The organism is Pseudomonas sp. PDM03, from assembly GCF_014852385.1.
In the GTDB taxonomy this organism is placed as follows: Bacteria; Pseudomonadota; Gammaproteobacteria; order Pseudomonadales; family Pseudomonadaceae; genus Aquipseudomonas; species Aquipseudomonas migulae.
Map to the genome: position 1 here is coordinate 1 of NZ_JACVBM010000004.1, position 57671 is coordinate 57671.

At 58.1% G+C, this 57671-nt stretch carries 49 protein-coding genes, 4 tRNA genes and 1 riboswitch; of the genes, 20 read left to right on the top strand and 33 right to left on the bottom strand.

The window, feature by feature from the left end; genetic code table 11:
* Positions 1-184: 184 nt before the first annotated feature.
* From IB254_RS08495 to IB254_RS08510, 4 genes are all read right to left on the bottom strand, one after another.
* Positions 185-1555 carry an MFS transporter gene (locus IB254_RS08495; protein WP_192417011.1) on the bottom strand — a complete coding sequence of 457 codons (1371 nt, stop codon included), beginning with the start codon at positions 1553-1555 and terminating at the stop codon, positions 185-187.
* Positions 1556-1624: 69 nt separating this feature from the next.
* Entirely contained in the window at positions 1625-2866 is a 1242-nt protein-coding gene (locus IB254_RS08500) for a glutamine synthetase family protein (protein ID WP_192417161.1), read from the bottom strand.
* Positions 2867-3186: 320 nt separating this feature from the next.
* Complete coding sequence (locus tag IB254_RS08505) at positions 3187-3879, bottom strand: sensor histidine kinase (protein ID WP_192417012.1); 693 nt, start codon at positions 3877-3879, stop codon at positions 3187-3189.
* Positions 3876-5480, bottom strand: a complete 1605-nt coding sequence (locus IB254_RS08510; RefSeq protein ID WP_192417013.1) for a tetratricopeptide repeat-containing response regulator — start codon at positions 5478-5480, stop codon at positions 3876-3878. Before IB254_RS08510 ends, IB254_RS08505 begins: the two co-directional genes overlap by 4 nt.
* A 243-nt stretch (positions 5481-5723) precedes the next feature.
* Between IB254_RS08510 and IB254_RS08515 the strand changes: the two genes are divergently transcribed.
* Positions 5724-9857 (top strand): CheR family methyltransferase, encoded by a 4134-nt coding sequence (locus IB254_RS08515; RefSeq protein WP_192417014.1) that lies wholly within the window; start codon positions 5724-5726, stop codon positions 9855-9857.
* 7 nt (positions 9858-9864) lie between these two features.
* Here IB254_RS08515 and IB254_RS08520 read toward each other — a convergent pair whose 3' ends face one another.
* Both IB254_RS08520 and IB254_RS08525 read right to left on the bottom strand, forming a co-directional pair.
* A complete protein-coding gene (locus IB254_RS08520) occupies positions 9865-10404 on the bottom strand; it encodes a hypothetical protein (RefSeq protein ID WP_192417015.1) in 540 nt (179 codons plus the stop codon).
* 148 nt (positions 10405-10552) lie between these two features.
* Positions 10553-10629 (bottom strand) — tRNA-Arg (locus IB254_RS08525).
* Between the two features lie 292 nt (positions 10630-10921).
* On the opposite strand from IB254_RS08525, the gene IB254_RS08530 reads away from it, so the two are divergent.
* Both IB254_RS08530 and IB254_RS08535 read left to right on the top strand, forming a co-directional pair.
* On the top strand, positions 10922-11155 hold the full coding sequence (locus IB254_RS08530; protein WP_192417016.1) for a hypothetical protein: 234 nt from the start codon (positions 10922-10924) through the stop codon (positions 11153-11155).
* A gap of 21 nt (positions 11156-11176) precedes the next feature.
* Positions 11177-11356 carry a PA3371 family protein gene (locus IB254_RS08535; RefSeq protein ID WP_008033091.1) on the top strand — a complete coding sequence of 60 codons (180 nt, stop codon included), beginning with the start codon at positions 11177-11179 and terminating at the stop codon, positions 11354-11356.
* Here the strand turns inward: IB254_RS08535 and phnN are convergent.
* The gene (gene phnN, locus IB254_RS08540; RefSeq protein WP_192417017.1) at positions 11331-11903 is read right to left on the bottom strand and encodes a phosphonate metabolism protein/1,5-bisphosphokinase (PRPP-forming) PhnN; all 573 of its coding nucleotides are present in this window, start codon (positions 11901-11903) and stop codon (positions 11331-11333) included. The genes IB254_RS08535 and phnN overlap by 26 nt on opposite strands.
* A 388-nt stretch (positions 11904-12291) precedes the next feature.
* On the opposite strand from phnN, the gene IB254_RS08545 reads away from it, so the two are divergent.
* Positions 12292-12618, top strand: a complete 327-nt coding sequence (locus tag IB254_RS08545; RefSeq protein WP_003178899.1) for an Arc family DNA-binding protein — start codon at positions 12292-12294, stop codon at positions 12616-12618.
* A gap of 193 nt (positions 12619-12811) precedes the next feature.
* Here the strand turns inward: IB254_RS08545 and mgtE are convergent, their stop codons facing one another.
* The gene (gene mgtE / locus IB254_RS08550) at positions 12812-14254 is read right to left on the bottom strand and encodes a magnesium transporter (protein WP_192417018.1); all 1443 of its coding nucleotides are present in this window, start codon (positions 14252-14254) and stop codon (positions 12812-12814) included.
* Between the two features lie 320 nt (positions 14255-14574).
* Between mgtE and IB254_RS08555 the strand changes: the two genes are divergently transcribed.
* Complete coding sequence (locus IB254_RS08555) at positions 14575-15093, top strand: cell envelope protein SmpA (protein WP_192417019.1); 519 nt, start codon at positions 14575-14577, stop codon at positions 15091-15093.
* Positions 15094-15112: 19 nt separating this feature from the next.
* On the opposite strand, the gene IB254_RS08560 is transcribed toward IB254_RS08555, so the two are convergent.
* From IB254_RS08560 to ltaE, 7 genes are all read right to left on the bottom strand, one after another.
* Positions 15113-15189: transfer RNA gene (locus IB254_RS08560), tRNA-Arg, on the bottom strand.
* A 72-nt stretch (positions 15190-15261) separates the two neighbouring features.
* Positions 15262-15338: transfer RNA gene (locus IB254_RS08565), tRNA-Arg, on the bottom strand.
* A 108-nt stretch (positions 15339-15446) separates the two neighbouring features.
* Positions 15447-15537 (bottom strand) — tRNA-Ser (locus IB254_RS08570).
* A 62-nt stretch (positions 15538-15599) separates the two neighbouring features.
* The gene (csrA, locus tag IB254_RS08575; RefSeq protein WP_002554426.1) at positions 15600-15788 is read right to left on the bottom strand and encodes a carbon storage regulator CsrA; all 189 of its coding nucleotides are present in this window, start codon (positions 15786-15788) and stop codon (positions 15600-15602) included.
* A 187-nt stretch (positions 15789-15975) separates the two neighbouring features.
* The gene (locus IB254_RS08580; RefSeq protein WP_008033100.1) at positions 15976-17217 is read right to left on the bottom strand and encodes an aspartate kinase; all 1242 of its coding nucleotides are present in this window, start codon (positions 17215-17217) and stop codon (positions 15976-15978) included.
* Between the two features lie 91 nt (positions 17218-17308).
* On the bottom strand, positions 17309-19927 hold the full coding sequence (gene alaS, locus IB254_RS08585) for an alanine--tRNA ligase (protein ID WP_192417020.1): 2619 nt from the start codon (positions 19925-19927) through the stop codon (positions 17309-17311).
* Positions 19928-20073: 146 nt separating this feature from the next.
* Positions 20074-21078, bottom strand: a complete 1005-nt coding sequence (gene ltaE / locus IB254_RS08590) for a low-specificity L-threonine aldolase (protein WP_192417021.1) — start codon at positions 21076-21078, stop codon at positions 20074-20076.
* Positions 21079-21275: 197 nt separating this feature from the next.
* A riboswitch (FMN riboswitch) is annotated at positions 21276-21447 on the top strand.
* A 102-nt stretch (positions 21448-21549) separates the two neighbouring features.
* On the opposite strand from ltaE, the gene IB254_RS08595 reads away from it, so the two are divergent.
* Complete coding sequence (locus tag IB254_RS08595) at positions 21550-22059, top strand: 6,7-dimethyl-8-ribityllumazine synthase (protein WP_192417022.1); 510 nt, start codon at positions 21550-21552, stop codon at positions 22057-22059.
* Positions 22060-22226: 167 nt separating this feature from the next.
* Here IB254_RS08595 and astE read toward each other — a convergent pair whose 3' ends face one another.
* From astE to IB254_RS08630, 7 genes are all read right to left on the bottom strand, one after another.
* A complete protein-coding gene (astE, locus tag IB254_RS08600; protein WP_008033106.1) occupies positions 22227-23237 on the bottom strand; it encodes a succinylglutamate desuccinylase in 1011 nt (336 codons plus the stop codon).
* A 12-nt stretch (positions 23238-23249) separates the two neighbouring features.
* On the bottom strand, positions 23250-23537 hold the full coding sequence (locus IB254_RS08605) for a hypothetical protein (RefSeq protein ID WP_008033108.1): 288 nt from the start codon (positions 23535-23537) through the stop codon (positions 23250-23252).
* Between the two features lie 20 nt (positions 23538-23557).
* Positions 23558-24904 (bottom strand): N-succinylarginine dihydrolase, encoded by a 1347-nt coding sequence (astB, locus tag IB254_RS08610; protein ID WP_008033110.1) that lies wholly within the window; start codon positions 24902-24904, stop codon positions 23558-23560.
* A 162-nt stretch (positions 24905-25066) separates the two neighbouring features.
* Positions 25067-26536, bottom strand: coding sequence for a succinylglutamate-semialdehyde dehydrogenase (gene astD, locus IB254_RS08615; protein WP_192227969.1), 1470 nt, complete (start codon positions 26534-26536; stop codon positions 25067-25069).
* Complete coding sequence (astA, locus tag IB254_RS08620) at positions 26533-27558, bottom strand: arginine N-succinyltransferase (RefSeq protein ID WP_192417023.1); 1026 nt, start codon at positions 27556-27558, stop codon at positions 26533-26535. The genes astD and astA overlap by 4 nt, the downstream gene beginning before the upstream one ends.
* A 71-nt stretch (positions 27559-27629) precedes the next feature.
* Positions 27630-28649 (bottom strand): arginine/ornithine succinyltransferase subunit alpha, encoded by a 1020-nt coding sequence (gene aruF / locus IB254_RS08625; RefSeq protein WP_192417024.1) that lies wholly within the window; start codon positions 28647-28649, stop codon positions 27630-27632.
* A 226-nt stretch (positions 28650-28875) separates the two neighbouring features.
* Complete coding sequence (locus IB254_RS08630) at positions 28876-30096, bottom strand: aspartate aminotransferase family protein (RefSeq protein ID WP_008033117.1); 1221 nt, start codon at positions 30094-30096, stop codon at positions 28876-28878.
* Between the two features lie 287 nt (positions 30097-30383).
* On the opposite strand from IB254_RS08630, the gene IB254_RS08635 reads away from it, so the two are divergent.
* Positions 30384-35099, top strand: coding sequence for a dermonecrotic toxin domain-containing protein (locus IB254_RS08635; RefSeq protein ID WP_192417025.1), 4716 nt, complete (start codon positions 30384-30386; stop codon positions 35097-35099).
* A gap of 1 nt (position 35100) precedes the next feature.
* On the opposite strand, the gene argR is transcribed toward IB254_RS08635, so the two are convergent.
* From argR to acs, 7 genes are all read right to left on the bottom strand, one after another.
* The gene (gene argR, locus IB254_RS08640; protein WP_008033121.1) at positions 35101-36081 is read right to left on the bottom strand and encodes a transcriptional regulator ArgR; all 981 of its coding nucleotides are present in this window, start codon (positions 36079-36081) and stop codon (positions 35101-35103) included.
* A 240-nt stretch (positions 36082-36321) separates the two neighbouring features.
* On the bottom strand, positions 36322-37086 hold the full coding sequence (locus tag IB254_RS08645; protein WP_008034888.1) for an ABC transporter ATP-binding protein: 765 nt from the start codon (positions 37084-37086) through the stop codon (positions 36322-36324).
* A 27-nt stretch (positions 37087-37113) separates the two neighbouring features.
* A complete protein-coding gene (locus IB254_RS08650; RefSeq protein ID WP_192417026.1) occupies positions 37114-38226 on the bottom strand; it encodes a M14 family metallopeptidase in 1113 nt (370 codons plus the stop codon).
* A 1-nt stretch (position 38227) separates the two neighbouring features.
* Positions 38228-38926, bottom strand: coding sequence for an ABC transporter permease (locus IB254_RS08655; RefSeq protein ID WP_192417027.1), 699 nt, complete (start codon positions 38924-38926; stop codon positions 38228-38230).
* Entirely contained in the window at positions 38923-39612 is a 690-nt protein-coding gene (locus IB254_RS08660) for an ABC transporter permease (protein WP_007951063.1), read from the bottom strand. The genes IB254_RS08655 and IB254_RS08660 overlap by 4 nt, the downstream gene beginning before the upstream one ends.
* A gap of 90 nt (positions 39613-39702) precedes the next feature.
* Positions 39703-40476, bottom strand: coding sequence for an ABC transporter substrate-binding protein (locus IB254_RS08665; RefSeq protein WP_192417028.1), 774 nt, complete (start codon positions 40474-40476; stop codon positions 39703-39705).
* A 685-nt stretch (positions 40477-41161) separates the two neighbouring features.
* Positions 41162-43117 carry an acetate--CoA ligase gene (acs, locus tag IB254_RS08670; protein WP_192417029.1) on the bottom strand — a complete coding sequence of 652 codons (1956 nt, stop codon included), beginning with the start codon at positions 43115-43117 and terminating at the stop codon, positions 41162-41164.
* A 197-nt stretch (positions 43118-43314) separates the two neighbouring features.
* Here acs and IB254_RS08675 point away from each other — a divergent pair, with 197 nt between their 5' ends.
* The 8 genes from IB254_RS08675 (at position 43315) to IB254_RS08710 (ending at position 51149) form a co-directional block, all read left to right on the top strand.
* Positions 43315-43491, top strand: a complete 177-nt coding sequence (locus IB254_RS08675; RefSeq protein ID WP_192417030.1) for a hypothetical protein — start codon at positions 43315-43317, stop codon at positions 43489-43491.
* Between the two features lie 112 nt (positions 43492-43603).
* Positions 43604-43867, top strand: coding sequence for a DUF2790 domain-containing protein (locus IB254_RS08680; RefSeq protein WP_008034878.1), 264 nt, complete (start codon positions 43604-43606; stop codon positions 43865-43867).
* 238 nt (positions 43868-44105) lie between these two features.
* Positions 44106-44420, top strand: coding sequence for a hypothetical protein (locus IB254_RS08685; protein ID WP_192417031.1), 315 nt, complete (start codon positions 44106-44108; stop codon positions 44418-44420).
* Between the two features lie 516 nt (positions 44421-44936).
* Positions 44937-46187, top strand: a complete 1251-nt coding sequence (locus tag IB254_RS08690) for a ribonucleotide-diphosphate reductase subunit beta (protein ID WP_008034875.1) — start codon at positions 44937-44939, stop codon at positions 46185-46187.
* A 196-nt stretch (positions 46188-46383) separates the two neighbouring features.
* Positions 46384-47940 (top strand): ATP-dependent nuclease, encoded by a 1557-nt coding sequence (locus IB254_RS08695; protein WP_192417032.1) that lies wholly within the window; start codon positions 46384-46386, stop codon positions 47938-47940.
* A gap of 533 nt (positions 47941-48473) precedes the next feature.
* Positions 48474-49007 (top strand): Bro-N domain-containing protein, encoded by a 534-nt coding sequence (locus tag IB254_RS08700; protein WP_192417033.1) that lies wholly within the window; start codon positions 48474-48476, stop codon positions 49005-49007.
* A gap of 119 nt (positions 49008-49126) precedes the next feature.
* On the top strand, positions 49127-49846 hold the full coding sequence (locus IB254_RS08705) for an HNH endonuclease (RefSeq protein ID WP_192417034.1): 720 nt from the start codon (positions 49127-49129) through the stop codon (positions 49844-49846).
* Between the two features lie 313 nt (positions 49847-50159).
* On the top strand, positions 50160-51149 hold the full coding sequence (locus tag IB254_RS08710; RefSeq protein WP_192417035.1) for a hypothetical protein: 990 nt from the start codon (positions 50160-50162) through the stop codon (positions 51147-51149).
* A 6-nt stretch (positions 51150-51155) separates the two neighbouring features.
* On the opposite strand, the gene IB254_RS08715 is transcribed toward IB254_RS08710, so the two are convergent.
* Complete coding sequence (locus IB254_RS08715) at positions 51156-51971, bottom strand: sulfite exporter TauE/SafE family protein (RefSeq protein ID WP_192417036.1); 816 nt, start codon at positions 51969-51971, stop codon at positions 51156-51158.
* Positions 51972-52083: 112 nt separating this feature from the next.
* Between IB254_RS08715 and IB254_RS08720 the strand changes: the two genes are divergently transcribed.
* Together IB254_RS08720 and IB254_RS08725 are read left to right on the top strand one after the other, a co-directional pair.
* A complete protein-coding gene (locus tag IB254_RS08720) occupies positions 52084-52851 on the top strand; it encodes an AraC family transcriptional regulator (RefSeq protein WP_192417037.1) in 768 nt (255 codons plus the stop codon).
* Between the two features lie 93 nt (positions 52852-52944).
* Positions 52945-53262, top strand: coding sequence for a helix-turn-helix transcriptional regulator (locus IB254_RS08725; RefSeq protein ID WP_192417038.1), 318 nt, complete (start codon positions 52945-52947; stop codon positions 53260-53262).
* Between the two features lie 48 nt (positions 53263-53310).
* Here the strand turns inward: IB254_RS08725 and IB254_RS08730 are convergent, their stop codons facing one another.
* Complete coding sequence (locus IB254_RS08730; protein ID WP_192417039.1) at positions 53311-54357, bottom strand: MBL fold metallo-hydrolase; 1047 nt, start codon at positions 54355-54357, stop codon at positions 53311-53313.
* 213 nt (positions 54358-54570) lie between these two features.
* Between IB254_RS08730 and IB254_RS08735 the strand changes: the two genes are divergently transcribed.
* Positions 54571-55179 carry a TetR/AcrR family transcriptional regulator gene (locus IB254_RS08735; RefSeq protein WP_192417040.1) on the top strand — a complete coding sequence of 203 codons (609 nt, stop codon included), beginning with the start codon at positions 54571-54573 and terminating at the stop codon, positions 55177-55179.
* An 18-nt stretch (positions 55180-55197) separates the two neighbouring features.
* Here IB254_RS08735 and IB254_RS08740 read toward each other — a convergent pair whose 3' ends face one another.
* Positions 55198-56139, bottom strand: a complete 942-nt coding sequence (locus IB254_RS08740) for a LysR family transcriptional regulator (protein WP_192417041.1) — start codon at positions 56137-56139, stop codon at positions 55198-55200.
* Between the two features lie 15 nt (positions 56140-56154).
* Here IB254_RS08740 and IB254_RS08745 point away from each other — a divergent pair, with 15 nt between their 5' ends.
* Together IB254_RS08745 and IB254_RS08750 are read left to right on the top strand one after the other, a co-directional pair.
* Positions 56155-56862 (top strand): CTP synthase, encoded by a 708-nt coding sequence (locus tag IB254_RS08745; protein WP_192417042.1) that lies wholly within the window; start codon positions 56155-56157, stop codon positions 56860-56862.
* Complete coding sequence (locus IB254_RS08750) at positions 56859-57182, top strand: antibiotic biosynthesis monooxygenase family protein (protein WP_192417043.1); 324 nt, start codon at positions 56859-56861, stop codon at positions 57180-57182. The genes IB254_RS08745 and IB254_RS08750 overlap by 4 nt, the downstream gene beginning before the upstream one ends.
* 131 nt (positions 57183-57313) lie before the next feature.
* Here the strand turns inward: IB254_RS08750 and IB254_RS08755 are convergent, their stop codons facing one another.
* Complete coding sequence (locus IB254_RS08755; protein WP_008032544.1) at positions 57314-57640, bottom strand: DUF2025 family protein; 327 nt, start codon at positions 57638-57640, stop codon at positions 57314-57316.
* Positions 57641-57671 lie beyond the last annotated feature (31 nt).

A 57671-nucleotide genomic window follows, 5' to 3' on the forward strand; every position in this document is an offset into this window, starting at 1 on the left:
CGACTTGATCGACGACCGACAATTTAAAGGTCAGCGTGTAGTCTCGCTGACTACGCCTTTTTACTGATTCCATTACGTCCTCCTGAAAAACAGATCAGAAGGTGTAAACCTTATTCAGGACGGGACAGTCAATAAAAAACGGGCAGTCCCTTGCGGTGACTGCCCGTTTTTTTTATGTCCAGGTTTAAGGCCTGGCCTCGGTGAAGCTTTGCTCGCGGCCCGTGTCAGGGTCTTCCGGAGGTGGAGTGGTTGGTGTCTCCGGCTCCTGCTCAGGAATCGGATCAGGATTGACCGGGGTCTGCATCTGGTCCTGCACCACTTGCTCATCAACCCGTGGATCAAGGCAAGCCACCAGCGGCGAACTCGACATGCTGTCCGGCATGGCGACGTGATGCAGCGGCGCATCGTCCACCTGATGCAGGTTGGTCACCGCTTTCGGACGGATCCGCCACACCAGCACCAACGCAAAGAAACTGAAGAAGGCATAGAGCATCTGACTGCCAAACATCTTCATCAGAACCCCGGCGACCAACGGCCCGATACTCGCGCCGACACCATAGGTCACCAGCAACATCGCCGTCAGAGACACCCGCCGATCAGCCTCGACATGGTCATTGGAAAACGCGACCGCCAACGGGTACAGGCAAAATTTCACCAGCGAGCAGATAAAACCGGTGATGAACAACACCTCCAGCGGCACCTGCTTCATGACCGCCAGCGGCAACGCGGCGAGGGCCAGTACCAGCGCAAAACAGCGGATCAACAGCGCCCGGTCATAACGGTCGGACAACCAGCCCAACGGCCACTGCACCAGCAGGCCGGCAAAAATGCAGCTACCCATGAACAGACCGACCTGCTCCGTGGACAACCCTTGCTGCGAGGCATACAGCGGCGCCAGACCGTAGAACGAACCAATGATCAGCCCCGCCCCCAGCACCGTACTCAACGACTGCGGCACGCGCTTGATAAAGAACCGCGGCTCCATCGGTGCCGGATGCAGCGCCGCCGGGTGAATCCGCCGCGTCAGGGCCACCGGCACCAGGCACAGGGCGAAGCACAGGGCGACCAGCATCAACAGCTCAAGACCGAGCGCCGGGTGCATGACCAGAATCAGTTGCCCCAGCACCAGGCCAAGATAAGAAGCTATCATGTAACCGCTGAACACCGTGCCCCGCTGCGAGGCTTCGGCCTGCTCATTGAGCCAGCTTTCGATGACCATGTACTGGCACATCATGCCCAGACCGACGATGACCCGCAGGAATATCCATGCCGGCAGCCAGTCCACCAGACCATGGCCCAGCACCGCCGCGCCGACGATCCCGGCGCAGGCCGAATAAGCCCGGATATGCCCGACCCGGGCAATCAACCGGTGACCGATCTTGCCCCCCAGCACGAGGCCGAAATAGTTGGCCGCCATCAACGCACCGACCCACAGGCTGTCGACATGGTCGGCCGCCAGGCGCAAGCCCAGGTAAGTACTCAGCAAGCCGGAGCCGATCAACATCATCAGCGAGGCGAAATACAGCGCTCGAAAGGGTTTCCAGATTTGGCGCATCGGCGTTCCGAGCGGCTCCTTGCGGTAAGAAACGGGCTATCCGAAAGATAGCCCGAAGACGAAGGTTCGTCAGGCCTGGGCGGCTAAAACACGGCGCTCCCAGGGCGTAATTTCATCAAAGAAGCTGGTCAACTCCATGGTCTTCGAAGCGACGTAGCCTTCGATGAACTCCTTGCCGAACAGTTCCTTCGCCAATTGGCTACGTTTCAGACGCTCGAGCGCGGCATGCAAGGTACACGGCAACGAAAGATTATCCGGCACCTCGAATTCGCCCTGGATCGCTTCACTCGGCTCCAACCTGTTTTCAATGCCATACAACCCTGCCGCCAGGCTCGCTGCAATCGCCAGATACGGGTTGGCATCAGCCCCCGGCAGGCGATTTTCCACCCGACGCGCCACCGGCGAGCTGGCCGGGATGCGCAAACCGGCCGCCCGATTGTCGTGGGACCAGCAGGCATTATTCGGTGATGCGAACGGATGGCACAAGCGCTGATAGGAGTTAACGTTCGGTGCAAATAATGCCGTGAAATCCGCCATGCCGGCCTGCTGGCCACCGATGAAGTGACGGAAGGTCGCCGTCGGCTCACCGGCCTCGTCGCTGAAGACGTTACGCCCGGTAGCGATCTCGACGATGCTCTGGTGAATATGCATCGAGCTGCCCGGCGTATGCGCCAGTGGCTTGGCCATGCAGACCACCGTCAGCCCATGCTTGAGCGCGACTTCTTTAAGCAGATGCTTGAACAGCAATGTCTGGTCGGCCAGCAACAAGGGATCGCCGTGCAGCAGGTTGATCTCGAACTGACTCACGCCCATCTCGTGCATGAACGTATCGCGCGGCAAACCGAGGGCCGCCATGCACTCATAGACTTCACTGAAAAACGGCCGCAAGCCGTTATTGGAACTGACACTGAACGCCGAATGACCGTCCTCGCGCCGACCGTCCAGGCCCACCGGCGCCTGGAACGGTTGCGTCGGGTCGGTGTTGGGCGCGAAGACGAAAAACTCAAGCTCGGTGGCCACCACCGGCGCCAGCCCAAGGGCCGCGTAACGGGCGATAACTGCCTTGAGTTGACCACGAGTCGACAGAGAGGAGCTTTCGCCGGTCAGCTCGTCCGCATCGCAAATGGCCAAGGCACGCGGCTGCTTGCTCCAGGGCAAGCGGTGGATCTGCGCAGGGTCGGGCACCAGCGCCAGGTCGCCGTCATCGCTGCCGTAAAAACGCGCTGGCGGATATCCGCCCATGATGCATTGCAGCAGCACACCCCGCGCCATCTGCAAACGCCGCCCCTCAAGAAAGCCTTCGGCCGTCATGACCTTGCCACGGGGCACGCCGTTCAAATCCGGCGTAACACATTCAATCTCATCAATGCCCGTCAATCGCTGCGCGAGTGAGCGCTGGCCACCGGTTGTCATGACGCAATCCTTTGTAGTTGTGCAAGCCGCGAACGGCGACCGTACAAAATAGGCTCCGCGTGTTCGGAATATCAAGCAGCGACGTACAAATGATTCAACATCGCCGCAATCCTTGTAGGAGCCGGCTTGCTGGCGATAGCGGTGGGTCAGTCAATATGTTTATCGTCTGAACGGACGCCATCGCCAGCAAGCCGGCTCCTACAAGGGATTGCGGGTATTCAGGGGAGATAGAGGCTGAACACTCCACCGCCCAACGGGCCGCCGTTGTTGATTTCTGTGCGCCCACCGATGCCGTTGCGCTGATGCAACGCGGCAATCCGTCCGGCGAAATACAGGCCCAGGCCGGTGCTGCCGCTGCTGTGGTTGATGCCCTGCACGTAATCGGCCTGGCGCTCGATCATCTCGGCCGGGTAACCCTCGCCATCGTCGTTGATGGTCAACACCAATTGCCCGGCCTCGTCGCTCACCGTGATCAACAATGCATGACGGGCGTAACGGATGGCGTTGTTGATGCTGTTGGCCAGCACCGACGCAATCAGCTCGCGATCGAAAAAACCCAGCGGGCTCAGCGGGTCCACTTCATAGGTCGCCATGATGCCGCGACTGGCGAACACGTCCTGATGGCAGGCCAGTTGCGCTTCGATGAAGTCATCCAGTTCGTGGTAAGCCGGCTGCAACGGCATCTGGTTGACGCCGAGTTTGTACAGTCCCAGCAACTGCACCAGCATGCCGTTGAGGTGGGCGAACTCGAACTCGATCACGCCCTGCTCCGGGGTGTGCCGCGCCGGATCGGGCAAGCGCGCCAGCCATTGGCTGTGTGCCTGCATCAGCATCGCCAGAGAGTTCTTCATGTCGTGCACGGTGGAAGCAATCACCGTGGAGAAATCCAGTGCCGGGTTGTCTTGGTTCATCCGCTGAACGCCTTGATTTTCAGTTTCTGATAACGCGCATATCGCGCATCGGTGTCGGGCATCAGGCCGACCGTTTTCAGGCAGGCGCGACATTCTTCAAGCTCCGCCGATGGCACGCTGGTGTCGGTGCCATGCAGCAGCGATTGCGCCATGTTCAACGCAATACTGATGTTCTTCGGTTGCAACGCCAGGGCTTTGCGGAACACCGCCCGCGCCTCCACCAGGTTGCCGGTCTTGTACACCCGCACGCCTTGACGGTTGAGTTCCGCCGCATCGTTGCCGGAGTTGAGGATGCTCGGGTCGTCGGTCAGCTTGGCGATGCCCTGCATCACTGTCGGATCGTCGCCGTAGATTTCTGCGCAGTTTTTCAGCATCGACTTACCAGCGTCAGCCTGCCCAAGCATTTGCAGTTGCTTGGCCACCAGCAGCGCGGCTTCGGCACTCATGAATTGCTCCATGCCATCGAGGCGCAACATCGCCTGCTCGGTGAGCTTTTCCGCGGTTTCGGCGTCGTTGAGCAACAGGCTGGTGGCCTTCATCAGCCGCGCACGAATCTGCAGGCCCGGGTCGGAAGGGTTTTCCTTGGCCACGGCACTCAGCGTGGTGTTGATTTCCAGCCGGGTCCGGGTGTCCAGGCCCTTTTCGCTGCCCTTGCTGATCAACGCATGGGCGAGGCCGAGGTTGCTTTCGGCGTCCTTGAAACGTGACTGGGCACCTTGGCTGACGGCCTGACGGTAAGCTTTGGACGCGGTCTCGAAATCTTCGTTGGTCATCGCCAGCTTACCCAGCAGCGCTTGCCGGCGTACGGCCAGCGGCGACAAACGAATCGCCTCCTCCAACACCTGTTGCGCAGCCTTGGTGTCGCCCTCGGCGACCAGCACATCGGCCATGCCGTCATAAAGCGCCGGCATCATCGGGAACACTTTCAACGCTTTTTCGTAGACGCCCTTGGCCTGGCTGACCTGACCCCGCTTGAACAGCAACTGGCCCAGCCCGGCAAACGCCCATGGCAAAGGCCGGTCGGCAATGATGCTGTCGTAGAGTCGCTCCAGCGCTTCGTTCTGGTTCAAGTCGCGCAAGGCATCGGCGCGGTAGCGCAAACACAGCGGCGAGTAGCGGATGTCCTGCTTGCACAAGGCGATGCAGGCATTGAGCACTTCAACCGGTTTACCACGATCGAGCGCCTGCAGGATCGGCTTGAGCAAGGTCTTGCGCTGCTCCAGACGCTCCAGGCGCTGGGCCAGGCCGGAACGGTTGAAGGGTTTGGTCAGGTAAGCATCGGGCTCGTGTTCCAGCGCGCTGAGCACCATCGCCTGGCTGGTCTCGGCGGTGACCATGACAAACACGGATTCGTGGCTGATCAGCTTCTCGACCATCAGGTCTTCGAGAACCTGCTGACCGTTCTTCTTGCCATCGCCGAGGTGGAAATCCTGGAGGATGAAATCGTAGGACTTCTGCGAACACATGCGCAGCGCCTGCTCGCCGGTGTCGGCGGTGTCCACGTCCTTGACGCCCAGCTCACGCAGCATGGACCTGACGGAACTGCGGAAATCCGAGAAATCATCGACGATCAAAAAACGCTTTTGGTGATACGACAGCATCGAAGATTTCCAGGCAATTTTAAGAAGAAGATCATGACTGTCCGGGTTATCGGCCAGCAGGGCCATTCACTTGAAGAATTGGAATGCATTTGCGCGGCTGAAGTCCAAATTTAAAAGGGCCGCGAATGCGGGCTAAATATTTGAAGGCGTTATTGAAAAACGGGATTATCCTGATTTATTGCAACGCGTCTGCTACCCCTCTTTCAGACCCGGACGCTCCCGTCGTCGGCACAGGCAAAAGTTATGACCAGCACTCCCAATCGCTCAGCGAAACCCAATGAGCGAAAGGCACTGTCTCCCAGCACCCTGGACTTTCCGGTGGTGGGTATAGGCGCGTCAGCAGGCGGATTGCAGGCCATCAAGCTGTTCTTCGAAAACATGCCGCAGGACAACGGCATGGCGTTCGTGATCATTCTTCACCTCTCCCCCGATCACCAGAGCATTGCCGACAGGATCGTCCAGGAATCGACCGCGATGCCGGTTCTGCAAGTCACTGAAAGGGTGTCCATCGAGAAAAACCATGTGTACGTCATTTCACCGGCACAACGCCTGTCGATGAACGATGGTTTTCTTGAGGTCAGTACCAGCGATACACGGGAATCCCGGCACGCCTCGATCGATCTGTTCTTCCGCGACCTGGCCGATGTCCATCGGGAACGAGCGTTCTGCCTGGTGCTGTCGGGCACCGGTTCCGACGGTGCCGTCGGTCTTTCTCGGATCAAGGAACAGGGCGGCGTCACGCTGGCGCAGGCACCGGAAGACGCCGAGTTCGACGGCATGCCCCGCGCCGCCATCGATACCCGCATGGTTGATCTGGTTCTGCCGGTCGTTGAAATGCCGCAAAAACTGCTGGAGCTGTGGCGTAACTCTCAGGAAATCAGCTTGCCCATTGCCAACGACCCCGAACCGCAGACCATTGTTGCCATCTCCGAACGCGAAGCGCTGGTCGCGGAGCAAATGCTGCACGACATTCTGATCCAGTTGCGTACCGGCACCGGCCATGATTTCAAACACTACAAACGCGCCACCGTGTTGCGCCGGATCGAACGGCGAATGCAGGTCACGTCTCAACCGGATCTGGCGTCCTATTTCCATTACCTGCAAAACAATCCCGAAGAAACCAAGGCCCTGCTCGGCGACATGCTGATCGGCGTGACCAACTTCTTCCGCGATCGCGAGGCCTTCGAAGCGCTGGAGCGCGATGTCGTGCCGCAATTGGTCAGTGCCGCCGTGTCGGCGCAACCCGAGAAAGAAGAAATTCGCGTCTGGTCCGCGGGTTGTTCCACCGGCGAAGAAGCCTACAGCCTGGCCATGTTGCTCAGCGATCAACTGCAACTGGACGCCAGCAAGGCATCGCTGCAACTGTTTGCCACTGACATTGACGAGCGCGCCATCAGCGTCGGCCGGGCCGGACTGTACCCGCAAGCCATCGTCACCGACGTGCCGCCCACGCGACTGCGGCATTACTTCCTCAAGGAAGATGACCATTACCGGATTCGCAAGGAAATCCGCGAAAAAGTCCTGTTCGCCAAACACAGCCTGCTGTCCGATCCGCCGTTCTCGCAGATCGACCTGATCGTGTGCCGCAACCTGCTGATCTATCTCGATCGCGAAGTGCAGCGCGAAATCCTGCAAATGTTCCACTTTGCCCTGCGCCCCGGCGGGTTCCTTTTTCTCGGTTCCTCCGAGAGCGCGGACGCGTGCCACGAACTGTTCGCCCCGGTGGACAAACGCAACCGGATCTTCCGCGCCAAAACCGGTACGGCCAACAGCCGTCGTACGCCGACCATGCCGCGTGGAGGCTACGTGCGGACCAACATTTCCCAGCAACCGACGCACAGCGGTGCACAGCGCAAAACCTCTTTCGCCGACATCCATCAACGCGCCCTCGAACAGTCTGCGCCACCCAGCGTGATCATCGACGCCAACGCCGACATTCTGCACATGAGTGAAAGTGCCGGGCGTTTCCTGCGGCACGTCGGTGGTGAGATGTCGCGCAATTTACTGACGTTGATCCTTCCAGAGCTGCGCCTGGAACTGCGCACCACGTTGTTCCAGGTTCAGCAGAGCAGTCTGTCGGTCAAATCCCGCGAGGTGTCGATCAAGCGTGATGAGCGGCGTTATCTGATCGACCTGGTCGCTCATCCCTACAAGGATGAAGGCTCGGACAGCGAGTACGTGCTGGTGATTTTCGAGGAGGTCGAAGTCGATCCTTCAGAACTGGCGGCGACCACCGTGCTGCAGAACGAAAACCAGGTGCTGTCCAACCTCGAACGCGAACTGCAACGCACCAAGCTGCATTTGCAGGACACCATCGAACAATCGGAAGTCTCCAGCGAAGAGCTCAAGGCCTCCAACGAAGAAATGCAGGCGATCAACGAAGAACTGCGCTCGGCCACCGAAGAGCTGGAGACCAGTAAAGAAGAGCTGCAATCCATCAACGAAGAGTTGCTGACAGTCAATTTCGAACTGAAAACCAAGGTCGAAGAAACCGACAAGATCAACGACTACCTGACCAACCTGATCGCCTCCACCGACATCGCCACGGTGTTTGTCGACCGCTGCATGCGCATCAAGTGGTTCACCCCGCGTGCCACCGACATTTTCAGCATGCTGCCGGTGGACACCGGGCGCTCCCTGCTAGACATCACCCATCGCCTGCATTACGACAACCTGGCCGGTGACGCCGCGCTGGTGTTCGAATCGCTGAACATGATCGAGCGTGAAGTCAGCAGCACCGACAATCGCTGGTACATCGCCCGCCTGCTGCCCTACCGCTCCAGCGAAGACCACATCGACGGCACCGTGTTGACCTTCATCGACATCACCAAGCGTCGGGCGGCCGAAGAAGAGCTGCGCCTGGGCGAGGAGCGCATGCGCCTGGTCGCTGAAAGCACCCGCGACTACGCGATCATCACGCTCGATGAACAAGGGGTGATCACCACTTGGAACAAAGGCGCGGAGTTGATTTTCGGCTACAGCAAGGCTGAGGCCGAGGGTGCCTACTATGACTTCATTTTCTCTGCGCAGGACCGCGCGGCGGGCGTGCCGGAAAACGAGCTGCTGACGGTGCGCAACCACGGCCGCAGCGACGATGAACGCTGGCATTTGCGCAAGGATGGCAGCCGCTTCTTTTGCAGCGGCGAAGTGACTCTGCTCAGCGGCGATAACCTGCAGGGCTACGTGAAAATTGCCCGCGACCTGACCGGCCATAAACGCCAGCACGAAGAACAGAGTCAGGAGCTGGCCGAGACTCGTAACACCAACAACCTCAAGGACGAGTTCTTTGCGGTCATGTCCCACGAGCTCAAGCATCCGCTGAACCTGATCCAGCTCAACGCAGAATTGCTGCGGCGCTTGCCGGTGACCAAATCGCTGGCGCCAGCGGCCAGGGCGGTAAATACCATCTGCGACGCGGTCACCAGCCAGGCACGGATAATCGACGATCTGCTGGATGTGGCCCGGGTCCGCACCGGCAAGCTCAAGCTGCAAACGGTCGCCGTCGACCTCGCCAGTGTGCTGCGCGATGTCCACACTGTCGTGCTCAATGACCAGCATGACGTCACCGTCGAACTGCTCGTGCCGTCCGATGCGTTGATGGTCCAGGCCGACCCGACACGGCTGGAACAAATCATCTGGAACCTGGTGAACAACGCACTGAAATTCACCCCGGCCAAGGGGCGTGTGCAATTGATCGCCAGCCAGGCTGGGGACATGGCGCGGCTCGACATCAAGGACAATGGCGTCGGCATTGCCCCGGAAAACCTCGATCACGTGTTCGACCTGTTCGGCCAGGCTGAAAAACAACATGCCACCCATAACCGCGAAGGGCTCGGGATTGGTTTGTCACTGGTCCGTCAGTTGACCGAGGCGCAACGCGGTGCAGTCGAGGTGAGTTCTGCCGGCGTAGGCACAGGCTGCACGTTCACCGTCTACCTGCCATTGGCCAAAACCGCCGGCGAAGCGCAAGCCGCTGCCCAGACCGAAGAGGCCTGCGGCAGACTGAGCGGACTGACGATTCTGTTGGTGGACGATTCCGCGGACGTGCTGGAAACCCTGAAAATGCTGCTGGAGATGGAAGATGCGCAAGTGATTGCCTTTGACCGCCCGGTGGCGGCGCTGGACGCAGCAAAAAACACTCGATTCGACCTGATCATTTCCGACCTCGGCATGCCGGTCATGAACGGCCACGAGTTGATGAGCGCACTGCGTGAGTTGCCTCTCGCGAAGGATGTGCCGGCCATCGCCCTGACCGGCTACGGGGCTCACAGCGACATTCAGAAATCACGACAGTCGGGCTTTGACCAGCATGTTGGCAAACCGGTGTCCTACGATGATCTGATCCAGACAATCGAGACGCTGCGCAACCAGCGCTGAAGCGCGCTCAGTTCAGATAGTCGCGCTGCACGCAGGCGCGCCGATCGATCGCCTGCCTGAGCCGCTCCTTGTGATCGGCCCAGACCATAGGGTCAACCTTGGTGGAACGCATCAAGACGAGCATGGCCTCCTTGGCGTCCAGGTACTCTGACCAGGCATCAGCAGACCTGAGCTTCAAGCGTTCACGCTCGGTCATCTCCATCCGGCGCAACGCGACGACCGACTCATCGGTAATCACCGGACTCAACGTCAGTTGCACCCGGTGCGGCGCGACGAACTCCTGAGTGTCCGCCACAATCTCCCTCGCCCGCTGGGTACCCCACTTCAATGCGGCGCAGTAATGCTCACCATCCTTGAGGTCATGATGCTCCTCGCGAATCGGCCAGCCATCAGCGCCGTAGACACCTACAAAAATCTGGGTAACCCCTTCAACACTGATCCGCGCATGCACCTCGATTTGCACGCCACTGCCCAGCACTTCTTCGTGGGTGTGCAGAGGCAATCGCGTGTTGGTCCACAACCAGAATTGGGCGCCCCTGCGTCGCATCGATTTCGCTCCTTGAGTGGTCTTTGGAGTAAGGCACAGCAATGAGCGTCTATCAAATGTTGGTCGTCAGGTGATCGCACACGAAAAAGCCCCGCCGGATACGAGATCCTGGCGGGGCTTTTTTGACAGCCACAGGGCTGGAAATTGATGGTGTCCCAGGGCAGGTTCGAACTGCCAACCTTCCCCTTAGGAGGGGGATGCTCTATCCAATTGAGCTACTGAGACACAAGTCGCACGCGAGAAATGCGATGCGATGGACGGCGTGCATGTTAACGGGCGGGTCTGGTTTTGTCATGTCGTCCGTAGGCTTTTTAAGTGTAGGCAGATGCCCCTCGACAGCACGGGATTTGTTAACCGTGCAAATTGCATCGCCTCAAAAAGCCATCATTGCAAATTGCAATGAGACGACCTTGCGCGATTATCTTAATTGTTTGTTTTTAAAGGATTTAATAGCCGTTAGACTCTTGGCACGTCGGCTGCTTCAACTGTTCCCAAAGAACAACGGAGGTCAGCCCTCATGAACCGCGCCCTTTTACTCTCGAACGCGATCGCTCTGGCGGTTTTTTTGGGTTTTCATTTTGCCCCGCAGAGCGGTGCCGAGCCGGTTGCCCAACGAATGCCTCATTACCTCCAGGTACAGAAGGCACCTCAATTGGCGGTGTTGGGTAATCAGCAGGGTTTTGTCGGTCAAGAAGTGAGTCAGGAAAATGTCCTGCTGCCAGCGCAGCCTTCAGAACGCCTGGCATTTTGAACAACCCATCAGGAGCACAGCATGTCCAAATCAGCCGCAGGATTTTTCGTCCTCGCCCTGCTCAGCGGCATTCTTCATTTATCACTGGTAGAAGACGCAATCGTCACCCTGCCGTTGATTGCCTGCGGCGTTTTCAGTGCGTTGTTCGTACTGGCGCTGGTCGCTGGCCGCAAGATCAAGTTTGATCCGGTGTTGCGCTGACTTGTAGCAGCTTCAACAGGCCAGCCACTGTGTCCGAAAGTTCGCCTGAATTGTCGAGTCGGTGGATAAGCGTCTCACCGACTGAGGCGTCCGCCGTGAACAGTTCATTTCTGCGCAATCTCGCCTCAATCTCCGCCAGACTTTCACGCCCCCGCCGCAGCAAGCGCTCTCGCAGCACATCCTCCTTGACCGTTAACAGAATCGGCACCAGCGCCGGATAACGGCGTAGCGCCTGGGCCAAGTGCCCGCGGGAGCCGTTGATCAGGACATCCCTGCCCTCCTTGAGCCATTGATCGATCACGATGGGAATACCGTAATCCAGGCCATTGGCATGCCAGCACAGCGCAAAGTCGCCCTCTTCTTTGCGGCGTGCGAACTCTTCACGGGAAACACCGATGGCATCCTCGCCCAAGGATTCGGCTGAACGCGTAATGACCCGACGCACCACTTCGCAGTTGATCGCCTGCAAAGGTTCACGAGCAGCCTCGATGAGACTGTCCTTGCCGGATCCGGAAGGCCCCATCAGGTAAATCAGTCTGCCATCCATCCTGAATTAGCCCCCCATGTCGTGGTTGCCACTAGTAAATCGGCCAATTGCCACTATTCTGTACGAAGTAAGGAATCGTGATCGAAATCCGCACAGCATGCACCTTCAGGCGTCCCAGGACATCTGCTGTCGTGCAATAGGACGCGGCCAGCGATACGGATGTGGGTAGTCTTTTCAAACCAGTCCGCATTTCTGATAATTGGTGCTGGCATAACGCCTTTATCCAGTTCAATATTTGTCACAGAATTGACGCCAATGATCTGGCTTCTTTGAGGCATGATGCGAGCCTCTATCAATTCAGGTTGAACATTTGGCCAGAGTCCTTGTCCTATCAGACATCGCGCGGCCAATCCCGAGAACCGCTCCCCTGAACTAACCGGTTAAATATATGCGCCCATTGAAACAGGCAATTTATTCCAGCCGTACGGCTGACAAGTTCGTCGTACGTCTGCCAGACGGAATGCGTGAACGCATTGCCGAGGTGGCTCGCAATCATCATCGCAGCATGAACTCCGAAATCATTGCGCGCCTTGAGCAGAGTCTCATTCAGGAAGGCGCACTGGGTGAAGAGTTGAGCATGCGACTGGACAGCCCGGAGCTGTCACTGCACGAACGCGAACTGCTGCAGCGCTTCCGCCAACTCTCCCACCGTCAGCAGAACGCACTCGTTTCGCTGATCGCCCATGACGCCGAAATGGCCGCAGACGCCTCCTAATTCATCCGAACGCTCAAGCCAGCTTAATCGCTGGCTTTTTTTTGCCTGAAATTCAGCCACAAAAAAACCCGCCGATTGGCGGGTTAATTGCTCTTGTAGGAGCCAGGCTTGCCGGCGAAGGCGGCCCTGAGATCGCCTTCGCCGGCAAGCCTGGCTCCTACGAGCTGATTCGCGAGTTGCAGGCAGATGGTAATCAGAGCAGGAAGATGGTCGCCAGCCCGAGGAAGATGAAGAAACCACCGCTGTCGGTCATGGCCGTAATCATCACGCTGGCGCCCATCGCCGGATCGCGACCCATCTTCGCCAGGGTCATGGGGATCAACACCCCCATCAACGCCGCGAGCAACAGGTTAAGCGTCATGGCGGCGGTCATCACCACGCCGAGGGACCAACTGCCGTAAAGCAGGTAGGCCACCACACCAATCACCCCACCCCACACCAAACCGTTGATCAAACCGACGGCCAGCTCCTTGCGCATCAGGCGCGAGGTATTGCCGGTACTCACCTGGTCCAGCGCCATCGCGCGAACGATCATGGTGATGGTCTGATTACCCGAGTTGCCACCGATGCCCGCTACGATCGGCATCAATGCCGCGAGCGCCACCAGTTTCTCGATCGAACCTTCGAACAACCCGATCACGCGAGAGGCAATGAAGGCGGTGATCAGGTTGATTGCCAGCCAGGCCCAGCGGTTGCGCAGGGATTTCCAGACTGACGCGAAAATATCTTCCTCTTCACGCAGACCCGCCATGTTGAGAACTTCGTTTTCGCTCTCTTCACGAATCAGGTCGACCATTTCATCGATGGTCAGACGGCCGATCAGCTTGCCGTTCTTGTCGACCACCGGGGCCGAGATCAAGTCGTAACGTTCGAACGCTTGTGCGGCATCGTAGGCGTCTTCGTCCGGGTGAAAACTCACCGGGTCGCTGGCCATGACTTCCGAAACCTGTTTTTCCGGGTCGTTGACCAGCAAACGCTTGATCGGCAGCACGCCCTTGAGCACGCCGTCGTAATCGACCACAAACAGTTTGTCGGTGTGGCCCGGCAGCTCCTTGAGCCGACGCAGGTAACGCAAGACCACTTCGAGACTGACATCCTCACGGATCGTCACCATCTCGAAGTCCATCAACGCACCGACCTGCTCCTCGTCATAGGACAACGCGGAGCGAACGCGCTCACGCTGTTGACCGTCGAGGGTTTCCATCAGCTCGTGGACGACGTCTCGCGGCAGCTCGGAGGCCAGGTCAGCCAGTTCGTCGGCATCCATGTCCTTGGCCGCCGCCAGGAGCTCGTGATCGTCCATGTCGGCGATCAGGGTTTCACGTACCGAGTCGGACACTTCGAGCAGGATGTCGCCGTCGCGGTCAGCCTTGACCAATTGCCAGAGCGTCAGACGATCGTCCAGCGGCAAGGCTTCAAGGATGTAGGCAACGTCGGCGGAGTGCAGGTCATCGAGCTTGCGTTGCAACTCGACGAGGTTTTGCCGGTGAACCAGGTTTTCAACCCGGTCGTGATGCGGACCTTCCTGGCGATGAGTCAGGTCTTCGACCACCCGCTGACGCTGCAGCAGCTCAATCACTTGAGCGAGGCGGTCCTGCAGGCTTTCTTGCGTTTTCTTTACTTCAACTTCGGACATAGGCGAACTCCACTCCCAGCAGCGGGGCACGCCGGAAGGATCAATCAGTCAATTCATGATTGGAAAAGCGGTTTACTGAATTACTACTGGGTAAGTCCATGGAGGTATTCCACAAGCCCCGGCGGGGCTGACGGGCGCAATGATACACCGCCCAACGGTTTTAAATGTTAAAAAATCGCGGCTGAAACAAGCGCTTGCGAGACAAACCTGAGCACCGTCCTGATCCGTGAAAATGCGACGACTCATTCTGAAAAGAAAACACACCAGCGCTGAAAAATGTAGCGGCTACCCTTGAGTCAGACCGTCATGGAGGACGTTTGATGCCATTGAATGCCTATTATTTTCTGCTGATCACCCTGCTCTGCCTGCCGCCCGTGGCACTTGCCTCAACCGTTCACCGCTGCGAGGCAGCAAACGGCCGCATCACCTTCACCACGCTGAGTTGTACGGCCGGAGAAAGCCTTTCGCTCCAGGAAGTGCGCACGTTTACCCCCGGCAACACGGTGTCGCTTATGCCGGAAGCGGACTTTCGTGAAACATCACGTATGAATATCAAAAGGAGGGAGCCGACAGTCGTCGGCCAGGCAGAGGACAACTGTGGAAACCAGATCGATGCCAGGGAACGCAGGGAAGCAATCATCAATCAACGAATTGTCGCCGGCATGACCCGGCAAGACGTCGAAAGCGCCCTCGGCAAGCCAGACAAGATCAGTATTCGCAATTCAGCCACGAGTTACCGATACGACACCAAGCGAGGTCGTAGCGCACACGTCGAATTCGATGAGAGAGGATGTACCAGAGGAAAAGCCAAATCCCAGACGGCAAAAAGCCCGCGTTAAACGCGGGCTTTTTGTTGTTTGGTGCACTCGACAGGATTCGAACCTGTGACCGCTCGGTTCGTAGCCGAGTACTCTATCCAGCTGAGCTACGAGTGCAATTTGTGTTTTTAGACCAGATCACAACTGGTTGAAACAGAGTAGCTCACATCACTGCAAACAACTCTTAAATGGTGCACTCGACAGGATTCGAACCTGTGACCGCTCGGTTCGTAGCCGAGTACTCTATCCAGCTGAGCTACGAGTGCATTTGTTGCCGCGCATTATAGGCCGTCAAATCTTTTTGTAAAGCGCTTTTTTCTAGTAATTTCAACAACTTACCGAAGAAGCCAGATTACAACGTACTACGCAAATAATGGCGGAGAACGGGGGATTCGAACCCCCGACACCCTTTTGAGGTGTACTCCCTTAGCAGGGGAGCGCCTTCGGCCACTCGGCCAGCTCTCCGCAACACGGGGCGTATATTAACCAGCTTCTTCCCCGTTTGCAAACATAAAAAACGATAAAAATTAATGGCTTGGTTCTTCGTCCTTCTCTTTCTTTATACGCAGGTAAATTTCCTCACGGTGGACCGCAACCTCTTTCGGGGCGTTGACACCGATACGCACTTGATTTCCTTTAACGCCGAGCACGGTCACGGTGATTTCTCCATCACCAATAATCAGGCTTTCTGCGCACCGACGAGTCAGAATCAGCATACCTTTCTCCTCACGCATTTCATTTCAGGGACAACAGTCTGCAAAAAAAAGGCACTCGACCTACAACCTGAAAGATCGCAGCCCTACATGCCTGAGTATTGACTAGCGCGGGCAAAAGAACAGCTTCGGGCCACACCATTCAAAAAAACAAAAGGGCGCGGTCAGACCGCGCCCTTCGGCAAACGCATCACTCGCCCGTTCGGGCCGGCGCGTCCAGTTCGAAAGCCGTGTGCAGGGCGCGCACAGCAAGTTCCAGGTACTTCTCTTCGATCACCACGGAAACCTTGATTTCCGAGGTCGAGATCATCTGGATGTTGATGCTTTCTTTCGCCAGGGATTCGAACATGCGGCTGGCCACACCTGCGTGGGAGCGCATGCCGACACCGACGATCGAGACCTTGGCGATCTTGATGTCGCCAACGACTTCACGGGCACCGATCTCGCGAGCGGTGTTTTCCAGCACGGTTTGCGCGGCCTGGAAGTCGTTGCGGTGTACGGTGAAGGTGAAGTCGGTGGTGTTATCGTGCGCAACGTTCTGCACGATCATGTCGACTTCGATGTTCGCGGCGCTGATCGGGCCGAGAATCTTGAATGCAACGCCCGGGGTGTCTGGCACGCCACGGATGGTCAGCTTGGCTTCATCGCGGTTGAAAGCGATGCCGGAAATGATCGGCTGTTCCATGGTTTCCTCTTCATCAATAGTAATGAGGGTGCCCGGACCCTCCTTGAAGCTGTGCAGTACGCGCAGCGGAACGTTGTACTTGCCGGCGAATTCCACCGCACGGATCTGCAACACCTTGGAACCGAGGCTGGCCATTTCCAGCATCTCTTCGAAGGTAATCTTGTCCAGGCGCTGGGCCACGGACACCACACGCGGGTCGGTGGTGTAGACGCCGTCGACGTCGGTGTAGATCTGGCATTCGTCAGCCTTCAAGGCTGCCGCCAGCGCCACGCCGGTGGTGTCGGAACCGCCACGACCGAGGGTGGTGATGTTGCCGTGCTCGTCGACGCCCTGGAAACCGGCGACAACCACCACACGACCTGCTTTCAGATCACCGCGAATCTTCTGGTCATCAATCTGCAAGATACGCGCTTTATTGTGCGCGCTATCCGTCAGAATCCGTACCTGGTTGCCGGTGTAGGACACCGCTGGCACGCCGCGCTTGATCAGCGCCATGGCCAACAGGGCAATCGTCACCTGCTCACCGGTGGAGACGATCACGTCCAGCTCACGCGGAACCGGCTGGCCGTCGCCACTGATTTGCTTGGCCAGATCGATCAGACGGTTGGTTTCGCCGCTCATTGCAGACAGCACAACCACCAGGTCATCGCCGGCATCGCGGAATTTCTTAACCTTGTCGGCGACCTGCTCGATTCTCTCGACAGTGCCGACCGAGGTGCCTCCAAATTTCTGTACGATCAAAGCCATTTCAAAGCCGCCTCTGCCCATGAAGGGCGCCCAAATAATCACTCAAACAGCGTTCCGGCCCACCACTAGACTGTGGGCCGCAGACACTGCCTTATAAACCCTGCTCTACAAATGGAACAGTCAGGGCCAATGCCGCATCCAGTGCGCCAGCGTCAGTACCACCGCCCTGCGCCATGTCTGGACGACCACCGCCCTTCCCGCCCACTGCCGCAGCGGCTTGCTTCATCAAATCACCGGCTTTGAGTTGGCCAGTCAGGTCTTTGGTTACGCCTGCAACCAGAACGACCTTTTCCTCATGGACACTGCCGAGCAGGATCACTGCGCGGCCGAGTTTGTTTTTCAGTTGATCGACCAGTGCCAGCAGCGCCTTGCCATCCTGACCGTCCAGACGCACGGCCAGTACTTTCACGCCTTTGACGTCCAGGGCGGAAGCCGACAGATCGTCGCCCGCCGCGCTGGCAGCCTTGGCCTGCAACTGCTCGAGTTGCTTCTCCAGCAGACGGTTGCGCTCCAGCACAGCCGACAGCTTGTCGATCAGGTTGTCGCGGCTGCCCTTGACCAGGTTGGCCGCTTCCTTGAGTTGTTCTTCGGCAGCGTTCAAGTATGCCAGCGCCGCAGCGCCGGTGACTGCTTCGATACGACGCACACCGGAAGCCACACCGCCTTCGCTGATGATTTTCAGCAGGCCGATGTCGCCGGTACGGTTGGCGTGGATCCCGCCGCACAGCTCGACGGAGAAATCGCCGCCCATGCTCAGTACGCGCACGTTGTCGCCATACTTCTCGCCAAACAGCGCCATGGCGCCTTTTTGCTTGGCGGTTTCGATATCGGTTTCTTCGGTTTCAACTGCCGTGTTCTTGCGAATCTCGGCGTTGACGATGTCTTCCAGCGCCTTCAATTGCTCAGGCTTGATGGCTTCGAAGTGGCTGAAGTCAAAGCGCAGGCGCTGACTGTCGACCAACGAACCTTTCTGCTGAACGTGATCGCCCAGCACCTGACGCAATGCAGCGTGCAGCAAGTGAGTGGCCGAGTGGTTCAGCGAAGTCGCGTGGCGCACGTCGGCTTCGACGTGGGTCTCGACCGGCGAACCGATAGTCAGGCTGCCCAATGCCTGCACACCGTGGTGCAGGAACGCGCCACCGGTCTTGGTGGTGTCGCGCACGTCGAAACGGCCGATGTTCGATTGCAGGTAACCGCAGTCGCCAATCTGACCGCCGGATTCAGCGTAGAACGGGGTCTGATCGAGAACGATCACGCCCTCTTCGCCTTCACTCAAGACGTCGACGGACTTGCCTTCTTTATAGATGGCAACAATTTTCGCCGAACCACTGGTGGCCTTGTAGCCGGTGAATTCGGTGGCCACATCAACCTTGACCAGCGTGTTGTAGTCCAGACCGAACGAACTGGCGGAACGGGCACGGACGCGCTGGGCTTCCATTTCACGTTCGAAGCCGGCTTCGTCGACGGTCAGGTTGCGCTCGCGAGCGATGTCCGCGGTCAGGTCCATCGGGAAACCGTAGGTGTCGTAGAGTTTGAACACCACGTCGCCTGGCACCACGGTGCCTTTGAGTTCCAGCAGATCCTGCTCGAGAATTTTCAGGCCGTGCTCCAGGGTCTTGGAGAACTGCTCTTCTTCAGCCTTGAGCACGCGCTCGATGTTGGCCTGTTGCTGCTTGAGTTCCGGGAAGGCTTCGCCCATCTCGGCAACCAGCGCCGCGACGATCTTGTAGAAGAAGCTGCCGGTCGCGCCCAGCTTGTTACCGTGACGGCACGCACGACGAATGATCCGGCGCAGCACGTAGCCGCGACCTTCGTTGGACGGCAGCACGCCGTCGGCAATCAGGAAACCGCACGAACGGATGTGATCGGACACGACCTTCAGCGAAGACTGATCGTCATTGGTGCAGCCAATGGCCTTGGCCGATGCGCTCAGCAGGTTCTTGAACAGGTCGATTTCATAGTTGGAATGAACGTGCTGCATCACCGCACTGATCCGCTCCAGGCCCATGCCGGTGTCGACCGACGGTGCTGGCAGCGGATGCAACACGCCATCGGCGGTGCGGTTGAACTGCATGAACACGTTGTTCCAGATCTCGATGTAACGGTCGCCGTCTTCTTCCGGCGAGCCCGGTGGGCCGCCCCAGATGTCGGCGCCGTGATCGTAGAAAATCTCGGTGCAAGGACCGCACGGGCCGGTATCGCCCATGGTCCAGAAGTTGTCGGAGGCGTACGGCGCGCCCTTGTTGTCGCCGATGCGGATCATGCGCTCGACCGGCACACCGATCTGCTGGGTCCAGATGTCATAGGCTTCGTCATCCGAGGCGTAGACCGTTACCCAGAGTTTTTCCTTGGGCAGCTTCAGGACGCCGGTCAGGAAGGTCCAGGCGTAGGTGATTGCGTCGTGCTTGAAATAGTCACCGAAGCTGAAGTTACCCAGCATTTCGAAGAAGGTGTGGTGACGAGCGGTATAACCGACATTTTCCAGGTCACTGTTCTTGCCACCGGCACGCACGCATTTCTGGCTGCTGGTCGCACGGGTGTACGCACGTTTTTCCTGGCCCAGGAAACAGTCCTTGAACTGGTTCATCCCCGCGTTAGTGAACAGCAGGGTTGGGTCGTTGCCCGGAATCAAAGAGCTGGAGGCTACACGAGTGTGGCCTTGCTCTTCGAAGAAGCGAAGGAAGGCTTCACGGATTTCTGCGCTTTTCATTAGGTTCTTCCACGGAGGCTGCGGCCAAAGGCCTGTGCGAAACGTCAACAGACGAAGCGACGGCAAAGGGCCGCATTATATCGGCCCAGCGCGCGGGGTACAGCGTGTTTATACGATAGAAACGGTCAATTGGACGGCTAACGCTGTCAGTTGCGCGAAAACTCGACGAATGCCGCGACGACTTGCTCGATTTGCGCGCGGCTCACGTCCATGTGCGTGACCATTCTAAGACGACCGGCGGCGCTGAGCTTGATCCCGCGCTCAGCGGCAAACGCCTTGATCGCCTCGGCCTTGTCGCCCATCTGCACATAAACCATGTTGGTTTGCACCGGTTCGACTTCGTAACCGGCTTTGCGCAGTCCGTCCGCGAGGAATTGCGCGTTGGCATGGTCGTCGGCCAGACGCTGGACGTTATTGTCCAGTGCGTACAGCCCCGCCGCCGCCAGAATCCCGGCCTGACGCATACCGCCGCCAACCATCTTGCGCAGACGGCGCGCCTTGCCGATCAACTCGACCGAGCCGCACAACACCGAACCGATCGGCGCGCCCAGCCCCTTGGATAGGCAAACTGACACCGAATCGAAATGCTGGGTGATCTCCCGGGCATCGACACCCAGTTTGACTGCCGCGTTGTACAGGCGAGCGCCGTCGAGGTGCAGTTGCAAGCCGTGTTCGCGAGTAAAGCTGCGCGCCCGGGCCAGATATTCCAGCGGCAGCACCTTGCCCTGCATGGTGTTTTCCAGCGCCAGCAAGCGGGTGCGGGCGAAATGGAAATCGTCCGGTTTGATCGCCGCTGCCACCTGAGCCAAGTCCAGCGAGCCGTCGGCCTGCACTTCCAGCGGTTGCGGCTGGATCGAACCAAGCACCGCCGCGCCGCCACCTTCGTACTTATACGTGTGCGCCTGTTGGCCAACGATGTATTCATCACCGCGCTCGCAGTGCGCCATCAGGCCCAGCAGGTTGCTCATGGTGCCGGTCGGCACGAACAGCGCCGCGGCAAAGCCCAGGCGTTTCGCCAACTCGGCTTCCAGACGATTGACCGTCGGATCTTCACCGTAGACGTCGTCACCGGTGGCCGCGTTGGCCATCGCGTCGAGCATCCCTGGAGTCGGCTGAGTGACGGTGTCGCTGCGAAGATCGATAACGCTCATGAATCTGGCCTCGGTAAGCAGGGGAAAATCCCTTTCGGAATGGAATTACTGCGGTCATGTCGACGAATAATCAACCCTTGGACGAGGAAAAGACGCAGCAAGTGAGCGAAAAAGTCGATAGCAATCATCAGATAGCAGCAATGCACGGCTGAGAAATATGTGTTAAAAACGCTGCGCCGCCAGACAATCTGTCGGCAAAACGTTCTCAGGGCGGGGTGCAACTCCCCACCGGCGGTAATTGCGCGCAATGCGCATAGCCCGCGAGCGCTTGGCGACAGGCACGGCTTCGGCGGTGTTTGACGGCAAGGTCAGCAGACCCGGTGTGATCCCGGGGCCGACGGTCATAGTCCGGATGAAGAGAGAACGGGATTGGCGCCAAAGGGCTGTCCGCAGGCATTCGTGCGAGCGTGCGTACCCTTAAATCCCATTCGATTCATATGCCCTGTTTTTTACATAAACAGGAGTCAGAACATGCAACCCACCGCAATCGACAGCAAAAGCAAACACCATCAGGGCGAGCGCGTTGCGTTCATCCAGGCCTGCTGGCACAAGGAAATCGTCGATCAGAGCCGTAAGGGCTTCGTCGCAGAAATGATTGCTCAGGGTTATCAGGAATCCGACATCGACTTCTTCGAAGTCGGCGGCGCCTTTGAAATGCCCCTGCACGCCAAGTTGCTGGCCAAGACCGGCCGTTATGCCGGTATTGTCGCGGCCGCCCTGGTGGTGGACGGCGGGATCTACCGTCACGAATTCGTCGCCCAGTCTGTGGTCAGCGGCCTGATGCAGGTTCAATTGGAAACCGAAGTGCCGGTGTTCTCGGTGTCCCTGACCCCGCACCACTTCCATGCCGGCGAAGAGCATCAGAAGTTCTTCTTCGAGCATTTCGTGCACAAAGGCCAGGAAGCGGCGAAGACGTGTGCGGATACGCTGAGCAAGATTCGGGCGTTGCGTCGCAGCGAGCCGCGCGCAGTAGCCGTCTAAACCCGGAACCTGCTGCTTGGGTGCGGCTTTATGACCTCACCCAAACCTAATGTGGGAGCGGGCCTGCTCGCGATGGCGGTGTATCAGTCAACATAGCCGTCGGCTGACACTCCGCTATCGCGAGCAGGCTCGCTCCCACAGGGGATTTGTGTTGGGTCTGAGACCGGTCAGGCAAGGTTTTCGTCGGTGGTCGGCACGATCAGGATGCCGGCGCGCAGGCCGTTCTTGACCTTGGGGTTCGGGAAGATAATCCGCGCGCCCTCTTCTTCGATGATCCAGCGCGTCTGGGCGATGTCTTCGGCCAGCAGATAACCCACTTCCAGTTCCGAAAAATTCTCGATGTCTGCCGGCAGGTTCAAGCGGAAGCTATCGCTGTGCTTGATGATTTCCCGTGCCACGCTGAACAACTGCAACCCATTCAGCGCCTCTTCGGTCAGTTCCGGTTCGGTGCCTTCGATGATCTGTTTAAGGCGGGTTTCCAGCAGGGAGACGTTGACCCCGTCGTTCTGCCCGAACGGCCGCGCCTTGCCCAACTCCAGGGTGAAAGACTCGGCACCCAGCTTGTCGTAGGTGTAGGAACTGAAAACGATGGACGGCTTGTTCTGCAACAGTACCGCTTCCATGCCGGCGGCGCGCAGGCGAGCCAGTTCCTGACGGGAATGCTGGCGATCCTCTTTCCACGGATACAACGCAAACTGCTCGATCTTCGAGCCTCGAATCGCGGTGTGCAGGTCGTAATGCAGACGATCGCGATCCGGCAGGCTGAAGAAACTGGCCGCCAGCCGCTCCAGCTCACAGGCGCGCAGGGCTTCGGAGCCGCTGGTTTGTTCGTGACGGCCGTTGAACAGCCGATTGACGTCCTGCTCGATAAAGCGCTCGCCCTTGCGAATCGCTTCCGGGTTGCCGAACAGGAACAGAATACGTGCGCGCGGCTTCAAGTCGCCGCGAGCGATGTCATGCAACAGGCGATCGAGCAACTCGATCGGCGCTGTTTCGTTGCCATGGATCCCGGCTGACAGCAGCAGGTCCAGGCCATTGTCGCGAGCTTCAGGTGGCCGGACTTCCAGCGCACCTTCGCTCAACCAGCGCATGCGCACGCCTTCGACAGTCAGTTGAGTCTTCTCCGCCGGTTCGCGGCCGGCGAGGGTCAGTTCAAGCAGTTTGCCGAGGGCGAGCATAGAGCGGTTTCCTTAGTGGTCGTGGGCGCAATCCGGGCCGTGCACGTGGTCTTCGTCGCCGACTTCAGCCGGTTCCATTTCCAGTTGCAGACTTACCAGATTAGTCGCCAATGGGCGCAGCAGCAGGTTGGCGTATTCAGCGTCACCTTCTTCGACGTCCACGCCGATCAGCAATTGGCCGCGGCCATCGTGCTGAATCCACAGCTCTTTGCCTTGCCAAATGACAGCGACGCGGGTGCAGGAAGTTTCCAGTTGCGTGCCGTCGGTGTCTTCAAGGATCAGCTGCAGGGTATCGCTCATGTGTTTTACGCTCTCGACGTTCAATTGATCTGGAATGGATAAACCGCGCCCAGTTTAAGGATTTGCGTCAGTTCATCCAGTGCCGTCCGGCACTCAAGCAGCAATTGCGGGTCCGCAAGGTCGGTTTCGGCCATGCGGTCGCGGTAGTGCTTTTCGACCCATTCGGTCAGCGTGCCGTACAACGGTGCCGTCATGATAACCCCTGGGTTGACGGCCGCCAGTTCGGTTTCATTCAGCGCCACGCGCAAACGCAGGCACGCCGGGCCACCGCCGTTCTGCATGCTTTGCTTCAGATCGAAGACTTTGACTTCGCGGATCAGGCCGCCAGAACTGGTCAGGCTTTGCAGGTACTGCCAGACGCGTTCGTTGCCACGGCACTCTTCCGGCACGATCAACAGCATCGAGCCGTCAGGACGCGACAGCAACTGGCTGTTGAACAGGTAGGAACGCACCGCGTCTTCCACGGTAACCGCCGAACGGGGTACGCACACCGACTGGAATTTGCCGCCGACCTTGGCGAGTTTGCTTTGCAGCTCGGCCAGCATCTGTTCGGTGTCGAGGAACGCATCCTCGTGATAGAACAGCACCTCGCCGTTACCCACCGCGATCACGTCGTTGTGGAACACGCCCTGATCGATCACCGCAGGATTCTGCTGGGCGTAGACCACGCCGTCATCACTCAAACCGTGCAGACGAGCGACGGCTTGCGAGGCTTCGAGGGTCTGGCGCGCCGGGTATTTCTGCGGTGCCGGGTAGCGGTTATCGAACGCGCTGCGACCGAACACAAAGAACTCGACGCCGGCCTCACCGTATTCACGGCAGAAACGCGTGTGGTTCGCTGCGCCTTCGTCACCGAATTGCGCTACGGCCGGCAACGCCGCGTGGTGAGCAAAGTGCTTCTGATCAGCGAACATTGCACCCAGCACACGGCTAGTGGTCGGGTGCTCGATGCTGCGGTGGTATTTGCAGTTGAGGTTGGCGGCGGTGAAATGCACGCGACCGTCGGCGGTGTCGGCGCTCGGGCTGACCGTGGCGGCGTTGGCCACCCACATGCTCGACGCCGAGCAACTGGCGACCAGCAACGGCATCGCGTCTTTCGCCGCTTGCTCGATCACTTGCGCGTCGGTGCCGCTGAAGCCCAGGCGACGCAGGGCGGCGACATCAGGACGCTCTTGCGGGGCCAGAACGCCTTGTTGAAAGCCCATTTCCATCAGCGCTTTCATTTTCGCCAGGCCTTGCAGCGCAGCTTCCTTCGGGTTCGAAGACTGCTGGCTGTTGCTCTGGGACGCGACGTTGCCGTAGGACAGGCCGCCGTAGTTATGGGTCGGCCCCACTAGACCGTCAAAATTGACTTCATAGGATTTCATCAGCGAGGCTCCACGAGAATCTGTTTTTATAGGCTTCAGTAACTATTCAGTACGACCGCGTTGCGGCCATCGCCAGCAGGCTGGCTCCCACAGTGATTGCGTCGTACACAAAATGTGTGAACGCCTCTAAACCTGTGGGAGCCAGCCTGCTGGCGATGGGCATCACGCCATCTTCACGCCAGGCGTGAGGGCCGCTGGCAACGTCAGGCTCGGCGTTTCCAGCGAGGCCACCGGGTACGCGCAGTAATCTGCCGCGTAATAGGCGCTGGCGCGGTGGTTGCCCGAGGCGCCGACGCCGCCGAACGGTGCGCTGCTCGCAGCACCGGTCAGCTGTTTGTTCCAGTTGACGATACCGGCACGGCTTTCCAGCCAGAACTGCTGATAACGCGCTTCGGAATCCGACAGCAAACCGGCCGCCAGGCCATAGTCGGTGTCGTTGGCTTCAGCGATCGCCGCTTCAAAATCAGCGTAGCGGATCACTTGCAGCAACGGGCCGAACAGCTCTTCGTCAGGACGATCGGCAACGGCGGTCACGTCCAGAATACCCGGGGTCAGCAACGCGGCTTGTGCCTCAGGCTGAGTCATTTCCAGCAACGCCACGGCGCCATTGGCCAGCAGATGTTCCTGCGCATCCATCAGCGCTTTCGCAGCGCCAAGGGAAATCACCGAGCCCATGAACGGCGCGGGCTGCTGATCGAACGCACCGACTTCAATCGTCGAGCTGACCGCCACCAGACGCGCCAGCAACGTGTCGCCCCAGGCGCCCTGCGGCACCAGCAAGCGGCGGGCACAGGTGCAACGTTGACCGGCAGAAATGAAAGCGGACTGAATGATGGTGTACACCGCGGCATCCAGATCAGCGACCTCATCGACCACCAGCGGGTTATTACCACCCATCTCCAGCGCGAGTATCTTGTCCGGACGACCGGCAAACTGCTGGTGCAGATGATTGCCGGTGCGGCTCGAACCGGTGAAGAACAGACCGTCGATACCCGGGTTCGCCGCCAGGGCGATACCGGTTTCGCGAGCACCTTGCAGCAGGTTCAACACGCCTGCCGGCAGACCGGCTTCGATCCAGCACTTGACCGTCAATTCGGCGACTTTCGGGGTCAGCTCGCTCGGTTTGAACAGCACGCTGTTACCGGCCAGCAGCGCCGGCACGATGTGACCGTTGGGCAAGTGACCCGGGAAGTTGTAAGGACCGAACACCGCGACCACACCATGCGGCTTGTGGCGCAATACGGCGGTGGCGTCGCCCAGCGGGCCGCTCTTCTCGCCGGTGCGTTCGCGGTAGCTCTGCACCGAAATCGCAATCTTGTTGACCATGCTGGTCACTTCAGTCGCCGCTTCCCACAACGGTTTACCGGTTTCTTCACCGATGCAACGCGCCAGTTCGTCAGCGTTGTTTTTCAGCGCGCCAGCAAAGGCTTCCAGCACCGAGATACGTTCTTCCAAAGTACGGCGAGCCCAACCTGGAAACGCCTGACGCGCGGCTTGCACGGCGGACTCAACCTGAGCGGCGGTAGCGCCCTCGCCGGCCCACAGCACTTGCTGGGTCACCGGGTTCAACGATTGGAAGGCTTCACCCTGACCGGCCAGCCACTCACCTGCGATGTATAGCGAATTCATTATTTCGACTCCCGAGCAGCAGACAACGGAACGGCGCGCACTTGATCGCCGGCGTTGAGTTGAAGACGTTTGGCGGTCAGCGGATCGACTACCAGCGTACCGGCGGCAAGACGTGCGGGAGCGGCAGTGATCCGGCAGTCTTCGCGCTTGCGGTTGTGAATGATGAATGGCGTGGCGTCGTCACCCGGCGTGCCAACGGCCAACACCAGCGCCTGACTGTCTCGCACGGCGCGGATCTTGCCGGTTTCGCATTCGATGGCCGGGCCGGCGTCGAAAATGTCGACGTAGCCCTGGTAGCTGAAACCTTCGCTCTTGAGCATGGCCAGCGCCGGCTCGGTGTCCGGGTGAACCTGACCGATCACGTTACGCGCATCCGGCGACAGGAAGCAGGTGTACAGCGGGAACTTCGGCATCAGTTCGGCGATGAACGCCTTGTTGCCCACGCCGGTCAGGTAATCGGCCTGGCTGAATTCCATTTTGAAGAAGTGTCGACCCAGGCTTTCCCAGAACGGCGAACGCCCTGCTTCGTCGGAGACACCGCGCATTTCGGCAATGATCTTGTTGCCGAACAATTGCGGGAACTCGGCGATGAACAGCATTCGCGCCTTGGACAACATGCGGCCGTTGAGGCCGGTGCGGAAGTCGGCGTGCAGGAACAACGAGCACAATTCCGAGTTGCCGGTCAGGTCGTTGGCCAGAAACAGCGTCGGGATTTCGCGGTAGATGTTCAGCTCTTGCGAAGCGCTGACCGTCAGGCCGACCCGGAAGTTGTACCAGGGCTCACGCAGGCCGACGGCGCCGGCAATGGCGGAAATGCCCACCACACGACTGTTGTCGTCTTCGAGGACGAACAGATAGTCCGCATCGCCGCGCCCGGCCTCGCCGCGAAAGGTCTTCTCGGCCCAGCCGACCCGATGGGCCAGACGCTCTTCGTTGGCCGGCAAGGTGGTCAGGCCGGTGCCGGTGCTGCGGGCCAGGTCGATCAGAGCGGGTAAATCGCTGCTGCGTACGGGACGAACGATCATGCTATCTCCTCAAACGGGCCGCTTGCGCCACCCGCGAAACACTTGCTGCTTTCTAGGTTGAAAAGCAGGCGTTAAACCGCCACCAGGCGCACGCTTGCACCTTCACCGACGCCCAGGGCTTCGGCCGCTTCCAGATCCAGGGTCACGGGTTTGCCCGGCGCGTAATCGAGCTCGAGCAACACGGCGCGGTAATCCTGCAACTGCGCATTGGCCACCAGGTACTGACGACCGGCGCCTTTGATCGGCTCGCCGATTTTCACCGGCACTACACGGCTCTGGGCGATCGAACGGATCCCCGAAACACGCGCATGCAACGTCGGGCCGCCGTCGAAAATGTCGATGTAGTGATCGGTCTCGAAGCCTTCGCGCATCAGGATGTCGAAAGTGATCTGCGCCCGTGGGTGCACCTGGCCCATCGCTTCTTGCGCGGAGTCCGGCAGCAACGGCACGTAGATCGGGTAATGCGGCATCAGCTCGGCGAGGAACGTGCGGCTCTTCAGACCGCACAGACGCTCGGCTTCGGCGTAGTTGAGGTCGAAGAAGTTGCGACCGATGGCGTCCCAGAACGGCGAGTCGCCATTTTCATCGCTGTAACCGACGATCTCGGTCACCACGGAATCGGCAAAGCGCTCCGGATGGCTGGCCACGAACAGCAAACGGCCACGGGAGTTGAGCTCGGCCCACGGCGAACCCACCAACTCGCGCTGCACGTAGAAACTGGTCAGCAAGCTGTTGCCGGTCAGGTCGTGGCACTGGGAGAGCACGTGAATCTTGTTATGAATCTTCAGCTCGCGGGAGGCGTGCACGAAGGTTTCATTGCGGAAGCTGTAGAACGGCTCGGAATAACCGGCCGAGGCAACGATGGCCGAGCAACCGGCCAGTTTGCCGGTGGCAGTGTCTTCGAGGACGAAGAAATAGCTCTCTTCACCGTTGAAGCTGACTTCGGCAGCAAACGAGGCTTCGCTCGCGGCGATCTTGTCGCTCAGGCGTTCAACGTCATCCGGCAAGGAAGTGACACCAATCGGGCTGTCCGCAGCCAGACGCTGTACCTCGCCCAGATCAGCCATTTGCGCGGGGCGCATCACCAGCATGGTGTCACTCCTTTCTCTTATCAATTCACGGAAAAAAATCCCGGGCTCTCCCTGAATCAACTCAGAGTCAATTGTGGGAGCTAGCCTGCTAGCGATCGCGTCCTGTCAGACAACAATGATGTTGGCTGTCAGGCCCTCATCGCTAGCAGGCTAGCTCCCACATTTGAACGAACCCGGAACAAAAATTGGGTTCGACGCCTGAAATCCTCAGGCGTCGAAGGGTCTATCAGGCTTGCGTCAGTTTTGCCGCAGCGCGCTCGAAACGATCCAGGCCGGCATCGATATCGGCGTCTTCAACCACCAGGCTTGGCGCAAAACGCACCACGTCCGGGCCGGCTTGCAGGACCATCAGGCCTTCGCGCTCGGCGGCGTTGAAGATGTCCTTCGCCTTGCCTTTCCAGGCCTCGCTCAGCACGCAACCGATCAACAGGCCCATGCCACGAACCTTGGTGAACAGGCCGTATTTCTCGCCGATCTGCTCCAGGCGAGCCTTGAACTTGTCGTGCTTGGCGTTAACGCCGGCCAGCACTTCAGGGGTGTTGATCACGTCGATCACCGCTTCGGCGACGGCGCACGCCAGCGGGTTGCCGCCGTAGGTGGTGCCGTGGGTGCCGACGACCAGGTGTTTGGCCAGGTCTTCGGTGGTCAGCATGGCTGCAATCGGGAAACCGCCGCCCAGGCTCTTCGCGCTGGTCAGGATGTCCGGGATCACGCCGTAATGCTGGTAGGCGAACAGATGGCCAGTACGGCCCATGCCGGTCTGTACTTCGTCGAAGATCAGCAGCGCGTTGTGCGCGGTGCACAGGTCACGGGCGCCTTGCAGGTATTCGAGTTCGGCCGGGATAACACCGCTCTCGCCCTGGATCGGTTCCAGGACCACGGCGCAGGTCTTGTCGGAAATGGCGGCTTTCAACGCAGCCAGATCGTTGTACGGCACGTGGGTGATGCCGGTGATTTTCGGACCGAAACCGTCGGAATACTTCGACTGGCCACCGACGTTCACGGTGAACAGGGTACGGCCGTGGAAGCTGTTGAGCGCGGCGATGATTTCGTACTTCTCGCTGCCAAACCGATCATGGCCGACACGACGGGCCAGCTTGAACGCGGCCTCGTTGGCTTCGGCGCCGGAGTTGCAGAAGAACGCACGCTCGGCAAAGGTTGCGTCGATCAGCTTGTGCGCCAGGCGCAGGGCAGGCTCGTTGGTGAACACGTTGGACACGTGCCACAGCTTGTTCGCCTGCTCGGTCAAGGCACCGACCAGCGCCGGGTGCGCATGGCCCAATACGTTAACGGCAATCCCGCCGGCGAAGTCGATCAGCTCGCGGCCTGACTGGTCCCATACGCGGGAACCGGCGCCACGCACAGGAATGAAGGCGGCAGGCGCATAGTTGGGAACCATTACCTGGTCGAAATCGGCGCGTTCTACCGCAGCGTGCTCAACGGACATCGGAGTCTCCTGAAGAGGAACACTCGCCGGAAACTGGCGAGCGATGGGGGGATTGTAAGGACAGTTTTCAGCCCGGCCTTGCCGCCAAGCGACAACTTCTTATAGCGCAAACCCCGGTTTCAGCCGGGTTTACGGCAATGCGACATATAGCGTCGCAAAGGCGCAGTTTAAACCGGCGGCACAGGTTATAGGCAGGCTTGTCGAACGGTGCGGTAAATATGTACCGCACACCGTGCTTCATCGTTTGTTTTCCTTGGGCTCCATCCAAACGCTAACGGACTAGCGCCATGATTCAGCATGACCCCGAGCTTACGGCTCAGCCAGACGCGCATTTCCAGCATGCGTTCCACAATCTGCCCAACTGGCTATTAACAGCATCGCCCGCTACGCGCAGTGCACTGAAAAGCGCGCGGCTGGACCTCCCGGAATGGCACGCCCAGGCAACCCGCCAGCAGCACCAGTCATTGAAAGCGGCCAGCACGCACTATCTGGCCCAGCGTAACCACCTGGAATCCATGCTGGATAAATTGCAGAACGCCCGGGACTTTGCCGAACCGCTTCTGCGTGACGCATTGAAAACCCGGTACGGCCTGGAACTGGACGTCAAGACGACCTTCCTGCGCCTGTACATCCCGCAGACCATTCCGTGGCTCCCGATCAAGACCGGTGCTGCGCGAACCTGGACGGTCTCGCTGCTCGACGCCGCCCTGCACAACTTTCAGGATTCGGAAACCGAAGCGCAGGCTTACGAATCTTCCTCGACGTTCATCACCGAACCCTCGTCCACCGGGCAATTCGATACATTGCCGGCGATCAAGCGCCAACTCTCCATTCAAGAGTTCACCCGGTTGTGCAGGGAGCTGGATATCGGAGGTCGATACGAGACCCACCTCAAGGAAAACCTGGGGTTTACCAACCCGGTCGCCGCTGCCGTGTTGAAGTCGAGCGTGATCAAGACGCACAAGGCCGCCCTGCTTTCAGCCCTGCACCTGGCCCAGGTCCGTGGCGACCTGCCGCTGGATGCAGGGCAATCGATTCTCGACATTATCGAGGGCCGCGAAAACGTGGGGCTGGACAACTGGCGACTGCACTGTCACGACCTGAGCCTGATGTCTTCATTGCTGACCGGCATCGTCATTTTCGCGCCGCGACTTGACCTCACCTCCCAACGCTCACGAATCATCGTCTACATCCCCGATGATCCGGAACACCCGCTCAAACAGTACCCCGACACCCTGGCGTTCATGACCGAGCTGACCCGCAAACTGCGCTCGCCTGCTTATCAGGCGTTCTTCAGCCGGTTCATCGATCATCAGGAGCGCGGCCACTTTTTTGCCGACCTCAACAGCCGCCTCCGTGCAGTGACCTGGCATGAACACCAGCATGGTGACCCGCTGCCGAGCTGGCGCGACACCCCCATCGACAAGCCCAAGCTGCAGTTCTCGGTGAGCCCGATCAGAAACGATCTGTGGACTCACCTCTACCAGCAGCAATTGAACAAACTGCTCAATGATGCACGCACCCTTGCGGTCTCAACCGCCAGCGCCGACCGAGCGGCACGATGGGCGGCGTGGGACGCCTTCAGCAATGTCGCCAAAAAGATCCTTGAAGTGGCGTCGTTCGTGGCCCTGCCCTTTGTTCCGTTTCTGGGCGAATTGATGCTCGCCTACATGGCCTACCAAGTGCTCGACGACACGTTCGAAGGCGTCATCGACTGGGCTGAAGGTCTGAAAACCGAAGCGTTCGGACACTTGATGACAATCGCCGAAACGGTGGTTGAACTCGGGACATTCGCAGTGGGCGGCGTCATGGCGGCCGGTGCGTTCAATGGCCTCATGTCTCGCGAGGCGGTGACGCTGATTTCCCCGCTTAAACCCATCAAGACAGCCACAGGCAAAACCCGATACTGGAAACCGGATCTCGCACCTTACGAACAATCCGTTGATCTGCCGGACGCTGCCACCCCCAACCCTCTCGGCTTGTATCAGCATGAGGGCAAAACACTGGTGCGCGTTGATGGCAAGGTCTACTCGGTAAAACCGGACAGCAAGACTGGCCGTTTTCAGATTCAGCACCCGCGCCGTGCCGACGCCTATCAGCCGGCTCTGCGCCACAACAGCCATGGTGCCTGGCAGACCATACTGGAGCGACCGCTGACGTGGGACCGGGAAACCGTGCTGCGCCGTCTCGGCCAGAGCGTCGAATCGCTCAATACTGCCGAGCGCGAGCAACTCCTGCAGATCAGCGGTTTTCACGACAACGTGTTGCGCGAGATCCATGTCGAGAATCAGCGCCCGCCTTCGCTGCTGACCGACACAATCAAGCGCTTCAAGATCGACCGCGACATTCAGGCGCTGGTCGAGAAGACCGGCAGTGACCATCCCGACCGCTATCAGGCGCTGAACCAGCGCAGATCGCTGTTCCAGTCCCGCTACCGCGAACTTGAAAAAACCGATAATCGCCACGTTCTGCTACTGCAAGGCGAAGTACAGGGACTGCCAACAGACATCGCGCAAGAATTGGTGAACAACGCAAGCGGCACCGAACTGAAGCAAATGCACAGCGGGCGTTTGCCGCAACGGCTCAAGGATGTGGCACTGAAAGCCATGGACGCGGTGCGTGTCGCCAGAGCCTATGAAGGGTTTTATCTGGAGGGCATGGAAACGGCGGACACTCATCGCCTGGCCCTTCATAGCCTTGAATCAATGCCTGGCTGGCCTGCTCGCCTGCGCATCGAAGTCAGGGAATTTTCCCAAGAGGGGACGTTGCGCGACAGCATCGGTCAGCCGGGCGCCCCCATCCTCAGGACACTGGTGTACGCCGAGGACGGCACGTATCGGGTCCATGAAAACACGGCTCTGCCGGGCGACTTTTATCAAGCGATCCTGCGCGCACTGCCCGACGATGAGCGCTCCACACTGGGTCTTTCTGCCGAAGACGGCCCTGTACTCAAACAACGCATAGTCCGGCAGGCACAGAACACGCCGGCGCTGCGCACACTATTGATGAAGGATCCCAACCGAAAACCCTTCTACGACCCGGCGACCATGCGTCTGCCCGGCGGATCGGAGGGGTACAACCGAATAGGTCGCCCCACCCCCACACTGAATGACAGGGTTCGCGAGGTCTATCCAGGCCTGCCCCAGGATGAACTCCGCGCCGTCGTCGCCCGCCTGCAAAGCCACCCCGATGGCGCTCGCGTGGAGCTTTCGCGCCTGAGCAATGAACTCGAACGACTGCATGAAGACCTGGATATCTGGATAAAGGAAGCCCCCACCGTCCACCCCGAAACCGGACAGCCATTGAGCGAGCTGGAACAACAGGCCCAGCAGCACAACCGCCGGTTGCTGGCTCAGGAAATCCAGCAGAGCTGGCGTCGGCAAACGCCACGGGATCTCGAATCGCCGGAGCACAGTGACCATTATGTGTTGCGATTCGATGAGCCGATTCTGGGTGAGCTGCCGGTGCTGACGGCTAACTTCAGTCACGTCTCACTGATCGCCCTCGAAGGCAGTCACGCAGAGCAAGGTGTTCACGGTTTCCTGCAAAACTTCAGCGGCCTTCGTCGCCTCGACTTGCGGCGCTTCTCCCTGACCACCCTGCCCGACGCCATCCCACGGATGACCAACCTCGACACATTGGTGCTGAACGAATGCGCGATCAGGATTGATGCTGACGCGTGGTCGAAACTGTCCTCGTTGAACAAACTGATAATGCTGGACCTGTTCCGTAATCCGATTGACGTGGCTCCCGATGTAGGCGCATTTCCCGAGCTCGTGCACCTGGACCTGAGCGCAACCGGTCTGACTGAAATCCCCGTCAGCGCTATCACGCACCCCAGACTCGATACGCTCATGCTGATCAATAACCGGATCACCGAGCTGCCTGCCGGGTTGTTCGACAGCGTGGTCTACGACAAGCGCGGCGTGCACCTGTCGGACAACCCGCTCGTCGACAGCGCTCGACAACTCGTCAAGCTTCAATACTTCGAAACCTCATACGATCTGGGCGTCTATGCCCCCGAGGCGGATATCGAACGAGCCAGGGCGCTCTACCCAAACATGGAAGTCGAGCAGGCCAGCGACTTCGTCTACGAACTGCCCGGCACACTGGAAGAGGGTCGAGAGGCGCTGGCCCAACTGGAGGCAGAACTGGCTCAATTGAGCAACGATCTGACGACATGGACAGCCGATCTGCCGCCGCACCATCCGCTAACGGGTGAACCCTTCAGTGACATGCAACAGTTTGTCGAACACGCCAATCGCGATGAATTCAAAGATGCAATGGAACGCTGCTGGCGGCATGACGCAGACCTGGATGATTTCAACGAGTCGCTTGAGCCGTCGTATGAACTCTCCATCCGCCCGGTCATCACCGGGGAACTGCCGACCCTCAGCGCTGACTTCAGCCATGTCTCGGCGCTGGAGCTGCACAGTGTTGATGGCGTGACGCGCATCGGGCGTTTTCTGGAATCCTTCCCGAACCTGAGAAGCCTGAGGCTGCGCGACTGCAACCTCGGTGACATTCCCGATGCGGTGTTCAAGATGGGGCAACTCAGGTCACTGTCGATCCCCAACTGCCGCGTCAGTCTGTCAGTGCAGTCGGTCGGCGCATTGGCGGGAATGGAACAGCTCGAATACCTCGATCTGGCCCTCAACCCCTTGGGGCTGACACCTGACCTGAGTCAGATGCCGGACCTGGCGAGCATTCTGCTCAACGACACCGGCATCACCGACATACCCGATGGCCTGTTACAAATGACCGAACTGGACTGGGCAGACTTGAGCGGCAATGCAATCACCGACGTGCCCAGCGACCTGCTGGAGTTACCTGCGGAAGTGGCTGAGAACATTACGCTCAGGGGCAATCCGTTTACGGAGGAAAGCCTGTTACGGCTGATCAGTTACTTCGAACGCACACGTGCCGACTTTGGCGTGGAAGAGGTGATCAATCGAGGTGAAATGAACGTATCCACCTCTGAGGGTTCCGAGATCGACGAATAGATCAACCGCGCTCGGACGGCACCGACGACAACTCAAACGGACTGCTGCTGCGCCGCTGGTTGCGATCTTCCCGCGGCGTGGCGCCGAAGAAGTTGCGGTAGGCGCTGGAGAAATGCGGCCCCGAGGAGAAGCCGCACGACAGGCCGATCTGGATGATCGACTTGCTGGTTTGCATCAACATCTGCCGGGCCTTGTTCAGGCGCAGTTCCAGGTAGTACTGGCTCGGCACACGGTTGAGGTATTGCTTGAAGATCCGCTCCAACTGGCGACGGGACACGCACACGTGCTGGGCGATTTCGTCGGTGGTCAGCGGCTCTTCGATGTTGGCTTCCATCAGCAACACCGCCTGGGTGAGCTTCGGATGGCTGGAACCGAGGCGGTTCTGCAGCGGAATGCGTTGGCGCTCGCCGCCTTCGCGGATGCGCTCGACCACCAGTTCTTCGGATACGGCGCCAGCGAGTTCGGCGCCGTGATCACGGGCCAGCACCGCCAGCAACAGATCGAGAACCGACAGGCCACCGCACGCCGTCAGGCGATCGCGATCCCAGTCAAACAGATGGCTGGTGGCGATGACTTTCGGGAAACGTTCGGCAAAATCGTCCTGCCAGCGCCAATGCACGGCAGCGCGATAACCGTCGAGCAAACCGAGTTGCGCCAACGGATAAACACCGGCGGACAAACCACCGATCACGCAACCGGCACGCACCAGTTGTTTCAGCGCACTGCTGAGCGCCGGCGCGAGAGTGGTCGGCGGCTCATCGGCGAGCAGGAACAGTTTCTGCAGGTTTTCGAGCTTGCCGGCCCAAGGTTCACCCGGCAATTGCCAGGCGCCTTCGGTCGACGGTTCGGCCTGCAGGAACGACAGTTCGTAGACCACGTCCGGATGCACACGCTGGGCAACACGCAAGGCCTCCTCAGCCAGCGCAAGCGTCAGTGCTTTAGTGCTGGGCCAAATCAGGAAACCAATTCGATGGGCAGTCATGGCGGGCAATCCGAAACGAAACAGTGATGAAGGCATGGGCCAATGCTAGCCCGTAAATGAACGCAAATCTCAAAACCAACAGCGATCCCCTGTAGGAGCCGGCTTGCTGGCGATGCGGTATGTCTGTGCCAGATATTTAAACTGACCCACCGCTATCGCCAGCAAGCCGGCTCCTACAAATCGGGGCCGGCCTCTAAATTGCGAAGCATGCACTATCCCGGTGCACAACGGCAGTCTTGATTATTTCAGGCTGCCAGAGAGGAATTGTTGCAGACGTTCGGACTGTGGATTGACCAGCACCTCACGCGGGTTGCCGCTTTCTTCGACGACACCTTTGTGCAGGAACACCAGCTGGTTCGACACTTCACGGGCGAAGCCCATTTCGTGGGTCACCACCACCATGGTCCGGCCTTCCTGGGCCAGGGCCTGCATCACCTTCAGCACGTCACCGACCAGTTCCGGGTCGAGGGCCGAGGTCGGTTCGTCGAACAGCATCACCTCAGGTTCCATCGCCAGTGCACGGGCAATCGCCACGCGCTGCTGCTCGCCACCGGACATGTGGCCAGGGTAAGCGTCTTTACGATGTGCCACGCCGACCTTGTTCAGGTAGTGCTCGGCTTTCTCGCGGGCTTCGGCCTTGGACATGCCGAGCACGTGGACCGGCGCTTCCATGATGTTTTCCATTGCGGTCATGTGCGACCACAGGTTGAAGTGCTGGAACACCATCGACAGACGCGAACGCATGCGTTGCAGCTGTTTCGGGTCAGCGGCTTTCAGCGCGCCGTCCTTGTTGGCAACCAGTTTCAGCTCTTCGTTGTTGAGCAGGATCTTGCCCGCGTGCGGCTGCTCCAGCAGGTTGATGCAGCGCAGGAAGGTACTTTTGCCGGAGCCACTGGAGCCGATGATGCTGATCACATCGCCAGCCGCCGCTTTCAGGGACACGCCCTTGAGCACTTCGTGACTGCCATAGCGTTTATGCAGGTCTTGGACTTCAAGTTTGTACATGCGGTCGGTTCTCACAAAAACAGTCAGTCAGTCGTTGAGCAAGCGCCCGTGACGCAGCGCTTCGCGCCCCGCCACCTTGGCCAGCCAGAAACCGGGTTGGGCATAACGCAGCCGTTCAATGGCAAACAGCACCCCGGACGTACCAGCACACACCGTGCTGACCCGATCCGATAACGGATCGATCACTTCAAAAATCTCGTCGCCGGCTTCGATCCACTCACCGGGTTTACGCAGAAAACTGATCACGCCCGGATGCGGCGCAAACAGCAACTCAGTGCCTTCGAACGGCATGCCTTCACACGCGTCCTGCGCAGGTTTCGGCCATTCGCCGCTGATCAAGCCTTGCTCGGCGAGGAACGCGAGAATGCCTTCGGCATAAGCCTCGGCGTCAGCGCGAGCGGTATCGGCTTGCCCCCCTAATTCAATAGTAGTCGCCAGGCATGCCAGTGGAATCTGCGCCTCAGGAAACAGACGCGACAGACGCAACCATGGCAGCGAGCAGGCTTCGTCGAAGGAGCTGCCGCCGGAGTCTTCCGCCAGCAGGCCCACTTTCACATTCAGGTGCGCGGCGAGCGAACGCCACTGCGGCCAGTGTTGCGGCAACGCGTACATGTGCAGCGCGGCTTCGGCATCGCAGTGCAAATCGAGCACCACATCGGCAGTGCAGGCATGACTGAGCAACACGCGCTGCATGCCTTGCAACTGGCTGCTCGCCTCCGGCAATGCCGCCAGGTGATCGCTCATGGCCTGACGGATCAAGCGGATGTTGGCGTGCGGATCGTCACCCAGATGCCCTTCGAGTTGGGCGGCCACTGGCGCGCTCAGCTCGACGAAATCGCGGTTGAAGTTCTTGCCGCTGCCCGCTTCGAAACGCCCTTGATGACTGCCTTGCAACAGCTGACCGAGGCCCAGTGGGTTGGCCACCGGCACCAGTTCAACCACACCGTTAAGCAAGCCCTGGGCTTCGAGTTCGGTCAGGCGCTTTTTCAGCTCCCAGGCCGTGCGCATCCCCGGCAACTCATCGGCGTGCAGGCTGGCCTGGATGTAGGCCTTGCGCTCGCCGCTACCGAAGCGGAACACCGAAATCTGGCGTTCGCTGCCAAGGTGGCTCCACGGCAATGAATGATCGATGCGTTCCATATCAGTGCTTCCGCGGGGCCAGGTAGCCCAGCCAGCGACGCTCGGCCAGTTTGAACAGTTTCACCAGAATGAAGGTCAGGCAGAGGTAGAACACACCCGCAGTGATGTACGCTTCGAACGGCAAGTAAAACTGAGCGTTGACCGTGCGCGCGGCACCGGTGATGTCGATCAAAGTCACGATGGACGCCAGACTGGTGGTCTGCAGCATCATGATCACTTCGTTGCTGTACTGCGGCAGCGCCCGGCGCAGGGCCGATGGCAGCAGAATCCGCTTGTACATCTTGAAGCGCGACATGCCCATGGCCTTGGCCGCTTCGATCTCACCGTTCGGCGTAGCGCGCAGGCTGCCGGCGATGATTTCTGCGGTGTAGGCGCTGGTGTTGATCGCGAAAGCCAGGCACGCACAGAACGTTGCGCTGGACAGCCACGGCCACATGAAGCTTTCCCGCACCGCCTGGAATTGCGCCAGACCGTAGTAGATCAAAAACAGCTGCACCAGCATCGGCGTGCCACGGATCACGTAGGTGAAGAGCCAGGCAGTCATGTTGACGGCCGCGTTCTTCGAGACGCGCATCAGCCCCAGCGGCAAGGCCGCCAGCAGACCGAAAAACAGCGACAGCGCGAGCAATTTGAGGGTGGTCACCAGGCCGCCGAGGTACAGCGGCAAGGCCTCCCAAATGACGTTGTAGTCGAAGATCATAGATCAGCCGCCCTTACGCCTACCGAGTAGCGCTTCTCAAGGTGACGCAATGCCAGCAACGAGACACTGGTGATCACCAGGTACATCGCCGCCACTGCGAGGAAGAAGGTGAAAGGCTCGCGGGTGGCATCTGCCGCCTGCTTGGCCTTGAACATCATGTCTTGCAGACCCACCACCGAAATCAGCGCGGTGGCCTTGGTCAGTACCAGCCAGTTGTTGGTGAAGCCCGGAATCGCCAGGCGAATCATCTGCGGCACCAACACCCGGAAGAACACCTGAAAGCTGCTCATGCCGTACGCCATACCGGCTTCGGCCTGCCCCTTCGGAATCGCCATGAAGGCGCCACGGAAGGTTTCCGACAGGTACGCACCGAAGATGAAACCCAGGGTGCCGATACCGGCGGCCAACGGGTTCAGGTCGATGTAATCGTCATAGCCGAGCATCGGTGCGACGCGGTTGAGCAGGTCCTGACCGCCGTAGAAAATCAGCAGGATCAGCACCAGATCGGGAATCCCGCGGATCACCGTGGAATACAGATCGCCCAGCCAGGCCAGCCAACGCACCGGCGACAGACGCAGCGCAACGCCGATCAGCCCCAGGACGATGGCCAGGGCCATGGACGACAAGGCGAGCTGAAGCGTCAGCCATGCGCCATCGAGGATGACAGCCCCGTAGCCTTTCAACATGATTCAGATCCTCGAAAGTTGGGATGAAAAAATGGCGCAAACCTCAGAGATCCTGCTGCTTGCGCCATTCGGACTTGTCGCCGGGACGTGTTACTTGCCGTAGATATCGAAGTCGAAGTACTTGTCCTGGATCTGCTTGTACTTGCCGTTCTCGCGAATGGCAGTGATCGCGGTGTTGACCTTGTCTTTCAGCGCATCACCCTTGCGAACAGCAATACCTACGCCGTCGCCGAAGTATTTGACGTCGGTGAAGGCCGGGCCCACGAAAGCAAAACCTTTGCCGGCGTCGGTTTTCAGGAAACCGTCATTCAGCAGCGTAGCGTCTGCCACGGTGCCGTCGAGGCGACCGGCAGCGACGTCGAGGTAAATTTCGTTCTGCGAACCGTACGGCTTGACCTCGACACCCAGCGGGGCCAGGACTTCGCGGGCGAAACGCTCGTGGATCGAACCACGCTGCACGCCGATGTTCTTGCCCTTCAGCTCGGTCAGGCCTTCGCTGACTTGAGTGCCGGCCTTCATGACCAGGCGAGCCGGGGTGTTGTAGTACTTGTTGGTGAAGTCCACGGATTTCTTGCGGTCTTCAGTGATCGACATCGACGACAGGATGGCGTCGATCTTGCGCACTTTGAGTGCCGGGATCAGACCGTCGAACTCTTGCTCGACCCAGACGCACTTGACCTTCATCTCTTCGCACAGTGCGTTGCCGATGTCGTAGTCGAAACCAACGATGCTGCCGTCCGGAGCCTTGGAAGCAAACGGAGGGTAAGCCGCTTCGATGCCAATTTTCAGAGGCTTTTCATCGGCGAAGGTTGGCAGGGACAGCACGGACAGTGCCAGGGCGCCAAGCAGCACGAGTTTCTTCATCTTGGGACTCCATCGGTAAAGGGCTAAAACGGCAGAGTGAGCAACAGCCCATTATGCGAATGAGTAAAACCGGAAAGCGGTTGCTGCGTCCTGGGAAACCGGCGTTGTTTTCAACGCGAGCAACGACGAGCGAGTGATCGGCATTCTAACGACAGGCCCGAAGCCGATATTTCTTCAATGCGACAACAAATTACAGAAGCACCGAGAAAGCCGTTTGGGCACGTTGACAGCCTTGCAATTTCATGCAAGAGCAAAAGACAGTGAACCGATCTATATTGCAAATTGCGGGCCTATTATTGGCAAACCCTTCTAATCCGGCAAGCGCAGCGTGGGTTCTTATTTTTTTGCGGGGCTGAAATGCACGGATGCGGGGTTATGGCGTTTCGCAATGCCCCGTATCGGCGCGGGCGGTTACACATTCAGTTACTTGAAGGGTCGTGGGTAACAGTGGGAAATGGACTACAGGGGAAGCCGATAATTATTGGCTGGTGTTGCGGGCCTCATCGCGAGCAGGCTCGCTCCCACATTGGATCTTTGTCGTAGGCAAATTCCGAGATCACTGAAGATCCCTGTGGGAGCGAGCCTGCTCGCGATGAGGCCCGAGCCACCAACACAAAACCATCAGACATAAAAAAGCCCCACCAGACTCAACACCTGGCAGGGCCTCAATGACACCAAACGCTACTTACGCAACATTCATCGTCTTGTGCGTATCAATCAAATGCTGCACCACACCCGGATCCGCCAGGGTCGAAATATCCCCCAACCCATCATATTCAGCGGTCGCAATCTTGCGCAGAATCCGGCGCATGATCTTGCCCGAACGCGTCTTCGGCAGCCCCGGCGCCCACTGGATCACATCCGGCGAAGCAATCGGGCCGATCTCTTTACGCACCCAGTTCTTCAGTTCCAGACGCAATTGCTCGCTCGTCTCTTCGCCAGCGATCAACGTGACGTAGACATAAATGCCCTGCCCCTTGATGTCGTGCGGCACACCGACCACGGCTGCTTCAGCGACTTTCGGGTGCGCAACCATCGCGCTCTCGATCTCGGCGGTGCCCATGCGGTGGCCGGACACGTTGAGCACGTCGTCCACACGACCGGTGATCCAGTAGTAACCGTCCTCGTCACGACGCGCACCGTCACCGGTGAAGTACATGCCGCGGAAGGTCTTGAAGTAGGTGTCGACAAAACGGTCATGGTCGCCATACAGCGTGCGCGCCTGGCCTGGCCACGAATCGAGAATCACCAGGTTGCCCTCGGCAACGCCTTCGATGATGTTGCCCAGGTTGTCCACCAGCGCCGGCACCACGCCGAAGAACGGACGCGCCGCCGAACCCGGTTTCAGTGCGTGAGCGCCTGGCAACGGGCTCATCATGTTGCCGCCGGTTTCGGTCTGCCACCAGGTATCGACGATCGGGCAACGGGATTGACCGACGTTCTTGTAGTACCAGTCCCACGCTTCCGGGTTGATCGGCTCACCGACCGAACCCAGCAGACGCAAGCTGGAGCCGTCAGCGCCTTCCACAGCGGCCTTGCCCGACGCCATCATCGCGCGGATCGCGGTCGGCGCGGTGTAGAGGATGTTGACCTTGTGCTTGTCGACGATCTTCGCCACGCGGGTGATATCCGGGTAGTTCGGCACGCCTTCGAACAGCAGCGTGGTCGCGCCGTTGGCCAGCGGGCCGTAGACGATGTAGCTGTGGCCGGTGACCCAGCCGACGTCGGCGGTGCACCAGTAGATTTCGCCCGGGCGGTAGTCGAACACGCGCTCATGGGTCATGGCCGCATACAGCAAGTAGCCGGCGGTGGTGTGCTGCACGCCCTTTGGCTTGCCGGTGGAACCGGAGGTGTAAAGGATGAACAGCGCTTCTTCGGCGCCCATCTCTTTCGGCGCGCAGACACTGCCCGCCACTTTCATCAGGTCTTCAAACCAGATGTCGCGATGCTGGTTCCACTTGATATCGCCACCGGTGCGCTTGCACACGATGACTTTTTGGATGCTGCTGGTTTCCGGGTTGGTCAGCGCGTCGTCGACGTTGGACTTGAGCGGGATTTTCTTGCCGGCACGAATGCCTTCGTCAGCGGTGATCACCACTTTCGAGCGGCAGTCGATGATGCGACCGGCCAGGGCTTCCGGCGAGAAACCACCGAACACCACCGAGTGAATCGCGCCGATCCGGGTACAGGCCAGCATGGCGACCACGGCTTCGGGAATCATCGGCATATAGATAGTCACCACGTCGCCGCGGTGCACATCCTGGCCACGCAAGGCGTTGGCGAACTTGCAGACTTGTTCGTGCAGCTCGCGGTAGGTGATGTTGCGGCTTTCGGAAGGGTCATCCCCTTCCCAAATGATCGCGATTTGATCGCCGCGCTCGGCCAGATGACGGTCGAGGCAGTTGTAGGAAACGTTCAGGGTGCCATCGGCGAACCATTTGATGTCGACATGGTGATCGTCGAAGGACGTCTGCTTCACCGTGGTGAAAGGCTTGATCCAGTCGAGGCGCTTGGCTTGCTCGCGCCAGAAACCGTCAGGGTTGACGACCGACTGCTGGTACATGGCTTTGTAGGTTGCCTCGTCGGTCAGCGTGTTGGCCGCTACCTCGGGACGAACGGGATACAGAGAAGCCGCACTCATCTTTCTTACCTCGGTGGAATAGTTGTTTTTGTATGGCCCTGTTGTAGCCCGGGCCGGGCCTATAGAACCATTCGACGATGGTAGTAACAAGCCCCTACAAATTATCGTGATAAGCCCTCCCAGACACACACAAACCCTGTAGGAGCCGGCTTGCTGGCGATGGTCATCAACGATTACGCACCCATCCTGACACCCCGATGCGCTCTCAGGTTTATCGCCAGCAAGCCGGCTCCTACAAGGTGATGATCGTTCCGCCAACAGGTTATTCGGTGATTGTTACGAAATCTGTCAAAGGTGTTTATCAAAACCCCACCTATATGAATGCCACCCCCACGCCTAAAATCCACCTCGCCAACAAGGCAAACCCTGATTAACCAAGTTGCAGCCCCCACGAAGGCAGTTAATCAAAACACCGGTAACCAAGTTCCACACGCAACCCCAAAAAGGTTGCGTGACCCCACTCGACCTCTAAAAGGTAAAACCGAAATGAAAGCTTTATTAGTTCTGGCCCTCTCCAGCCTGTGCGCAACCGCCATGGCAGACGAGGTCCCGACTGATGTCGCCCAGCAACAACCGGTCATCGAGGAATACACTTACTCCACTCACCTCGATATCGCCAAAGTTGTCTCCATGAGTGAAATCCCCAACGTGTGCGAAGTTGTCCCCATGAAAATGGAATACGACGACTCCAAAGGCCAACGCCACATCCTGCGCTACAGCATCATGGGTAACGGCTGCTCCAACGGCTAATCACCCGCACTCCCCTAAACGGTTCGACCCAAATGCCCGATCGTTACACCGACCTGTAGGAGCCGGCTTGCTGGCGATAGCAGTCGACGCAATGTTCCAGGCAGTCAATGCGCCGAACCGTACAGATCGATTTATACGATAGCTTTCAGCATTTATTTGCGCTTTTTAATCGAATCCATCGGCGTAGTATGACTTCCACACCAAGGCACACAACGCCAACGAACCTGGAGCAACGACCATGAAAACCAAACTGATCCTCGCCCTGACCCTGTCTGTACTGGCCGCCAACACCTTCGCCGCCGACGGCTACGACCGCACGGGCTCGGCCACTTTCACCAGCGAAGCCGCTGTCGCTTCTGACGGTTACGACCACACCGGCTCGGCCAAAGTCGCCGCCGATGGTGCCGATCACGTCGGTGCAGGCAAACTCGCTTCCGATGGCTTCGATCACACTGGCGCCGCCAAAGTCGCTGCCGATGGCGCCGACCACGTCGGTGCAGGCAAACTCGCCGCTGATGGCGCAGACCACGTCGGTGCCGCTCGCCTGAGCTGATCATCGAGCGTGACTGACAGCCCGACTTCGGTCGGGCTTAGTTGTGTCTGAGGCCAGCGAAAACCGACTCAAAACACAACATGTAGTGAAAAACCCGATTTTTTGGCTATTTTTTGAACAAAAAAGTAGCACGTCAAAATTTAAGAAAAAAAATCTGCGCCCGCGATCTCCAGCCAAAGCCCTGTAAACCCTCGCTCCGACCGAAAAACCCTCCTTCTCGACCGCTCCATGCGCGGATTCGCCCCACCACGGCCGCAAAAATTTCCCTATAATGCCGCCTTAAACGGGCCTGCAATATTCCCTTACAGGGATGACAGCCAGTCCGAAGCCCAGGCCGACGTCGTCAACGACTGCAGCGCCATCAGCGGCTCTCGGAACCCCGTACAAAATTATGTTTATTTGCCTGCGTGTACCGCTGCAAAAAACGCTATCAAACGCGGCCAGACCGGTCGTGTGAAAAACCAACCAATCAGTTTTCACACGGGCATCTGGCCCTCACGCAGGAGACGACACGTCATGCTGAGCTGGGACGAATTCGACAAAGAAGACAGCGGCGAGACCGTGGTAAAAGGCGCCAACGCCGGCCACGCGACTGAAGCAAACATGGACCGCCTCGACACCGCCGGTGGTGTTGCCGCTCAAGAAGCTCGCGCTGTAACCGCGTCCGACTCCGCCGCCATCGCTCGCGCCAAGGCTGCCCTCGACAACCTCGACATCGCCGAAGGCCTCGCCGAACTCGAAGGCGCCTCCGCCCGTGTCGCCGTTGACGAAAAGCGCATGATCAACTGCCGCGCCGACCTCAACCAACTCGTACCGTTCAAGTACGACTGGGCCTGGCAGAAGTATCTGGACGGTTGCGCAAACCACTGGATGCCGCAAGAAGTCAACATGACCGCCGACATCGCCCTCTGGAAAGACCCGGAAGGCCTGACCGACGACGAGCGCCGCATCGTCATGCGCAACCTCGGCTTCTTCTCCACCGCCGACTCCCTGGTTGCCAACAACCTGGTCCTGGCCGTGTACCGCCTGATCACCAACCCGGAATGCCGCCAGTACATCCTGCGCCAGGCTTTCGAAGAAGCGATCCACACCCACGCCTACCAGTACTGCATCGAATCGCTGGCCATGGATGAAGGCGAAATCTTCAACATGTACCACGAGATCCCATCGGTCGCGAAAAAAGCCACCTGGGGCCTGAAATACACCCGTTCGATCTCCGATCCGAAGTTCGAAACCGGCACCGTCGAAACCGACAAAGAACTGCTGCGCAACCTGATCGCCTACTACTGCGTCCTGGAAGGCATCTTCTTCTACTGCGGCTTCACCCAAATCCTCTCCATGGGCCGCCGCAACAAAATGACCGGCGTCGCCGAGCAGTTCCAATACATCCTGCGCGACGAATCCATGCACCTGAACTTCGGCATCGACGTGATCAACCAGATCAAAATCGAAAACCCGCACTTGTGGGATGCCGAGATGAAGGAAGAGGCTTCGCAGATGATTCTGCAGGGCACTCAGCTGGAGATCGAATATGCGCGGGATACCATGCCTCGCGGTGTGTTGGGCATGAATGCGGCGATGATGGAGGACTATCTGAAGTTCATCGCGAATCGTCGTTTGTCGCAGATTGGTTTGAAGGAAGAGTATCCGGGGACGACCAACCCGTTCCCTTGGATGAGCGAGATTATGGACTTGAAGAAAGAGAAGAATTTCTTTGAGACTCGCGTGATCGAATACCAAACTGGTGGTGCGCTTAGCTGGGATTGATTTTTATCTAAGTTAAAAGGGGCGCTACTGATTCGAGTAGCGCCTTTTTTTTAAAAAAACAATAACCAAACTAGACAGAAAGCCAATGTGCCACTATCTTAAAAATTGAATGGCATTGCTTAAACTTCAATACTTACGCCACCTCAGAAAATCATTGACTCCAACTAAAAAACCTGTCGCACTAGGGATATAAAAAGTGAAGTACAGTGAAAGCGAAAAAGATCGAAAACTGCGAAAATGGTTTGTCAATGACTATAAGCATGCGCATCTCAGACGTATTAAAGTCCAACAAGGAAACCTAAGAGGCGTTTCTAAATTAGACCTTCCTATAGATTTCCCCCTAACTGTAATCGCAGGAAAAAATGGATCCGGCAAGTCTACTATCCTCGCAATCGCCTGCTGTGCTTACCACAACACAAAAGACGGCTTCAAATCTTCCAACCGCAGACGCCCATATTACACTTTCGCTGATTTCTTCATTCAACACAGCGAAGAAGTTTCTCCAGAAGGGATAACCGTTGTCTATAACATAGCTCATGACAACTGGAGGATAACCAGCACCAATAAAAACTCAACATTAATTGGCACACAGTTTCGGCGAAAAAACAAAGGAGGAAAATGGAGTGATTACGCCTCGCGCGTGGAACGGAACTGCATATTTATTGGAATTGAACGGATAGTTCCTCATAGCGAAAAAAGCCAATCCAGAAGTTATCGAAGACGCTTTCTCAGCACAACGCTAAAAGGATGGGAGACATCTGTCAAAGAAATAGTTGGACGAATACTTAACAAAGACTATGAAGAGTTCCGGCTCACATCTCATTCCAAATATAGACTTCCACTGGCTAAATCGTCGGGCATTTCATTCTCTGGCTTTAACATGGGAGCCGGAGAAAATGCTCTATTCGAAATATTTTCTACCATATTTAGTTGCCCAGAAGGGGCACTATTTGTGATCGATGAAATCGAATTAGGTCTTCACATAGAGGCACAGAAGCGTTTTATCTCCGAGTTAAAAAATGTATGTATGGATAGAAAAATTCAGATAATTTGCACCACTCACTCCAAGGAAGTATTTGAGTGTTTCCCCGATGACGCAAGATTTTTTATAGAAACCACCAACAATCAAACCATGGCAAAAATGGGTGCATCCGCAGAATACGCTTTTTCAAAACTCAGTTCTGAAAACACCGGTGAAATTGATGTTTTTGTTGAGGACAATATTGCACAGGCGTTGCTTTCCGCAGTGATCCCTAGCGATATTCGCTCAAGAATCAATATTGAATTTATAGGATCAGCCTCTGCACTTTGCATACAACTAGCAGCTTTACATCGGCGCTCAAAAAGTGACAAGACGGTTATTATCTTCGATGGTGATCAACGCCCCAAAGAAGCTCATAATCGAAATCTCACCCTCAAAACATCCGAAAAATCCGACAAGGAATTTGAAGCTTGGTTTGATGCTAGGACGGAGTATTTGCCCGGCGATTTATGGCCTGAGCTTTGGATCATGCAAAAATGTCGAGAAACTCCAGACACGCTTGCGGCCATCTCAAACACTGAAAAAACCCAGTTAATACAGATTATAGATGCTGGCATACGTGCGGGAAAACACAAAGAATTCTATGAAGTAGCAAAATTACTTGGCGTTAGTATTGAACATTCAATATTTATGTTTTGCAGCAGTGTCTCCATCAATCACAAAAACCTGTTCACACACATAGTCGACAAAATATCCTCAAAACTTAATTAAACAATTTTTTTATCGAAAAACATCAATTAAAAACAAACTAATCGTGCAGTCAACAGCACAAAATACAACTTACATTTATGCGACATATAATTTAATGTTTATCCCGCATTTCCGCTGATAGAAAACTCTGAAACTTATGAAGTTGTAGGTAAAGCTACTGACGCGCACGAATTTTCTTGAAAGCAAATTCAACCTTGACCATCGTCACCAGACACCATAGCCTCTGAAGCCGGTGCCTAAGAAACACCTCACACAGCGGACTGACCGCACCCGACAGTAGCGGCTTTTTTGTGCCTACGGTTTCCCCGTGCGCATCAAAAATCTCTGTTATGCCGGGAGTGGGCTAATACAAGACCCGAAAGGGGAATATGTCCGGCCCTCTGTGTGGGGTTTCTTAACTCCCGGCACCCAGCCCTAAGAAAGCTGACATCACACAGAGGTAAAGGATATGCCTAAAATTCTCTCCTTCTCTCCGAAGGAAATCCGCGTTAGGTGCTTCATTTTCTATGCGCTTCCATCCCTGGAGGCTTGTCATGTCTGATCCATACATCCCTACCGTCTTCATTCGCCAAAACCTCGACCTTCACGCCCTCCTCCTAGAAAACCAGCCATGGTTCTGTGCCCGCGATCTGGGTCGTTTGATGGGCTTCCATCTGAGTGATCGCGTGGTCAGCAAACTGGATGAGGATCAGCGGCACACGTTGCTGATCGACTACCACGGCCAACCGGAAAAGCGGCTGATGCTCAGCGAATCAGGCGTGTATGCGTTGTTGGTTTATCACTACGCGCCCGGGAATCGGTTATTGCGTGAGTGGTTGACCCATCAAGTGGTCCCGACCTTGCGCGATGCGGGGCAGTCGATGAATACAGATCGACCGATGTTAAGTTTGTTGGACTGGCCAGAGATGTCATTGAGCCTGTTGCATTGGCAGGATGAAGGCTGGATTCGGCTGCGGGACATGCCTTATCTGTTGCTCAATCGCACTCGACGCCGGGTGCCGATGGTTAAGCCTTGGTGGCGGAAGGTTGTGGAGGCATTTCAATCTTCGAAGCAATCGGTGGGTTAGAGCAGCAGCATCTTGTAGGACCCATTGAACGATGAGTCGGTTTTTTCTGTAGGAATTTTCGTAGACAGTCGTAGTGGCCACTCAGTATCGTCCGAGGGTTTCCAACCCTCGGCGATTTTATGAGCGACAAGAAAAAAAACACTGTCTGGACAGTTGCTGAGATTGAGGCAGCGGTTGACGCCTATCTAAAAATGCTTGAGCTAGAGCTGGCCGGTCATAAATACAACAAGGCACACGAGAATCGCGTTCTACGTGCGTCAGCCTTATCCGACCGCACCGAAAGCTCAGTTGAATTTCGGATGCAGAATATCTCTGCTGTTTTAATGAAGATGCACCGAGAGTTCATCAAAGGATACATGCCTGCCAGAAATGTTGGGGGAGCCAACGTTGAGCCAGCAATCCGAGCCGTATTGATTGCAAAGGGCGTCACGCCTGGCGATCCCACTGTTCCAACCGCGGATGAAGAAGCGCTGGATCGTAGGGCAGCGGCATTGGAACAGATGCCTCTCCAGGAGGAGCCTGTAGGGATTTTGAAGCCGAAGCGTGTTCCTACTCAAGGCAAGGCTTTTATCCGCGATCCCAGCGTTCGAGCCTGGGTTCGTAAGAACGCTAAGGGGATATGTGAAGGGTGTGCTCAACCGGCGCCGTTCATCAAAGATGAATCACCCTACCTTGAAGTTCACCATGTTAAACACTTGGCGAATAAAGGCTCTGATCGAACTAGCAATGCTGTGGCGCTTTGTCCGAACTGTCATCGGCGCTGTCACCATTCAAACGACAGCAAGGAGTTTACCGAATCGCTTTATCAAAACGTGAAGCGGTTGAAGCGAGAACCATGAGATTGCATTGGTCCTGTAGCGAGGGTATCTATCCTCGATCAGCTGCGGAGCGGTCGCCAAGCGAATAACTTGCTCCGTCCAAATTTTCGCATTTGCGAGTTTTGGGGCTGCTTCACAGCCCAACGGGGATAAATCCCCTCGCCACAGGGGATTTATTGCTGCGGGGTTGGTGTTGGGATCCGGGATTGAGTTGACGCCACCAATCACGAGCAGGGGCACTCCCACAAATCCTGCATCATCCTGAAAACAGTCAGTGCAACCCGCCTCGCCTCCCGCTATTAATACCCTTCCCACTCAAGGACCCGAGCCCACCATGAAATTCGATCTCGCCTACTGCCTCAGCCTCGACGACAAGCTGTCGATCTATGACGTGCGCGATTTGAATTTCGACGAGACCATGGATTTCGATTCCGCCAAGGAACACTTCCAATGCCCCAATGACGCATGCCGGGCGGCCTTCGATGCGACGAACGTGCTGACGACATTCAACGCCAAAAACGTGAATTACGTCCGCACCCCGCACTTCAAGAACACGCCCAGCACCCGGCATGTGGCGGATTGTCCTTATGTCAGTTTCAAGGCACCTGCATCCGGTGTGGATGCGGACGGTGCGGAAACGGATGACAGTCGCGAGGAGCATTTTCCGTCGGAGTTGTTGCTGACTCGGCGTCAGTATGTGCGTAAGCCGGCGAACCCGGCGGTGGCGGCGGATGTAACGCGGGACGATCCGAAATCTCTTACAACGCCCAGCGATACCGAGTACCCAAGCCACGAATCAGCGCCGGACAAGACCAGCGTCTTCGCCCACCCGGTGGAGTGTTTTGTGTCGAACTTCGATGACAAGGAGCTGCTCAAGCGTGTGCAGCTGAAGATTGGCGAGCACACGGCGCCTTATGGGTCGTTCTTCAAGAAGATCGAATACCTGACAGACAACAAGGGGCTGATTTACTGGGGCAAGATCAAGGAGATCAAGGATTACACGCAGAGCTTTCGCATCGATTTCGAGCAGAAGGTCTGGTTCAAGCAAGCGGATGAGGCGAAGAAGAAGCCTTATTCGGTCAACGTTTACCTGAGCAAGAAGTTGATCGAGAACTACCGCAAGCGCAAAGCGTTTCTGGAGGAGATCAAGCATGCCATCGAGAGTGAAGCGGAGTTGTATTGCTTCTTTTATGGTGTGACGCCGGAGTTGAAGCAGGTGCCGAGCAAGAAAAACCCCGAGCAGACGTTCGGGGTGTTCAGTGCGAATATCGAGAACCTGGATCACTTCATTATTCGTGAGGCGCCGGGGTTGGAGGCGAAGTGACGGCGTTCAATTCAGGCACATGCTGAGCATCACCACGACCAGCAAACCGATGTACACCCGCGCATGCGTCCGATCCGGAATCCGCCCGATCCACGGCGTGGCCAATCGAATCCCCACCAACGACCCCATCGTCAAAACCGCAAACGCCAACATATCCACATAACCGACAAACCACGCTCCCAAATCAAAATCAGTAAACCCCGCCATCGCCATGTAAGTCACCGTCCCGGCCAACGCCACGGGCAGGCTTAGTGGATTAGCCATGGATGTTGCCTGCGACATGCTCAACCCGCATCGACGCAACAATGGCACGGTCATAACACTGCCGCCTACGCCGAGAAACGTGGCGATGGTGCCGATTCCTACGCCGCCACCGGACACTTCCACCCCCTCCAATCGCCGTGGGATTGCGTTATCTGCGTGTGTAAGAAAACCGCGTCTGAACAGGCAATCCACAATGGTCACGCCCAGATAGGCAATGAACGCATACCGAATCACCTCGCCACTCACCCACATCGCCGCCACGGCACCGACCACCGCGCCCAGCCCGATAAACCCACCCAACGGCCACAGGTAATGGCGAATCAGATTACCGGCGCGGTGATGTTTTCCGGTGGCGACCAGGGCGTTGATGATCATCACGCAGGTCGAGGTGGCGACGGCGATGTGCATCGCCGATTGGCCGATGGGGTCGTCGGCACCGTGGCTGGCCATGAGCATGCGGTACAGCAATGGCACGACGACGAAGCCGCCGCCGAAGCCGAACAGCACGGCGGTGATGCCGGTCATGCAGCCGAAGAGTGTCAGCAGGAGGTAGAACATTGTGCGTCGTCCGTTGGTTGAGAGTGGTCGACGATAGAGCGATGTGGCTTGGCCTGCTTCAGCAAGTCAGCCAATAATGTTTGTGTTTACGCCAACTGCTGGAAGCCGCTTGATGCGCAATGTTTCGATTAATGTGCTGGATGACACGCCACGGTCGGTGGTGGCGATCGGTACGGATTATTCCTACGGGCATGTGCTGCCTAGTCATACACACCGACGGGCGCAGTTGTTGTACGGCGCGACCGGGGTGATGCAGGTCGGCACGCATGACGGCAACTGGGTGGTGCCGCCGCAGCGGGCGGTGTGGATTCCGGCGGGGATGGCGCATGAGGTGTTGATGCTGGGGGTGAGCACTCGCAGTTTGTACATCGAGCCGGGTGCGGTGGATTTGGGCGGGCGTTGTCAGGTGATCAGTGTTTCGCCGTTGATGCGGCATTTGCTGATGGAGGCGGTGGAGGTTCCGCTGACGTACGACGAGGCCGGGCGCGATGGCGCGTTGATCGAATTGCTGCTGCATGAGCTGGCGCGCAGTGCTCACTTGCCGTTGCACATTCCGCTGCCGGTGGATGCGCGGCTGCTTGGGTTGTGCCAGGGCTTCTTGCAGCGACCCGATGTTCATCAATCGCCGCAGCAATGGGCGGATCAGATGCACGTCAGTCTGCGCACGTTCAATCGGCTGTTCCGCCAGCAGACCGACCTGAGTTTCAGCCAGTGGCGCCAGCGCGCCTGCGTGGTGCTGGCCTTGGCGCGATTGGCGGTGGGTGAGCCGGTGACGCGGATTGCGCTGGATTTCGGTTATGACAGCCCGGCGGCGTTTTCGACGATGTTTCGTCGTGTGTTGGGTCAGGCGCCGTCCGTCTGGTTGGCAGGGGCGAAATAGCAGAATTCAAAAAATGAGTTTGATCCGGGCGCAAAACAACTGTACAAAAACACAGTACATTTTGAATCAGCACTCTCGAGCCCGGAGAACACCATGGCCTCTTATGCGATGAAAATCACCCTGGAACGTATCGCCCTCTTCCAATTCACCCCTGCCCATTGCGCCCAGGCCCGGGCGATGTTGGGTTGGAGCGTTGATGAGCTGTCTCGGGAGTCTGGCGTTTTGGTTGATGTGATTGAGCGATTTGAGGCCCGGCGCGATGTGCCGGATGCTGATCGACTGGCGTTGGCGTATCGGTTTGAGTCGCAGGGGTTGGTGTTCTTCCCGGGGTTTGCGCCGGGGCGGGGGATGAGCGTTAAAGGGACTGAGTCGAATTCGGTGGGGCGGACGGATTTTGCGATGGTTGAGTGAGGTGTCGGCACGAGCCGCTTGCATCACAAGCGGCCAGGCTTCAATACGTCATGCGTTCTGGATTTCCACCTGATCGCCGACGTTTTCCATCCCCAACCACCAAGCACTCCCCCGCTGCGGATACATCACGTTAAACGCCTCACCCATCTGCGGCGTGGTAATCGAAACACTGCGCTCCCAGGCCAATGCCAATATCCGGTCAAACGGTTCGAACCAGGCGTGCATCGACAGATCGAAGGTGCCGTTGTGAATCGGCAGTAACCAGCGGCCTTTCAGGTCGATGTGCGCTTGCAGGGTTTGCTCGGGTTGCATGTGCACATGCGGCCACTCGACGTTGTAGGCGCCGGTTTCCATCAGTGTCAGGTCGAACGGGCCGTACTGTTCGCCGATGCGTTTGAAGCCATCGAAGTAGCCGCTGTCGCCGCTGAAGAAGATTCGTGTGTCGGCGTCGATCATCACCCACGAGGCCCACAATGTGCTGTTGCCATCGAACAGGCCTCGGCCGGAAAAGTGTTGCGACGGGGTGGCGACGAATTGGATGCCGTCGACTTCGGTGCCTTGCCACCAGTCGAGTTGGCGCACTTTGCTGGCGTCGATGCCCCACTTGATCAGGGTGTCGCCGACGCCCAGCGGCGTGAGGAAGTATTTGGTTTTGTCCGCCAGTTTGAGCACGGCCTGATAGTCGAGGTGGTCGTAGTGATCGTGGGACAGGATTACCGCTTCAATCGGCGGCAGTTCTTCGAGGCTGATCGGTGGTTGGTGAAAGCGTTTCGGGCCGGCCCATTGCACCGGCGAAGCGCGTTCGGCGAAGACCGGGTCGGTGATCCAGAATTTGTCCCGCAGTTTCAGCAATACCGTGGAATGACCGAGGCGATAGACGCTGTGGTTGGGCGCGGCGATCAACGCGTCGTGGGTCAGGCGTTGCACCGGAACGGCCGCCGTCGGGCGGGTGTTGCGCGGTTTGTGGAAGATCATGTTCCACATGATGCGCACCATTTTGCGCAAGCCTTCTCGTTGCACGGGCGCATGGTTGCGGAAGTGCCCTTCGGCCTGACGGGACGCTTCAGGTGCAGAAACGTTAGTGGAATTGGCCATGACTGAATGACTCCAGGAAACCGCACGAGGTGCAGTTTCTACGGTGGGACGATAAATGGCCAAGGCACGCACGCATCAGCCGAACACTCTATTTTTGGCTGCGCAGGATTAACGAAACATTACACTGCACAGTGTAGTTTCTAGGTTGCATCAAAGCTGATCACAAGTAAACTGCCAAGTGTAATTCTTCATTTCTTCTGCCGAAGCGTACTTATGACAGCTCCACAGCGCCTGACCGACCGAAAACGCGAAGCGATCATTCAAGCGGCGATTGCCGAATTCCGGGCCAACGGTTTCGACATCACCAGCATGGACAAGATCGCCGCCACCGCTGGCGTGTCGAAGCGCACGGTGTACAACCACTTCCCCAGCAAGGAAGAGTTGTTCGCCGAAATCCTCAATCAATTATGGGCCAGGGTGACGGCCGAACAAGAAACGGCCTACCGCCCTGACCGGCCGCTGCGCGAGCAGATGCGCCGCATGCTGATGGCGAAATTGCAGATGCTGGGCGATGACAATTTTCTCGACCTGGCGCGGGTCGCCATCGCGGCCACCATCCACTCCCCCGAGCGCGCGCAGAACATGGTCGCGCGAATGGGCGAGCGCGAAGAAGGTTTGACCGTGTGGATTCGCGCCGCTCAGGCCGATGGGCGATTGAAGCCGGTCGACCCGGAGTTTGCCGCTCAACAGATTCAGGGGATGCTCAAATCCTTTGCATTCTGGCCGCAGATTTCCATGGGGCTACCCGGCCTGTCGCCTGAAATGCAGACCACCGTCGTGGACTCTGCGCTGGACATGTTCCTCGCCTGCTACCAGCTCTGAATCCAGCGCCTACAAGCATTACAGCAATTTCAACGCCCGCCCCAACTCATCGAACAACGTCACCACCGAGCGCAAGGCGCGACAGTCCGGGCGAGTCAGCAACCACAGCGCGGTGTCGTAACCGTGCAACGGCTCACTCAACGGTTGCAGCCCGTCATCGATCAGAAAGTCCGGCAATGCCGCGACACCCAACCCGGCGCGCACCAGTTCGGTCACCGACAACATGCTGTTGCAACGATAACCCGGTGTGACGCCGGGCAATTGCTGACGACGCCAAGCGACGGTGGGGTGATCGGGGAGGAAGTCGTCCGGGGCGATCCATGTCAGCGCGGCCAAGTCTTCGGCATCGACCGATTTCAGATACGCCGTGCTCGCACAGACGCGATACGACACCTGCGCCAGGCATCGGCCCACCAAGTGTTCCGGCGGATTCCGGGTCAGGCGCAAGGCGATGTCCGCGTCTCGGCGGCTGAGATTGGCGAAGTCGTTGGACGTGCTCAACTCGATCGTCAGCGCCGGATAGCCGGGCATGAACTGCGCCAGCGCCGGCAGCAACAAACCTTGTAAAACCGAATCGGTGCAGGTCAGGCGCACGGTGCCGCTGATGACTTCACCGCCCTGCTCCACGCCGATGCGCGCAGCCTCCAGCGCCTGCTCGGCGCGCTCAGCTTGTTCGGCCAAGGTCTGCGCAAGACTGGTGGGCAAGTAGCCGGCGCGGCTTTTTTCGAACAGTTGCTGGCCCAGCGCGGCTTCCAGTCGGCGCACGGCGCGGAACACGGTCGAAACGTCGACCTTCAACAGTGCCGAGGCCCGGGCCAGCGAGCCGCCGCGCACGAGGGCGAGGATCAGGGACAGGTCGGGGTAGTCCAATCGATAGTGCGTCGCTGCATTGATCACTTGGGATAACGCCAATATTGAGTGCGTGAACGCCAATCTATAGTGGGTCCCAGGAATCAACAAGCGTCGAGAGCCCTCATGGAAAACAGCACCATCCACATCGCCCTGATCGGCGATTACGACCCGCAAGTCACCGCCCACCAGGCGATTCCCGTCGCCCTCGGCATGGCTACCGAACACGCCGGACTGGACGTGCAGTTCCAGTGGCTCGCCACCGACGGCATCAACGACGATTCGTCGCTGCAAGATTTCGACGGTTTTTGGTGCGTACCCGCCAGCCCTTACCGCAATGAAGACGGAGCGCTGCGGGCGATTCGCTTTGCCCGCGAACAACAGCGACCTTTCCTCGGTACGTGTGGCGGTTTTCAGCACGCGGTTCTCGAATATGCCCGCAACGTTCTGGGATGGGGAGATGCCGAGCACGGCGAGACATCACCCGATGCCACGCGAGCGTTGCTCACGCCACTGACTTGCTCGCTAGTGGAAGCCATCGACAGCATTCATCTGGTTGAAGGTTCGTTGATCGCCAAGGCGTACGAAAACACGGTGATTCGTGAAGGCTATCGCTGCCGTTATGGTGTGAATCCCGAGTTTGAACGGGATCTGCTAAGCCAGGAATTATCCGCTGTGGGACACGATTCGACGGGGGATTTGCGAGCGGTGGAATTACGCGGGCATCCGTTTTTTGTCGCCACGCTGTTTCAACCTGAACGTGCCGCGCTCAAAGGAATTGTGCCGCCGCTGGTGAGTGCATTGATCGAAGCGTGTGTGAGGCAGAAATCATGATTGCCCAGACACCGGAACCGCCCTACTACGCGGTGATTTTTACGTCGCGGCGCACCGACGGCGATCAGGGTTACGCCGAGGCTGCCGAGCGCATGGTTGAGCTGGCGCGTGAGCAGCCGGGGTTTCTCGGTGTGGAGTCGGCGCGGGGTGAGGACGGGCTCGGGATTACGGTTTCCTATTGGGCCAGTGAGGCGGCGATTGTGGCGTGGAAACATCATCCCGAGCACAGCGCGATTCGTGAGCGTGGGCGCTCGACCTGGTATGCGGCGTGCAGTACGCGGGTGTGCAGGGTTGAGCGGGCCTATGAGTTCAAGCAGTAACAGTTGTGGTGTCCTTTAAGCCGCCATCGCCGGCAAGCCGGTCTCGCTCCCACAGTGGTTTTGTGTGCGACGCAAAACCACTGTGGGAGCTGGCCTGCCAGCGATGAGGCCATCACAAACACCACAAAAATTCAGCCCCGCACCAAACTCCGCACCGCCGAAATCTCCGGCACTTCCCGCCGATTCATATACACCCGCAACGGCTCGGTAATGTTGATCCGGTCATCGATGTTCTGGTCCAGCAACAACTGAATCAACTCGCGCTTCAGCGTCATGACCTGCTCCGGCCCCGACGCCCAGACGAATTCACTCACAGGAATGATGCCGTCATCCGCCACGTCCATGCCGAAGGAGTCTTCGCTGAAACGCACGATGTATTGGCCGGTCTTGCGATTGAGACCGACGAAGCCTTTGAGTTGGTCGGCGGCCTGGCAGATGAGTTCGGAAGTGATGCGCATATAAACCTCACACAAGTGATCGATGGTTTAC

Coding starts and splice junctions, on each gene's coding strand:
- IB254_RS08495 (WP_192417011.1), bottom strand. CDS start 1,555: ATGCGCCAAATCTGGAAACCCTTTCGAGCGCTGTATTTCGCCTCGCTG.
- IB254_RS08500 (WP_192417161.1), bottom strand. CDS start 2,866: ATGACGGCCGAAGGCTTTCTTGAGGGGCGGCGTTTGCAGATGGCGCGG.
- IB254_RS08505 (WP_192417012.1), bottom strand. CDS start 3,879: ATGAACCAAGACAACCCGGCACTGGATTTCTCCACGGTGATTGCTTCC.
- IB254_RS08510 (WP_192417013.1), bottom strand. CDS start 5,480: ATGCTGTCGTATCACCAAAAGCGTTTTTTGATCGTCGATGATTTCTCG.
- IB254_RS08515 (WP_192417014.1), top strand. CDS start 5,724: ATGACCAGCACTCCCAATCGCTCAGCGAAACCCAATGAGCGAAAGGCA.
- IB254_RS08520 (WP_192417015.1), bottom strand. CDS start 10,404: ATGCGACGCAGGGGCGCCCAATTCTGGTTGTGGACCAACACGCGATTG.
- IB254_RS08530 (WP_192417016.1), top strand. CDS start 10,922: ATGAACCGCGCCCTTTTACTCTCGAACGCGATCGCTCTGGCGGTTTTT.
- IB254_RS08535 (WP_008033091.1), top strand. CDS start 11,177: ATGTCCAAATCAGCCGCAGGATTTTTCGTCCTCGCCCTGCTCAGCGGC.
- phnN (WP_192417017.1), bottom strand. CDS start 11,903: ATGGATGGCAGACTGATTTACCTGATGGGGCCTTCCGGATCCGGCAAG.
- IB254_RS08545 (WP_003178899.1), top strand. CDS start 12,292: ATGCGCCCATTGAAACAGGCAATTTATTCCAGCCGTACGGCTGACAAG.
- mgtE (WP_192417018.1), bottom strand. CDS start 14,254: ATGTCCGAAGTTGAAGTAAAGAAAACGCAAGAAAGCCTGCAGGACCGC.
- IB254_RS08555 (WP_192417019.1), top strand. CDS start 14,575: ATGCCATTGAATGCCTATTATTTTCTGCTGATCACCCTGCTCTGCCTG.
- csrA (WP_002554426.1), bottom strand. CDS start 15,788: ATGCTGATTCTGACTCGTCGGTGCGCAGAAAGCCTGATTATTGGTGAT.
- IB254_RS08580 (WP_008033100.1), bottom strand. CDS start 17,217: ATGGCTTTGATCGTACAGAAATTTGGAGGCACCTCGGTCGGCACTGTC.
- alaS (WP_192417020.1), bottom strand. CDS start 19,927: ATGAAAAGCGCAGAAATCCGTGAAGCCTTCCTTCGCTTCTTCGAAGAG.
- ltaE (WP_192417021.1), bottom strand. CDS start 21,078: ATGAGCGTTATCGATCTTCGCAGCGACACCGTCACTCAGCCGACTCCA.
- IB254_RS08595 (WP_192417022.1), top strand. CDS start 21,550: ATGCAACCCACCGCAATCGACAGCAAAAGCAAACACCATCAGGGCGAG.
- astE (WP_008033106.1), bottom strand. CDS start 23,237: ATGCTCGCCCTCGGCAAACTGCTTGAACTGACCCTCGCCGGCCGCGAA.
- IB254_RS08605 (WP_008033108.1), bottom strand. CDS start 23,537: ATGAGCGATACCCTGCAGCTGATCCTTGAAGACACCGACGGCACGCAA.
- astB (WP_008033110.1), bottom strand. CDS start 24,904: ATGAAATCCTATGAAGTCAATTTTGACGGTCTAGTGGGGCCGACCCAT.
- astA (WP_192417023.1), bottom strand. CDS start 27,558: ATGATCGTTCGTCCCGTACGCAGCAGCGATTTACCCGCTCTGATCGAC.
- aruF (WP_192417024.1), bottom strand. CDS start 28,649: ATGCTGGTGATGCGCCCCGCGCAAATGGCTGATCTGGGCGAGGTACAG.
- IB254_RS08630 (WP_008033117.1), bottom strand. CDS start 30,096: ATGTCCGTTGAGCACGCTGCGGTAGAACGCGCCGATTTCGACCAGGTA.
- IB254_RS08635 (WP_192417025.1), top strand. CDS start 30,384: ATGATTCAGCATGACCCCGAGCTTACGGCTCAGCCAGACGCGCATTTC.
- argR (WP_008033121.1), bottom strand. CDS start 36,081: ATGACTGCCCATCGAATTGGTTTCCTGATTTGGCCCAGCACTAAAGCA.
- IB254_RS08645 (WP_008034888.1), bottom strand. CDS start 37,086: ATGTACAAACTTGAAGTCCAAGACCTGCATAAACGCTATGGCAGTCAC.
- IB254_RS08650 (WP_192417026.1), bottom strand. CDS start 38,226: ATGGAACGCATCGATCATTCATTGCCGTGGAGCCACCTTGGCAGCGAA.
- IB254_RS08655 (WP_192417027.1), bottom strand. CDS start 38,926: ATGATCTTCGACTACAACGTCATTTGGGAGGCCTTGCCGCTGTACCTC.
- IB254_RS08660 (WP_007951063.1), bottom strand. CDS start 39,612: ATGTTGAAAGGCTACGGGGCTGTCATCCTCGATGGCGCATGGCTGACG.
- IB254_RS08665 (WP_192417028.1), bottom strand. CDS start 40,476: ATGAAGAAACTCGTGCTGCTTGGCGCCCTGGCACTGTCCGTGCTGTCC.
- acs (WP_192417029.1), bottom strand. CDS start 43,117: ATGAGTGCGGCTTCTCTGTATCCCGTTCGTCCCGAGGTAGCGGCCAAC.
- IB254_RS08675 (WP_192417030.1), top strand. CDS start 43,315: ATGCGCTCTCAGGTTTATCGCCAGCAAGCCGGCTCCTACAAGGTGATG.
- IB254_RS08680 (WP_008034878.1), top strand. CDS start 43,604: ATGAAAGCTTTATTAGTTCTGGCCCTCTCCAGCCTGTGCGCAACCGCC.
- IB254_RS08685 (WP_192417031.1), top strand. CDS start 44,106: ATGAAAACCAAACTGATCCTCGCCCTGACCCTGTCTGTACTGGCCGCC.
- IB254_RS08690 (WP_008034875.1), top strand. CDS start 44,937: ATGCTGAGCTGGGACGAATTCGACAAAGAAGACAGCGGCGAGACCGTG.
- IB254_RS08700 (WP_192417033.1), top strand. CDS start 48,474: ATGTCTGATCCATACATCCCTACCGTCTTCATTCGCCAAAACCTCGAC.
- IB254_RS08705 (WP_192417034.1), top strand. CDS start 49,127: ATGAGCGACAAGAAAAAAAACACTGTCTGGACAGTTGCTGAGATTGAG.
- IB254_RS08710 (WP_192417035.1), top strand. CDS start 50,160: ATGAAATTCGATCTCGCCTACTGCCTCAGCCTCGACGACAAGCTGTCG.
- IB254_RS08715 (WP_192417036.1), bottom strand. CDS start 51,971: ATGTTCTACCTCCTGCTGACACTCTTCGGCTGCATGACCGGCATCACC.
- IB254_RS08720 (WP_192417037.1), top strand. CDS start 52,084: ATGCGCAATGTTTCGATTAATGTGCTGGATGACACGCCACGGTCGGTG.
- IB254_RS08725 (WP_192417038.1), top strand. CDS start 52,945: ATGGCCTCTTATGCGATGAAAATCACCCTGGAACGTATCGCCCTCTTC.
- IB254_RS08730 (WP_192417039.1), bottom strand. CDS start 54,357: ATGGCCAATTCCACTAACGTTTCTGCACCTGAAGCGTCCCGTCAGGCC.
- IB254_RS08735 (WP_192417040.1), top strand. CDS start 54,571: ATGACAGCTCCACAGCGCCTGACCGACCGAAAACGCGAAGCGATCATT.
- IB254_RS08745 (WP_192417042.1), top strand. CDS start 56,155: ATGGAAAACAGCACCATCCACATCGCCCTGATCGGCGATTACGACCCG.
- IB254_RS08750 (WP_192417043.1), top strand. CDS start 56,859: ATGATTGCCCAGACACCGGAACCGCCCTACTACGCGGTGATTTTTACG.
- IB254_RS08755 (WP_008032544.1), bottom strand. CDS start 57,640: ATGCGCATCACTTCCGAACTCATCTGCCAGGCCGCCGACCAACTCAAA.